The organism is Flavobacterium sp. T12S277, from assembly GCF_048514875.1.
GTDB lineage: Bacteria > Bacteroidota > Bacteroidia > Flavobacteriales > Flavobacteriaceae > Flavobacterium.
In genome coordinates this window covers 1-57,671 of sequence record NZ_JBLYEG010000017.1, presented here as the reverse complement: position 1 = coordinate 57,671, position 57,671 = coordinate 1, and the positions used below count along the sequence as shown (strand labels likewise).

Annotated in this window: 32 protein-coding genes and 2 tRNA genes (1 of these 34 running past the window's edge); 30 read left to right on the top strand and 4 right to left on the bottom strand. The window is 39.6% G+C overall.

Annotation, left to right across the window (positions count from 1 at the left end; translation table 11 throughout):
* The 4 genes from ACN1CN_RS20015 to ACN1CN_RS20000 all read left to right on the top strand — a co-directional run.
* On the top strand, nt 1–459 hold the 3' end of the coding sequence (locus ACN1CN_RS20015; protein ID WP_419137114.1) for a sensor histidine kinase. Its footprint begins 879 nt before the window's first position; 459 of the gene's 1,338 nt are visible here — the last part of the coding sequence; its start codon lies beyond the left edge, outside the window; its stop codon occupies nt 457–459.
* Between the two features lie 106 nt (nt 460–565).
* The gene (locus ACN1CN_RS20010; RefSeq protein ID WP_173964126.1) at nt 566–751 is read left to right on the top strand and encodes a hypothetical protein; all 186 of its coding nucleotides are present in this window, start codon (nt 566–568) and stop codon (nt 749–751) included.
* Nucleotides 752–930: 179 nt separating this feature from the next.
* Nucleotides 931–2,166 carry a metallophosphoesterase gene (locus ACN1CN_RS20005; protein WP_419137112.1) on the top strand — a complete coding sequence of 412 codons (1,236 nt, stop codon included), beginning with the start codon at nt 931–933 and terminating at the stop codon, nt 2,164–2,166.
* A gap of 74 nt (nt 2,167–2,240) precedes the next feature.
* The gene (locus ACN1CN_RS20000; protein WP_007803883.1) at nt 2,241–2,543 is read left to right on the top strand and encodes a thioredoxin family protein; all 303 of its coding nucleotides are present in this window, start codon (nt 2,241–2,243) and stop codon (nt 2,541–2,543) included.
* A gap of 26 nt (nt 2,544–2,569) precedes the next feature.
* Here the strand turns inward: ACN1CN_RS20000 and ACN1CN_RS19995 are convergent, their stop codons facing one another.
* Nucleotides 2,570–3,205: a polysaccharide deacetylase family protein gene (locus ACN1CN_RS19995; protein ID WP_264526313.1), complete on the bottom strand. Its 636-nt coding sequence runs from the start codon at nt 3,203–3,205 to the stop codon at nt 2,570–2,572.
* A gap of 92 nt (nt 3,206–3,297) precedes the next feature.
* A complete protein-coding gene (locus ACN1CN_RS19990; RefSeq protein WP_419137109.1) occupies nt 3,298–6,576 on the bottom strand; it encodes a protein O-mannosyl-transferase family in 3,279 nt (1,092 codons plus the stop codon).
* A 246-nt stretch (nt 6,577–6,822) separates the two neighbouring features.
* Here ACN1CN_RS19990 and ACN1CN_RS19985 point away from each other — a divergent pair.
* Both ACN1CN_RS19985 and ACN1CN_RS19980 read left to right on the top strand, forming a co-directional pair.
* Nucleotides 6,823–6,893, top strand: a tRNA-Gln gene (locus ACN1CN_RS19985).
* Between the two features lie 311 nt (nt 6,894–7,204).
* A tRNA-Gln gene (locus ACN1CN_RS19980) sits at nt 7,205–7,275 on the top strand.
* An 87-nt stretch (nt 7,276–7,362) separates the two neighbouring features.
* Here the strand turns inward: ACN1CN_RS19980 and ACN1CN_RS19975 are convergent.
* The gene (locus ACN1CN_RS19975) at nt 7,363–8,187 is read right to left on the bottom strand and encodes a universal stress protein (RefSeq protein WP_419137108.1); all 825 of its coding nucleotides are present in this window, start codon (nt 8,185–8,187) and stop codon (nt 7,363–7,365) included.
* Between the two features lie 176 nt (nt 8,188–8,363).
* Between ACN1CN_RS19975 and rimP the strand changes: the two genes are divergently transcribed.
* From rimP to ACN1CN_RS19950, 5 genes are all read left to right on the top strand, one after another.
* Nucleotides 8,364–8,828, top strand: a complete 465-nt coding sequence (gene rimP, locus ACN1CN_RS19970; protein ID WP_264526315.1) for a ribosome assembly cofactor RimP — start codon at nt 8,364–8,366, stop codon at nt 8,826–8,828.
* Between the two features lie 13 nt (nt 8,829–8,841).
* A complete protein-coding gene (gene nusA / locus ACN1CN_RS19965; RefSeq protein WP_099710734.1) occupies nt 8,842–10,089 on the top strand; it encodes a transcription termination factor NusA in 1,248 nt (415 codons plus the stop codon).
* Between the two features lie 48 nt (nt 10,090–10,137).
* Nucleotides 10,138–13,017, top strand: coding sequence for a translation initiation factor IF-2 (infB, locus tag ACN1CN_RS19960; RefSeq protein WP_264526316.1), 2,880 nt, complete (start codon nt 10,138–10,140; stop codon nt 13,015–13,017).
* Between the two features lie 264 nt (nt 13,018–13,281).
* Nucleotides 13,282–13,686: a DUF4920 domain-containing protein gene (locus ACN1CN_RS19955; protein WP_419137105.1), complete on the top strand. Its 405-nt coding sequence runs from the start codon at nt 13,282–13,284 to the stop codon at nt 13,684–13,686.
* Nucleotides 13,687–14,031: 345 nt separating this feature from the next.
* Entirely contained in the window at nt 14,032–14,742 is a 711-nt protein-coding gene (locus tag ACN1CN_RS19950; RefSeq protein WP_419137103.1) for an acid phosphatase, read from the top strand.
* 113 nt (nt 14,743–14,855) lie between these two features.
* Here ACN1CN_RS19950 and ACN1CN_RS19945 read toward each other — a convergent pair whose 3' ends face one another.
* Nucleotides 14,856–15,245, bottom strand: a complete 390-nt coding sequence (locus tag ACN1CN_RS19945; RefSeq protein ID WP_173964117.1) for an SPOR domain-containing protein — start codon at nt 15,243–15,245, stop codon at nt 14,856–14,858.
* 219 nt (nt 15,246–15,464) lie between these two features.
* On the opposite strand from ACN1CN_RS19945, the gene ACN1CN_RS19940 reads away from it, so the two are divergent.
* The 19 genes from ACN1CN_RS19940 to ACN1CN_RS19850 form a co-directional block, all read left to right on the top strand.
* A complete protein-coding gene (locus tag ACN1CN_RS19940) occupies nt 15,465–16,796 on the top strand; it encodes a cytochrome c3 family protein (protein ID WP_419137101.1) in 1,332 nt (443 codons plus the stop codon).
* Between the two features lie 32 nt (nt 16,797–16,828).
* Nucleotides 16,829–19,888, top strand: coding sequence for a TAT-variant-translocated molybdopterin oxidoreductase (locus ACN1CN_RS19935; protein ID WP_419137100.1), 3,060 nt, complete (start codon nt 16,829–16,831; stop codon nt 19,886–19,888).
* 33 nt (nt 19,889–19,921) lie between these two features.
* On the top strand, nt 19,922–21,325 hold the full coding sequence (gene nrfD / locus ACN1CN_RS19930; protein ID WP_173964114.1) for an NrfD/PsrC family molybdoenzyme membrane anchor subunit: 1,404 nt from the start codon (nt 19,922–19,924) through the stop codon (nt 21,323–21,325).
* Nucleotides 21,318–21,842 (top strand): DUF3341 domain-containing protein, encoded by a 525-nt coding sequence (locus ACN1CN_RS19925; protein ID WP_056245298.1) that lies wholly within the window; start codon nt 21,318–21,320, stop codon nt 21,840–21,842. The genes nrfD and ACN1CN_RS19925 overlap by 8 nt, the downstream gene beginning before the upstream one ends.
* An 8-nt stretch (nt 21,843–21,850) precedes the next feature.
* Nucleotides 21,851–22,396, top strand: coding sequence for a c-type cytochrome (locus ACN1CN_RS19920; protein WP_173964113.1), 546 nt, complete (start codon nt 21,851–21,853; stop codon nt 22,394–22,396).
* Nucleotides 22,397–22,423: 27 nt separating this feature from the next.
* The gene (locus ACN1CN_RS19915; RefSeq protein WP_419137097.1) at nt 22,424–23,944 is read left to right on the top strand and encodes a quinol:cytochrome C oxidoreductase; all 1,521 of its coding nucleotides are present in this window, start codon (nt 22,424–22,426) and stop codon (nt 23,942–23,944) included.
* A 19-nt stretch (nt 23,945–23,963) separates the two neighbouring features.
* Entirely contained in the window at nt 23,964–25,157 is a 1,194-nt protein-coding gene (locus tag ACN1CN_RS19910; protein WP_291287903.1) for a cytochrome c oxidase subunit II, read from the top strand.
* A gap of 30 nt (nt 25,158–25,187) precedes the next feature.
* Entirely contained in the window at nt 25,188–26,990 is a 1,803-nt protein-coding gene (locus ACN1CN_RS19905) for a cytochrome c oxidase subunit I (protein WP_264526323.1), read from the top strand.
* Nucleotides 26,991–27,175: 185 nt separating this feature from the next.
* A complete protein-coding gene (gene mprF / locus ACN1CN_RS19900) occupies nt 27,176–29,803 on the top strand; it encodes a bifunctional lysylphosphatidylglycerol flippase/synthetase MprF (protein WP_419137094.1) in 2,628 nt (875 codons plus the stop codon).
* Nucleotides 29,804–29,811: 8 nt separating this feature from the next.
* Entirely contained in the window at nt 29,812–30,474 is a 663-nt protein-coding gene (locus ACN1CN_RS19895; RefSeq protein WP_419137092.1) for a DUF998 domain-containing protein, read from the top strand.
* 28 nt (nt 30,475–30,502) lie between these two features.
* Complete coding sequence (locus tag ACN1CN_RS19890) at nt 30,503–31,933, top strand: AcvB/VirJ family lysyl-phosphatidylglycerol hydrolase (protein ID WP_419137091.1); 1,431 nt, start codon at nt 30,503–30,505, stop codon at nt 31,931–31,933.
* 174 nt (nt 31,934–32,107) lie between these two features.
* Nucleotides 32,108–32,944, top strand: a complete 837-nt coding sequence (locus ACN1CN_RS19885) for an alpha/beta fold hydrolase (RefSeq protein ID WP_419137089.1) — start codon at nt 32,108–32,110, stop codon at nt 32,942–32,944.
* A 1-nt stretch (nt 32,945) separates the two neighbouring features.
* Nucleotides 32,946–33,440, top strand: a complete 495-nt coding sequence (locus tag ACN1CN_RS19880) for an RNA polymerase sigma factor (protein WP_419137087.1) — start codon at nt 32,946–32,948, stop codon at nt 33,438–33,440.
* The gene (locus ACN1CN_RS19875) at nt 33,427–33,996 is read left to right on the top strand and encodes a hypothetical protein (RefSeq protein WP_419137086.1); all 570 of its coding nucleotides are present in this window, start codon (nt 33,427–33,429) and stop codon (nt 33,994–33,996) included. Before ACN1CN_RS19880 ends, ACN1CN_RS19875 begins: the two co-directional genes overlap by 14 nt.
* A 207-nt stretch (nt 33,997–34,203) precedes the next feature.
* Nucleotides 34,204–35,226, top strand: a complete 1,023-nt coding sequence (gene ruvB / locus ACN1CN_RS19870; protein WP_017498167.1) for a Holliday junction branch migration DNA helicase RuvB — start codon at nt 34,204–34,206, stop codon at nt 35,224–35,226.
* Nucleotides 35,227–35,237: 11 nt separating this feature from the next.
* A complete protein-coding gene (locus ACN1CN_RS19865) occupies nt 35,238–36,584 on the top strand; it encodes a cytochrome P450 (RefSeq protein WP_419137084.1) in 1,347 nt (448 codons plus the stop codon).
* Nucleotides 36,581–37,507, top strand: a complete 927-nt coding sequence (gene queG, locus ACN1CN_RS19860) for a tRNA epoxyqueuosine(34) reductase QueG (RefSeq protein WP_419137082.1) — start codon at nt 36,581–36,583, stop codon at nt 37,505–37,507. Before ACN1CN_RS19865 ends, queG begins: the two co-directional genes overlap by 4 nt.
* A 273-nt stretch (nt 37,508–37,780) precedes the next feature.
* Nucleotides 37,781–50,752, top strand: coding sequence for a PKD domain-containing protein (locus ACN1CN_RS19855; protein ID WP_419137080.1), 12,972 nt, complete (start codon nt 37,781–37,783; stop codon nt 50,750–50,752).
* A gap of 510 nt (nt 50,753–51,262) precedes the next feature.
* Nucleotides 51,263–57,671: beta strand repeat-containing protein (locus ACN1CN_RS19850; RefSeq protein WP_419137078.1), on the top strand; the 6,409-nt coding region annotated here is incomplete at its 3' end.

Genomic DNA, 57,671 nt, shown 5'->3' with positions numbered 1-57,671 from the left:
GCCATCGAGCATATCAATTTTCATGAGATTGTGGATGATCTGCATGAGGACCTGCAGGACCGAATTGAGGACAGAGAAATTCAGTTTCTGAATAAGATGCAGCATCATTATGTCTTTACAGGAAATAAAACGCTAATTCATATTCTCATTTACAACTTGGTTACCAATGCTATAAAATACAATAAACCACAGGGCAGTATTACGATAACGGACGGTTTCAACCAGCCTAACTATTTTATTTCGATAACAGATTCCGGTGTTGGAATGAATGATTCTCAAATTGAACAGATCTTCAACAGGTTTGCCAGAATCAGTTCAGATCAGGACGGTCAGGGCTTGGGGCTCGCTATTGCCGAGAGTATCGCGTCTTTTCATCATATCGAAATTAAGGTGACTTCTGTAGTAAATGAAGGAACCACTTTTACCTTGTTGTTTCCGGAAACGGGAAAACACAATTAAAAGTTAATTTTTTCAGAAGCCCTCAATCTTCATTTAATCTTCATTTTCCGATTCTATCTTTGAGGTATAATAAATGAAGATATTAATAATCATAAAAACTAAAATCATGAGAAAATTAGTAATGTTAGCAGTAGCTGTTTTAGGAACAACTGCAATGGTAAGCGCGCAAACAACCCCAGCAAAATCAGCCCCTGTAAAAGAAGCAAAAGCGCCTAAAAAAGACAAAAAAGCGGATAAAAAAGCGAAAAAAGAAGCAGCAGCTAAACCCGAAGCAGCAAAAGCTCAAAAATAAAACAACATAGTTTACTGTGGTAGACCTGTTGTGGATTATAAAAGGTTTTAAAAAATTTGGTAGAAAAAAAAAGCTGATAGAGAAATCTGTCAGCTTTTTGTTATTAGCAGCGTTAAATTTTTGATAATAAAAAGCCATACAATTTTCATTCTTTGTTACTTTGCTTAAAACTATAAATAATGATCCTTAAGTTTCTAATTCTTTGCGCTCTTCTTCTATTTATTGAGTTCTATGCGTATCAGGCCTTTCGCACTTTGATCAAATTAAGATGGGTGTTGGTAGGGTATCAAATTATAAGTTTACTGCTTTTAATTTTTATCATGTATTCTTTTTCACAGGTTGACCGCTCCGTTGGACAAACGAGACAGTTTATGTTTACGACCGGTTTGATGCTGTTGGTTTATGTGCCAAAAATTGTACTGACACTAATCATGTTTGGCGAAGACATTTTTAGATTGGGAGCAGGAATTGTAAATTATTTTGTCTACAATTCAAGCGGTTCAGAGGCTATTCCGTCAAGACGAAAATTCATCAGTCAGATTGGTTTGGGATTGGCAACAGTTCCTTTTCTGTCTTTGATTTATGGAATTTTTGAAGGAAAATATAACTTTAAAGTAATCAAACAAACCATCTTTTTTCCGGATCTTCCGGATGCTTTTGACGGGTTTAAAATTACTCAGATCTCCGACGTTCATAGCGGAAGTTTTGACAATCCGGATAAAATCAATTATGCCATTGACCTGATCAATGCTCAGGAATCCGATTTAATTTTGTTTACCGGAGACATTGTCAATACACACGCTAAAGAAATGCATCCCTGGCTGGAAACTTTTAAAAGAATAAAGAATTATAAATATGGGAAATTCTCTGTTTTAGGAAACCATGATTATGGCGAATATGTAACCTGGCCTTCTGAAAAAGAAAAAGACGAGAACTTCAAAGAAATTAAGAATCTTTACGGTCAGATTGGATTCGACCTTTTGTTAAACGAACACCGATACATTCAAAAAGGCGATGACAAAATTGCGCTGATTGGGGTGGAAAATTGGGGAGAGAATTTTAAAAAGGCAGGAGATTTAAACAAAGCCTCTGAGAATGTCACTCAGGACGATTTTAAAGTGGTGATGAGCCATGATCCAACGCACTGGGAATACGAAATTAAAAATCATCCGAAAAAGTTTCATTTAACACTGTCAGGACATACACATGGCATGCAATTTGGGATAGAAATTCCGGGTTATTTTAAATGGAGCCTTGCGCAGTATATCTATAAGCAGTGGGCAGGGCTGTATGAAAATGCAGGCCGATACGTTTATGTGAATCGTGGATTTGGTTTTCACGCTTATCCGGGGCGTGTAGGGATTATGCCCGAAATAACCGTGATTGAACTAAAAAAAGGGAACAATGTGGCTTAATTCGTTAAAAATGCTACATTTGTATATAATTATCTCTTTTTAAAAGATTAAAAAAGAATTAAATTTTTGGTTTTATGTCAAAATTTGGAGAACTTATAAATGCTCAAGTTCCAGTGTTGATTGATTTTTACACCGATTGGAACGAATCATCTGTATCAATGCATCCTGTAATTAAGGATGTTGCGGCTGCACTTGGCGATAAAGCCAAGGTGATCAAAATTGATGTGGATAAAAATCAGGAATTAGCAGAAGCACTACGTATTAAGGGACTTCCTACTTTAATGATTTATAAAGAAGGGCAAATGATCTGGAGACAATCCGGAGAACTTGATGCAAATACGATTATAGGAATTGTCCAGGAACAATTTAGTTTATAGAATAACGAACTTCTTAAGGATATTATTTAGTGAATAATATCAAATGTATACCCATTCTCTTTTAAAAAATGTAACGTTTTTGGCAGGGCAAATTTTAAATTTGGCGATGCTTTAATACTGTCATGGAACACAATCACACTTCCTGATTTTACATTCTTAGTTACGTTTTCAAGACATTTCTCAGGAGTAATACTCTGATCGAAATCGGCGCTTAAAACGTCCCACATGATGATTTTGTACCCTAATTTTCTCAGGATTTTAGATTGTGCTTTTTTGATTTTCCCGTAAGGCGGGCGAAAGATAAGATTACACGTTTTTTCCTCTTTCAGAACGGCAGCGCAATGTTGCACATTTTGAATATAGTCATCGGTGTGGCTTTTCCAGCCGTTAACGTGGTTCATGGTATGGTTGCCAATGGAATGTCCTTCTGTGATTAATTTTTCAAACAAAGACAGGTTGGCCTTTATGTTTTTTCCAATACAGAAAAAAGTAGCTTTTGCGTCAAACTTCTTTAATTCAGATAAAACCCAGTCTGTAATCTCCGGAGTTGGGCCATCGTCAAAGGTGAGGTATATTTTCTTTTCGTTGTTCGGAATGTCCCAACAGTACTTAGAAAATACCCTTTTGATGAATGAATTTGTTTTTACCCAGTAAAAGCTCATGATGTAGTGATTTACAGATATGTAAAATTAAAAAATGCAGCGCTACTAATCAAGCTGCGCTGCATTTTTTTAATTACTATGTTTTTCGTATCTTATTCTTTTTCTCTTCCAAAGCGTTCGAAAACATTTACATAAGTATTAAAAGTTACTTTATGTTTTTCGTAGAAAGCAAGATCCTTGTTCTCTTTCATCACTTGTAATAAGCTTCTGTAGCGCTCGATGTCTGTAATGATATCAATTGCTAAGTCGGTTTGATCACCAGGAGTCAGAGTGGCATAATAGTTTAGTTCTTCTTTGTATTTCTGAACCAACTGGTTAAGCAAATCATGTGCTTTGGCAGTGTCTCCTACTTTGTAATATCCTCCTGCGAAAGGCTCTACTAAAGAGTAATAGCCAAATTTGTCTACAGGCATTTTTGTCATGGCCAGTTCGATCACTTTTTTCGCTTTATCGGTTTTGCCTTCAACAATAAGCTGATTCATTAAACGGGATAAATTAGTACGGTAGGTGATGCTGTTTCTTCTGGTTTCAGGGTCATGATAAATGTTACCATTGCTGTTACCCCAGTCCCATTTCATTACAATATCGTAAGTTTTGTCAGCATCCATTTGTCCCATATCCATTGGTCCTCCGTCTTTTGAAGGTACATTTTTAATAGGAACTAATTTGTAAACCATTCCATCCAGCTGCAAATAGTCTTTTAACCATAAATAATCTTCATCGTCAAAAGCACCTCCACTAAAATAAATAGGTCTTTTCCAATTGTTATTAGCCAGGATGTCCAACATCATCAAGCGATTTTTGTATAATGCGCTTCCTTTGATGTCAATATCCATATAAGAAACGATAGAATCGTTGTATTTTGGATTAACGACTTTATTTTTGATAATGACATTTTTGTCAATAGGAACTCTGATTTTGTTCGTAGGGTAAAAATGGATTGTTTGTCCGTTTTGTAAACCTACAGTTGATTTCGGATTTTTAATAAAATCAATAAAGTCCTTGATGTTCCAACGGGTATCAATTTTTGGGATATGGGCTACATAATCCAATTTGTCACCCACATACTGATCGTGTGTAAAAGAGATTGGCAACGGATCAGACTCGTATGCTTTTGCTTTCATTTGATCTATATACCAGTCGGTCATAAACAGGCTGGTGTTTACGATTTTAACATCCGTTCTGATGTGCTCAATTTCCTGGGCATACCAAAGCGGGAAGGTATCGTTGTCTCCAATGGTAAATAAAATTGCATTTTTGTCGCAGGAGTTCAAATAAGCTTTTGCCATTGCAACAGCCGTGTATCTTCCTGAACGGTCGTGATCGTCCCAGTTTTGAGAAGCCATTAAAATAGGTGCGGCCAGTAAACTTGCGGCAATAATAACCGGGCCGGCAATTTTAGGGGCAACATATTTCTGGATGCTTTCGTAGAGCGAATAAACGCCAAATCCAATCCAGATGGCAAACACATAAAAAGAGCCTACTAAGGCATAATCTCTTTCGCGAGGCTCAAAAGGTCTTTCGTTTAAGTATATTTTTAAAGCAATTCCGGTAAATAAGAATAAAGCTAAAAGAACATAGAAGCTTTTTAAGTCTTTATTGGCATGGTACATTAATCCGATAAGTCCCAAAATAAACGGCAGGAAGTAATAAACGTTTCTTCCTTTGTTGTTGGTTACATCAGCAGGTAAGTTGTCCTGAGAGCCAAGGTGTAAAGAATCAAGAGCTTTGATTCCGCTAATCCAGTTTCCGTCAATATTGTCGTATTTCCCTTGATTGTCACTCTGACGTCCAACGAAATTCCACATCAGATATCTCCAGTACATATACCCGAATTGGTATTCGAACATGAAGCTGAAATTGTCTACAGCAGTTGGCTTCTCGATGATTAAGTAGTCACCATAGCTTCTTAAGAATTTCACATAACCTTCGTTGTCAATTTGTTTTTGAGCATAGGCTTTTCTGAATTCTGAAACTGTTTTTTCGACTTCATTACGCAATTGTGCAGTAGCTTTGTTGTATTCGTCTTCGCTTAACTGACTGGCATCGATTCCGTATTTCCCTAAATCCTGCTCATAGTCATAATTTGGGTTAATTTTGAATTGAGGAGGGTTAGTGAAATTGATATAGTTTTGAATGTGTCCTGTTTCGGTACTCCACATTCTAGGCAGAATCGTTTTTTGATTGTCGTCCGAATTTTGTTGAGCGTTTTTATAATTATTGGTAATGATGTATTTACCGGTTTTATAATCTCTTTCGTAGTTAGGAGCTTTATCTGAATACGGATTTTTAGCATCAAGACCTGCAAAAACTTCGGTGTACTGAGGGCCATAAAACAACGGATTTACACCGTACTGCTCACGATTGTAATAAGCAAGTACTTCGGCAGCATCAGAAGGTTTATTTTCGTTAATTACAGTGTTGGCATTCGCACGAACAGGAAGCATGATCCAGGTAGAGAATCCGATTAAAATAAATAGAACACAAAGAATAACGGTATTGTAAAAAATCAATCCTTTTTGTTTGGTGAATTTTAATCCAAAATAGAAGAAAGCGATTAGGATCAGTGTTACAAAAATAGTTCCTGAGTTAAAAGGCAGTCCAAAGCTATTTACCATGAAAACCTCAGTATCTGCAAAGGCTGCCATAGTTAATGGTAAAAGCAATTTGAAGATAAAAAGCAAAACACCGATTACCACAACGTTGGCAATAAGGAAGTTTTTGATCGTAACTTTTTCGTAATGTTTAAAGTAATAAAGGAATCCGATGGAAGGAATGGTTAATAAAGCCATAAAGTGAACTCCAAACGAAAGACCGATAACAAGAGAAATGATTAACAGCCATTTGTTTCCTTTTGGCTCGTCCATATCCTGCTCCCAACGTAAACCAAGCCAGAAAAGCAAGGCAATTAATAAGGAGGCCATGGCATAAACTTCGGCTTCAACGGCATTAAACCAGAAGCTGTCAGAGAAAGTATAGGCAAGGGCTCCAACAAATGAACTTCCTAAAATAACAATTGAATTGTTTTGGTCGATTTCGGCAAAACGTCCCACAATTTTTTTCAAAATCATAGAAGAAGACCAGAACATAAACAGGATGGTAAAGGCACTTGAGAAAACCGACATCATATTAACCATTAAGGCTACATGTTGTGCATCTGTCGCAAACATAGCGAAAAAAGCACCCATCATTTGAAATAAAGGAGCTCCGGGTGGGTGGCCTACTTCCAGTTTAGCTGCGGTGGCGATATACTCTCCGCAATCCCAAAAACTCATAGTAGGTTCAACGGTTAAGGTATAGGTAATTAAAGCGATTGCAAATGCAAACCAACCAACAATAGTATTCCATTTATTGAAATTGAATTGTGCCATATTTAGGTGTTAAAATTTTGTAATTTTTCTATCGTACAAAGAAAATGTTTTTTTGTTTAAAGAAACGAGCATTAACAAAAAAATCTGTAAAAGTATTTGGCTGAAGTAAGGTGTTGTTTGTGAAATACTTGTGCAAACGTTACGGATTTTGAAGAAAAAAAAACAGCAAAAAATGATTTTTTTTCTTCAAAAAGCTTGTGCGAACTAAAAAAAGCTTTAAATTTGCACTCGCTTAACCGCTTTTACTGGTCTATGGTGTAATGGTAACACAACTGTTTTTGGTGCAGTCTTTCTAGGTTCGAGTCCTAGTAGACCAACGTAAAGCCTCTCATTCGAGAGGCTTTTTTTATGCCCTAATGTTTCGGATCGTTTTAAGATGTGGGCAAAAGTTGGGGTTTAGGAAAAAAAATAAGCAAGAGAGGTAAGAATAAAACAGGGTTTCTTACTGCTTTGGTCAAGAGGTTGAATTTGTGAGGTTTGTGTGAGTTTTTGAGGTGAAAAGAAAAGCTAGGGAGCGGGAAAAGGAGTACTGGTACGATTCGCTAATTCTTAAATATTGATTTTTTGTTAAAAAAAGTTTGCGTAAACTAAAAAAAGTTTTAATTTTGCACTCGCTTAATCGCACTGCTGGTCTATGGTGTAATGGTAACACAACTGTTTTTGGTGCAGTCTTTCTAGGTTCGAGTCCTAGTAGACCAACATAAAAGCCTCTCATTCGAGAGGCTTTTTTTTATGCTTTAGTTTTTCTGAAGGTGTCAGGTTGGAAAAATTGACAGCTGGACTCTTTTAGATTTTGAAAGTAAGAACTGGTCTGATCGCGTGATTGACTAATCCTTCGCTAATGCTTCCGTTGAAAAAGTGTGCAAAACCTGTTCTTCCGTGTGTGCACATTCCGATGATGTCGGCATTAATGCTGTTGGCGAAATTGATGATTCCTTTTTCGATGTTGGTGTCGTTGTAGATTTGAGCCGTGTAATTGTTGAGATCAAATTTGGAGACAAAAGCATCTATGGTTTGCTGAACTTCGTGAGTGGGTTTGAAGCTGTTGGGGGTGCAGATGGTGACTAAGTGTATTTTTGAATCGAAAATTTTGGTTAATTTCAGGAATTTTTCAAAAGGTTTTTTGGCTTCCTCTGAGAAATCTGAAGCAAAAACAATATCGGAAGCGCTAAAATTGGTGATGTTTTTTTTGATTACGAGGACTGGGATTTCGGAATTTCGAACTACTTTTTCGGTATTGGAGCCAAGTAAGAGTTCTTCGATGCCGGATGATCCGTGTGATCCCATTATAATTAAATCAATATCGTATTCTTTGCTTACCTGAGTGATGCCGTGAATCGGTTTGTCTATTTTTACAATTTCGGTAACCGGAATCCCGTCCAGATAAGGTTTTGAGGAAATCTGATCGAGCATTTCGTTGGCTTTTTTCATAAAAAGCATGGTTTCTGGGATGCTTGTGCCACCCAGAACTGCGTCGTTCATTTGGCTTGGTAATTCGAGCATGTGTAAAATGATAATCTCAGAATTGTTTTTCTTTGCAATCTGAGAAGCGACTTTTAAAGCGTCTTCCGCATGTTCGGAGAAGTCGGTAGGAACTAGGATTCGTTTCATGGTGTTTTAGGGCTTGAATAGTTAAAAATCGATTATTTTTATGTATTTATAAAGATAAGAAATATTTTTAGGGCAATCTATTTATTTTGATTTATAAAAAAAACACTATATTTGCACCGTTATTTATTAAAATCTAAATAATGAGGGGACTAAGTGTCCCCTCTTTTTATAAAATTATGACATTTAAAGAAAAAGTAAACGGATTAATTACAGAAGCACTTCTGGAAAAGCCATCGATCTTTTTGATTGATCTGGCTGTGTCAGACTCTTTTAAGGTTAGTGTTGGTTTAGATGGTGATAATGGAGTGGCGCTGCAGGATTGTATTGATGTAAGTCGTGCAATCGAGAATAATCTGGATCGTGAAGAGCAGGATTTTTCGCTTGAAGTAGCCTCTGTTGGAGTAGGGTCACCTTTGAAAATGACAAGACAATACATCAAAAATATTGGTAGAACGTTGATTGTTACTACAAATACTGAAAAAATTGAAGCAGAATTGGTGGAAGCTAACGATGTTTTTATAATTTTGTCTTGGAAAGCAAGAGAACCGAAAAAAGTAGGAAAAGGAAAAGAAACAGTTCAAAAAGAGCAACAAATACCTTATACAGAAATTAAAGAGGCAATTGTTACAGTAACATTTTAATTAAAGAATTCGCATGGAAAATTTAGCATTAATCGATTCATTCTCAGAGTTTAAAGATAATAAACTTATTGATCGTGTAACGCTTATGGCAATTTTAGAGGACGTGTTTAGAAATGCATTGAAGAAAAAATACGGTTCTGATGATAACTTCGACATCATTATAAATCCTGATAAAGGAGATATGGAGATCTGGAGAAGAAGAGTAATTGTTGCTGATGAGGATCTGGATTTTGAAAACGAAGAGATTACTTTAACTGAAGCAAGAATGATTGAAGCTGATTTTGAAATCGGTGAAGAGGTTTCTGAAGAGGTAAAATTGATTGATTTAGGAAGAAGAGCTATTTTGGCTTTGCGTCAAAACTTAATATCTAAAATTCACGAACACGATAATACAAATCTTTATAAGCAATTTAAAGATATTATCGGTGATATTTATACTGCCGAAGTACACCACGTACGTCCAAGAGTTGTAATTTTGGTCGATGATGAAGGAAATGAGATTGTGCTTCCAAAAGAAAAACAAATTCCATCTGACTTTTTCCGTAAAGGAGATAACGTTCGTGGAATTATTGAAAGCGTTGAATTGAAAGGAAACAAACCTCAAATTATCATGTCAAGAACTTCTGAGAAGTTTTTGGAGAAATTGTTTGAGCAGGAAATTCCTGAAGTATTCGACGGTTTAATTACAGTGAAAAATGTAGTGCGTATCCCGGGTGAAAAAGCAAAAGTAGCGGTAGATTCTTACGATGACAGAATTGATCCGGTTGGAGCTTGTGTGGGTATGAAAGGATCTCGTATTCACGGAATCGTTCGTGAGTTAGGAAACGAAAACATTGATGTAATTAACTATACAAACAATATTCAATTGTTTATTACAAGAGCCTTGAGTCCTGCTAAAGTTTCGTCTATCAAAATTGACGAAGAAAATAAAAGAGCTGAAGTTTTCTTGAAGTTAGAAGAAGTTTCTAAAGCAATTGGTAGAGGAGGTCATAATATAAAATTAGCAGGTCAGTTAACGGGTTACGAGTTAGATGTTATCAGAGAAGGTGATGTTGCTAGTGGCGAAGACGATGACGTTGAATTAACTGAGTTTTCAGATGAAATTGAAGGCTGGGTTATCGAAGAATTTGCAAAAATTGGTTTAGATACAGCTAGAAGTATCTTAAAGCAAGAAGTAGAAGATTTAGTAAGAAGAACAGATTTAGAAGAGGAAACGATTCTTGATGTTATGAAAATACTAAAAGAAGAGTTTGATAGCTAGTTATCTGCTCTAACAACACAACGAAAAAGGTAATAATAAAAAGGTTATATGTCTGAAGAGAGAGTAATAAGAATAAACAAGGTTTTAAGGGAATTAAATATTTCGTTAGAAAGAGCTGTTGATTATCTAAAAGATAAGGGAATTGCTATTGATGCAAATCCAAATGCGAAAATTTCTGATAGCGAATTTAATATCCTACAAAGCCAATTTGCGGGCGATAAGGGGAATAAGGAAGCTTCTAAAGAGGTAGGAGAAGAGAAAAGAAAAGAGAAAGAAGCATTACGTGTTGAACGTGAGAAAGAAATTGAGGACAAACGCAGACAAGACGAGGAGCGCCAAAAACAACAGGAAGTTATAAAAGCGAGAGCCGTTGTAACAGGACCTGTTCAAGTAGGTAAAATTGATTTAAATCCGAAGAAACCTGCAGTTGTTTCTACTCCTGTTGAGGAACCAGTGAAAGCTGAAGAACCAAAAGTAGTTGTTACTCCAACTCAGCCAGAAAAACCTGTTCAAAAAGAAATTGTACAGCCAGAGCCTGTAGTTGCTCCTGTAGTTTCTGAAGAGAAAAAGGTAGAAAAACCTATTATTACAGAGAAAAAAGAAGTAAAAGTAGAGGCTCCAAAAGTAGCGCAGGAACCTGTTGTTTCAACTGATCCTACGACTGCCGAGGAAACCATTACTACACAATATCAAAAATTATCTGGAACTACTCTTACCGGGCAAACTATTGACTTGTCTCAATTTAACAAGCCTAAAAAGAAGAAAGAAGATCCAAAGATCACTCCTAATAAACCAGGAGCTCCGGGAGCCGGAAATAACGCTAACAAAAATAAGCGTAAAAGAATCGCTCCTAAACCGGGAACTCCGGGTGCACCAAAACCTGCAACAGGTAATGCACCGGGAACTCCAAATCCTAATAAAATTACACCAAATACTGGTGGTGGAGGTTTTAATGCGAACAGAAGTGCAAGACCTGGTTTCGTAAAAGGAAACCGTCCTGCAATTGTAGCAAAAGTAGAGCCTACTGAAGAGGAAGTAAAAAACCAAATTAGAGAAACTCTTGAAAAACTTCAGGGTAAAGGAGGAAAATCTAAAGCGGCTAAATACAGAAGAGATAAAAGAGAAACGCACCGTCAGAAATCTGATGATGAGCAAAGAGCACTTGACGAAGGAAGTAAAACGATTAAAGTTACGGAATTTGTTACTGTAGGTGAAATTGCAATCATGATGGATGTGCCGATTACTAAAGTAATTGGAACTTGTATGTCACTTGGTATCATGGTAACCATGAACCAGCGTTTAGATGCTGAAACTTTAACTATTGTAGCTGACGAGTTTGGTTATGAAGTAGAGTTTATCACAGTTGATATCGAAGAAGCTATCGAGGTAGTGGAAGATAAAGAAGAAGACTTAGTGGTTAGAGCACCGATTGTTACTGTAATGGGTCACGTCGATCACGGTAAAACCTCTTTACTGGATTATATCCGTAAAGAAAATGTTATCGCCGGAGAGTCGGGAGGTATTACACAGCACATTGGAGCTTACGGTGTAACTTTAGATAATGGTCAGAAAATCGCATTCTTGGATACACCGGGTCACGAGGCGTTTACCGCGATGCGTGCACGTGGAGCTCAAGTTACCGATATCGCTATTATTGTTGTTGCTGCGGATGATGATATCATGCCACAAACAAAAGAAGCAATTTCTCACGCACAAGCGGCGGGAGTTCCAATTATATTTGCAATCAATAAAATTGATAAACCAAATGCTAATGTTGAGAAAATCAAAGAGCGTTTGGCTAGTATGAACTTACTTGTTGAAGATTGGGGTGGAAAAATTCAATCGCATGATATTTCTGCAAAAGTTGGAACAGGTGTAAAAGAATTATTAGAGAAAGTTTTATTAGAAGCGGAAATCTTAGATTTAAAATCGAATCCAAACAAAGCGGCTCAAGGAACAGTTGTTGAGGCGTTCTTAGATAAAGGAAAAGGATATGTGTCTACCATTTTAGTTCAACATGGAACTTTAAAAGTAGGGGATTATATGTTGGCAGGTAAGCATCATGGTAAAATTAAAGCTATGCATGACGAACGTGGACATATAGTTAAAGAAGCTGGACCTTCGACTCCGGTATCTGTTTTAGGTCTTGACGGAGCTGCAACTGCGGGTGATAAGTTTAACGTTTTTGAAGACGAAAAAGAAGCAAAACAAATTGCGTCTAAACGTTCTCAATTAATGCGTGAACAATCTGTACGTACACAACGTCATATTACACTGGATGAAATTGGACGTCGTATTGCTCTTGGTCAGTTTAAAGAATTGAACGTAATCCTTAAAGGAGACGTTGATGGATCTGTTGAAGCATTATCAGATTCGTTCTCTAAATTGTCTACAGAAGAAATTCAAATTAATATCATTCATAAAGGTGTTGGAGCAATTACTGAAACCGACGTTATGTTGGCTTCTGCTTCTGATGCGATCATTATCGGATTTAACGTTCGTCCTGCAGGAAATGCGAGACAGCTTGCTGATAAAGAAGAAATCGATATCCGTTACTACTCTATTATCTACGCTGCAATCGATGACTTGAAAGATGCAATGGAAGGAATGTTAGCTCCTGAGATGAAAGAAGAAATTTTAGGAACTGCTGAAATTCGTGAGATTTTCAAAATTTCTAAAGTGGGTTCAATCGCTGGTTGTATGGTGATGGATGGTAAAATCATGAGATCTTCTAAAATTAGAGTGATCAGAGACGGAGTAGTGGTGCATACAGGTGAACTTGTAGCATTGAAACGTTTCAAAGATGATGTGAAAGAAGTTTCTAAAGGATACGATTGTGGTATTCAGATTAAAGGATACAATGACATTGAAGAAAGAGATGTTATTGAAGCTTACCATGAAGTAGCAATCAAAAAGAAATTGAAATAATATTCGATACTTATAGACTAAAGTCCCAACGAGAGTTGGGACTTTTTTTTGTGAACATATTTTAAAGAAAAGTGGAAACATCCGATGTGATTTCTGACTTAAATAATTATTTCGTTTATTTCAATTTTAATATTATTTTTGATTAAAAATATTTGATTATGAAACAATTTATATACACAGTACTTCTTTCTTTGAGTTTTTTTTACACTATCTTTTGCTCAGGAAGCAGTTGAAAAGGCTGCTCCGCCGGCAGGCAATGCCGTAGTGGGAGATTATTATGGTGCCGATGTTTCTAAAGCTTCGGAAACTAAAGCGATCACGGTTGAAAAGTTAAAAAGCGAATTGGAAAAGACGAGTAAAGCTCAAAACATCTCGGTAAAAGGAGTGGTAACCGATGTGTGTCCGAAAAAAGGCTGCTGGGTTACTGTGAAAACAGAAGATGGTTCTCCGTTTTTTGTCAAAATGAAAGACTATGCTTTTTTTGTGCCAACAGCATTAAAAGGAAAAAGTATTGTACTGGAAGGTACTGCCGAGAAGAAAATTACTTCTGTTGAAGAGTTGAAGCATTATGCTAAAGATGCCAAAAAAACAAAAGCAGAAATAGAGGCGATCACCAAGCCAAAAGAAGAAATACGATTTATGGCGGATGGAATTAAAGTGGTTAATTAAGAAGCCTTTTTTGATTTGCAATTCGATATTTAGAATTTAAAGTCTCAACGAAAGTTGGGACTTTTTTATTGGGGCAAATCTCAAACGGAATTTACAGATTAGGGCAAAGTGATTCGGGATGGAATTCTAGAGATTGGTTGTTATCGTGTTTTAGTTCATAAAATGAAACAGAAAGACAGCATATTTAGGAGGGTTCAGTTTTGGGGGAATTGATTTCTTTGTAAGATTATTTTTTATTTTTGTGATGTTGAATATATCTATATGGATTATATATTTTGTATGAGACTGAAACTATTTCATATGATAACCGGTTTTTGGGGTAAAAGATTCAAGTCTGGGAGGGGTATGCATAAGTTTACAAATGTGGAAGAGATGAGAATGGTGATGCCGGATTTGCTGCACGGTTATCTTTCTGATGAAGAAATGCCAAATAGTTTGCTGCTGTTGACTCCGCCTCCTGAACCAGCTTCTGATACTTTCAAATTTGATTTGGAGCACGCCAGAAGAGTGTCAAAATCTAAAGATCAGATTCGTTTTTTGCAAGCGGTTAGTGATGCCAATTTGTCTTTTCCGCATGCGGTCAGATCGTTTGAGGTTGTTTTAGGAATTGATATCGATGAGCTGCTTACGCCTAAGTTGTATACGCTTATGCGTCGGGTGATGACAGATGCGGGGTTGTCGACGTATACAGCAAAGAATTTTTACAATCGCGAACGGCCTTTTGTAGTGAACAAACAAAAAACCTGCACTCCTGAAAAGGAAGATATCTTGCGAAAAGTGGGGTCTTTTCCGTCTGGACATGCTGCGGTAGGCTGGGCGTGGGCTTTGGTTTTTAGTGAAATCTTTCCCGATAGAGAAGGGGTGATTCTTGAACGGGGTCATGATTTTGGTGAAAGCCGGGTGGTTTGTAACGCACACTGGTATAGCGACGTCGTAAAAGGCAGGGAAATGGGAAAGGCAACGGTGGATTGTCTGCGTGCCAATACAGCTTTTAATACCGATTTAGTGTTGGCTAAGGAGGAAGTATTTCAGCTTTTGAAAAACAAGGAAAGCTAAGCGGGAATTAACTTGTAAAATGTATGTTTTTGAAGTTGGATAAGGGATATAAAAAAAGGCAATTTCGATTGAAATTGCCTTTTTTTTTGTGTCGTTTTGCTTTGAGTCGGAGATTACTTCCCGGGCTTTAGTAAAAATACACTTTTGTATCTCTTTTTGATGTCTGCCAGGTTCTTTTCAGCTTCTATTCGGGTCTTGAAATTCCCTACAATTACTTTGTAGTTGGGCGTATTGAAGATTATGGTTCCGTCAATAGTGTTGTATTCTCTTTTGAAATCCGATAACGTTTTCTTTGCTTCTTCGCTTTTGCCGCTGAAGATTTGGATTTTGTAAGTATCGTTTGTACTTATTGCTGTGTTAATTTTGCGTTTGTCGTTCAATAATTGCTCAAATTTAGGATCCTGATTTAGTGTTAAATTTTGATCCTGAGCATGAATATTATAAGCTAAAGTGAACATTGTTAGGGTGAAGAAAACTCTTTTCGAAGGGGTTAAAATTCTCATAATGTGATGGTTTTTGAGCAAAAATACTATTTAAAATTAGTATGTGAAAATTTGATATTATTTAGAATTGATATAAATTGATATTTAAGACTATTTTAAGGTTTTGAGAATAACACATAAGTCGTATTTTTGTGCAAGTTTTAAAAGAAGGTATTAGTTTTTCGTTGATTTACTACAGAAAAAATCATACCAAAAATTAGTAGATAATTATTATACTATATGAAAAAGGTGGGTAACCATAATTCGATCTCAAGAAAATTGCTGCTTAGCTTATCGCTAACGCTGCTTTTCTCCCTAACTTCATTTGCTCAAGATCCTGCTGCTCCTGCGGCGCCTGAAGCTGCTGCTCCGGCTGCAACTGCTGGTGGTGATCCGGTAAAAGGGAAAGAACTTTTTAATGCAAATTGCGCTGCATGTCACAAATTAGATGCCAAATCAACAGGTCCTGCTTTAAGAGGAGTTGCTGGAAAGCATGACATAGCCTGGATCTACAAATGGGTTCACAACAGTTCTGACATGATTAAGTCAGGTGATCCTGTAGCAGTAAAACTTTTTGAAGAAAACAACAAGTCTGTAATGACTTCTTTTCCTCAATTATCAACAGGAGATATTGATAACATTATCGCTTATACTTCTGAAGTAAAAGCTGAGCCAGCGGTTGCTGCTGGTGGGGCTGCAACTCCTCCTGGAACAAATGTAAGCGGTGGAGGTATTTCTAATAATATTATTTTAGGTGCGCTTGCACTTGTAATGGCTATCTTGGTGGTTATGTTGTTCATGGTGAACAAAGTATTAACTAAAGTAGCGCGTAATAATGGTATTGAAGTTGCTCCTAAAGAAGCTTCAACTCCAATCTGGAAAGCATTTGCCAGAAACCAATTTTTGGTATTAGTAACTGCAATTTTCTTGCTATTGGCAAGTGGGTATTTCGTTTACGGATATCTAATGCAGGTGGGTGTGGATCAAAACTATGAGCCAATTCAGCCAATTCACTATTCTCACAAAATTCACGCTGGTGATAACGAAATCAATTGTAAATATTGCCACTCTGCTGCACGTGTGAGTAAAACTGCTGGTATTCCATCTTTAAATGTTTGTATGAACTGTCATAAAAACATCTCTGAAGTTGCTGAAACTACTGCTACTCCTGAGTACAGCAAAGCATTCTACGATGCTCAAATCCAAAAGTTATATGATGCTGTTGGTTGGGATAAAGCGAAACAAGCTTATACCAGAAAAACGCAGCCAGTAAAATGGGTTCGTATTCACAACTTACCTGATTTTGTTTACTTCAACCACTCTCAACACGTTACTGTTGGAGGTATCGAATGTCAAACTTGTCACGGTCCTGTGGAAGAATTTGAAATCATGAAGCAATACTCTAAATTAACAATGGGATGGTGTGTTGATTGCCATAGAAAAACTGATGTTAAGATGGAAGGAAATGCCTACTATGATAAAATTCATGCTGAACTTTCTAAAAAATACGGTGTAGAGAAATTGACTGCAGCGCAAATGGGAGGTTTAGAATGCGGTAAATGCCACTATTAATCGAATTATTAAGATTTTAATATTTATATACAATGTCATCAAACAAAAAATACTGGAAAAGTGTTGAGGAACTAGAAAATAGTTCTATTGTTGAGGCGCTTAGAAATAACGAGTTTGTTGAAGAGATTCCTACAGATGAATTCTTAGGGAATGCAGATGCTTTAGCGTCATCTGGAACTTCACGTCGTGACTTTTTAAAGTACGTAGGATTTAGTACTGCGGCAGTTACACTTGCTGCGTGTGAAGGTCCTGTGCACAAGTCTATCCCTTATGTTTTACAACCAGAGCAAATCATTCCTGGTGTTGCAGATTACTATGCAACTACTGTATTTGATGGTTTTGATTTTGCGAATCTTTTGGTAAAAACTCGTGAGGGTCGTCCAATTAAAATTGAAAACAATACAATCGCTGGTGCTAAATTTGCAGCTAATGCGAGAATTCACGCATCTATCTTAGGATTGTATGATAGCGCTCGTTTAAAAGAGCCAAAAGTAGAGGGTAAACAAGCTACTTGGTCAGCTGTTGATTTAAAAATTAAATCAAGTTTAGCTGAAGCAAAAGCTAAAAACCAACAAGTGGTATTATTAACAAATACACTTGCAAGTCCATCTACTGAAAAATTAATCGCTGAATTTATTGCTAAAAATCCAAATGCTAAGCATGTTGTTTATGACGCAGTTTCTTCATCTGAGGCTTTAGATGCTTTCCAGGCTGTATATGGTCAAAGAGCTTTAGTTGATTATGATTTTTCAAAATCTAATTTAATTGTATCTGTTGGTGCTGATTTCTTAGGAGACTGGCAAGGTGGTGGATACGATAGTGGATATGCAAAAGGACGTATTCCTCAAAACGGAAAAATGTCTCGTCATTTCCAATTCGAATCAAATATGACATTATCCGGAGCAGCTGCTGATAAGCGTGTTCCAATGACTACTGCTGTTCAAAAACAGGCTTTAGTTCAAATATATAACATTATTGCAGGTGCTTCTGTTCCTGTTACTTTAGATGCTGCTTCTAAAGCTGAAGTAGTGAAAGCTGCTCAGCAATTAAAAGCTGCCGGATCTAAAGGGGTTCTGGTATCCGGAATCGAAGATAAAAACGCTCAGTTATTAGTTTTAGCTATCAACCAAATATTGGCTAGTGAAGCTTATACTACTGCAGGAGCAAGACAAATTAGAAAAGGATCTAATGCGGTTGTTTCTCAATTAATTAAAGATCTGAATGCTGGAAGTGTTCATACTTTAATTATGAGTGGAGTTAATCCTGCTTACACTTTAGCTGATTCAGCTGCTTTTGTTTCAGGATTGAAAAAAGTTAAAACATCTGTTGCTTTTTCATTGAAAGAAGATGAAACTGCTTCAATTGTTACTGTTGCTGCTCCGGCTCCTCATTATTTAGAGTCTTGGGGAGATGTAGAAATAACAAGCGGAACTTATAGCTTAACGCAACCAACGATTCGCCCTATATTCAATACCAAACAATTTCAGGATGTTTTATTGTCATTAAATGGTGCCGCAGGTACTTTTTATGATTATTTAAAAGCTAATTCTTCAGGATTTACTGCAGGATCTTCTTGGAACAAAGTATTACATGATGGTGTTGCAGTAGTTGGATCTGCTGCATTGTCTGGAGGTGCTGTTGATGCTGCTACCGCTGCAAATGCACTTGCAAAATCTAAAGCAGCTGGTGATTTCGAATTGGTATTATATACTAAAACCGGATTAGGAGATGGACAACATGCTAATAACCCTTGGTTACAAGAGTTCCCGGATCCAATTACCAGAGTTTCATGGGATAACTATGTTACTGTTTCTAATGCTGATGCTAAGAAATTAGGATTATCAAATGAAATCGTTGCTAACGGTGGTTTGAACGGAAGTTATGCTACTATTACTACTGCTGACGGGCTTAAATTAGAAAATGTACCGGTAATTGTTCAGCCAGGACAAGCTGTTGGTACAGTTGGTTTAGCAGTTGGTTACGGTCGTAAAGCAGCTTTAAAAGAAGAAATGCAGGTAGGTTTAAATGCTTACGCTTTATATAAAAATTTCAATAGTGTTCAGTCTGTTTCCATTGCGAAAGCAAATGGAGAGCATGAGTTTGCTTGTGTTCAGGGACAAAAAACATTAATGGGTAGAGGAGATATCATTAAAGAAACTACCCTTGATGTATTTAACAAAGAAAATGCTGAACATTGGAATCCACAGCCAATGGTATCTTTAGATCACCAGGAAGTTAAAGCTACAACAGTAGATTTATGGGAATCATTTGATCGTTCAACAGGACATCATTTTAACCTTTCTATCGACTTAAATGCTTGTACAGGTTGTGGAGCATGTGTTATCGCTTGTCACGCAGAGAACAACGTTCCTGTTGTTGGTAAAGCAGAGGTAAGAAGAAGCCGTGATATGCACTGGTTGCGTATCGACAGATACTATTCTTCTGAAAGCACTTTTGAAGGTGATAACGAAAGAAAAGAAAATATTGCAGGTTTATCAAGTTCATTATCTACATTTAATGAAATGGAAAAACCTGGAGACAATCCACAGGTTGCATTCCAACCAGTAATGTGTCAGCACTGTAACCACGCACCGTGTGAAACAGTTTGTCCGGTTGCTGCAACATCTCACGGTCGTCAAGGTCAAAACCACATGGCATATAACAGATGTGTTGGTACTCGTTATTGTGCAAACAACTGTCCATATAAAGTACGTCGTTTCAACTGGTTCTTGTACAACAAAAACAGTGAATTCGATTATCACATGAATGATGATTTAGGTCGTATGGTATTAAACCCAGACGTAAACGTTCGTTCTCGTGGAGTTATGGAAAAATGTTCATTCTGTATTCAAAGTACACAAGCTGTTATTCTTCAGGCAAAACGTGAAGGTAGAGTTGTGGCAAAAGATGAATTTAACAATGCTTGCGCTTGTTCTGCAGCTTGTTCGTCTGGAGCTATGGTGTTTGGAGATGTAAATGATAAAGAAAGCGAAGTTGCTAAGTTAGCAGAAAGCGATAGAATGTATCATTTATTAGAGCATGTTGGTACAAAACCGAACGTTTTCTATCATGTAAAAGTTAGAAATACTTAGTAAAATTATTAATTAGAAACAATATAAAGGATTATGTCGTCTCACTACGAAGCACCCATTAGAAAACCTTTAGTTATAGGTGATAAATCTTATCACGATGTAACAGTAGATGTAGCTGCACCTGTTGAGGGGCCTGCAAACAAACAATGGTGGATTGTATTTTCAATCGCATTAATAGCCTTCCTTTGGGGGTTAGGTTGTATAATTTACACTGTATCTACAGGTATCGGAACATGGGGATTAAATAAAACAGTTGGTTGGGCCTGGGATATCACGAACTTCGTTTGGTGGGTTGGTATTGGTCACGCCGGAACATTAATTTCTGCGGTACTATTACTTTTCCGTCAGCGTTGGAGAATGGCTATTAACCGTTCTGCTGAAGCGATGACTATCTTCTCAGTAGTTCAGGCAGGTTTATTTCCAATTATTCACATGGGGCGTCCATGGTTGGCATACTGGGTTTTACCTATTCCAAATCAATTTGGATCTTTATGGGTAAACTTTAACTCGCCATTACTTTGGGACGTATTTGCAATTTCAACGTATCTTTCGGTATCATTAGTTTTCTGGTGGACTGGTTTATTGCCTGACTTTGCAATGCTACGTGACAGAGCAATAACACCTTTCAATAAAAGAGTTTATTCTATCCTAAGTTTTGGATGGAGCGGTAGAGCAAAAGACTGGCAACGTTTTGAAGAAGTATCTTTAGTACTTGCAGGTTTAGCTACTCCACTTGTACTTTCTGTACACACCATTGTATCGATGGACTTTGCTACTTCTGTAATTCCGGGATGGCATACTACAATTTTCCCTCCGTACTTCGTTGCAGGAGCGGTATTCTCTGGATTTGCAATGGTAAACACCTTGTTGATCGTAATGAGAAAAGTTTCTAACTTAGAAGCTTATATTACACTACAACATATCGAGTTAATGAATATTGTAATCATGATTACAGGTTCTATCGTAGGGGTAGCGTATATCACTGAGTTATTCGTAGCTTGGTACTCAGGTGTAGAGTATGAGCAATATGCGTTCTTAAACAGAGCTACCGGACCTTATTGGTGGGCATATTGGTCGATGATGACTTGTAACGTTTTCTCTCCACAGTTCATGTGGTTCAAAAAACTAAGAACAAGTATCATGTTCTCCTTTATTATTTCGATTGTAGTAAACATCGGAATGTGGTTTGAAAGATTTGTAATTATTGTTACTTCTTTACATAGAGATTACCTTCCATCTTCTTGGACAATGTTCTCACCAACATTTGTTGATATTGGAATTTTCATCGGAACGATTGGTTTCTTCTTCGTATTGTTTTTATTGTACTCAAGAACATTCCCTGTAATTGCTCAGGCAGAGGTGAAAACAATTTTGAAAGGAACAGGAGATAATTATATTAGAGAAAGAGCAGCAAATAAAGATTCACACCATGAGTAATAAAGTAATATACGCCATTTATAATGACGATGATATTTTGATGGATGCAGTAAAGAAAACCAGAGCTGCTCATCATCATATTGAAGAGGTTTTTACTCCATTCCCAGTTCACGGATTGGATAAAGCTATGGGCTTAGCACCAACAAGATTAGCAATTTGTGCATTTTTATACGGATGTGTTGGTATTTCTGTTGCTACAACTATGATGAGTTATATCATGATTCATGACTGGCCTCAGGATATTGGTGGAAAGCCAAGTTTCAGTTTCATTCAAAACATGCCTGCATTCGTGCCAATTATGTTTGAGATGACTGTATTTTTTGCTGCCCACTTAATGGTGATCACTTTTTATATGAGAAGTAGATTATGGCCATTCAAACAAGCTGAAAATCCTGATGTAAGAACAACAGACGACCATTTCTTAATGGAAGTTGCTGTAAATGATAACGAAGCAGAACTAGTTTCTTTTTTCGAAGGTACAGGAGCTGTTGAAGTTAAAGTAATTGAAAAGAATTAATTGTAGCTATGAAAAGGATATATAAAATAACACTTTTAGTTGGTATAACTATTTTAGTTTCATCTTGCCACAATAATTCGGCACCAAACTATCAGTATTTCCCAAATATGTATGAATCTGTTGCTTACGAGCCATACACAGAAGCAAAAATATTTAAAGGAGGAAAAGAAGGACAACTTCCTGTAGAAGGAACTATCAATAGAGGTTTTGAACCTTACGAATATGAAAATTCAACTGCGGGTTATGAATTAGCGAAAGCCAATTTAAAATCACCTTTGAGTGAAGCAGATAGAAATTCTGGAAAAGGTAAAGAACTTTTCGAAATTTACTGTATCAGCTGCCATGGTGCAACTGGAAACGGTAAAGGTAAATTGGTTGAAAGAGAAAAATTTCTTGGAGTACCTAGCTACAAAGACAGAGTTATCACTGAAGGAAGTATCTTTCACGTTGAAACTTATGGTTTAAACGCAATGGGTTCACATGCAAATCAATTAAGTGCCCACGAACGTTGGTTAGTTGCTGACTATGTTCTAAAACTAAAAAGCCAATTATAATTGTTGAACAAACTGATCGTAATAGATATGTATACATTTTCAAGTAAATTAAAAACTTTTTCTATCATCCTAATGGTTCTTGGCCTATTAGGAATTGGGTATGGTTTTTTAAATGCACCTAAAGATATTCAAGAAGTTGAAAAAATACTAGCTGCAGATGCTCATGGTTCTCATGGTGCTGCGCATGGTGAAGCTGCCGAAGCTTCTCATGAAACTGCAGGTCATGAAGCTAAAGAAGCTTCACATGAAGGTGCTGCGCACGCAGAAGCTCCAGCAGTTTCTCATGATACAGCAGAAGCTTCACATGATTCACTTAAAGGTGCAGCGCACACAGAAACTCCAGCAGTTTCTCATGAAGCTGCAAAAGTTTCACATGACTCACACGAAGGTGGAGAGCATGCGAAAGTTGATGCCGCAGGTGAACATGAAAAACATTTGGAGCACGTATTGCACCAATTGCAAAACAAACCATGGTCAGCATTATATGTTGCTTGTATTTTCTTTTTACTACTTTCTATGGGAGTTTTAGCATTTTATGCTATTCAACAAGTTGCTCAGGCAGGTTGGTCTCCGGTATTGTTTAGAGTAATGCAGGGAATCACAGCTTACTTACCAGCTGGTTCTGTTATATTCTTTATTATTTTAGTACTTTGCGGATTGCATTTTAACCACATTTTCGTTTGGTTAGGAGAAGGAGTTACAAATCCAAAACATGCTAATTATGACGCTATCATTGCTGGAAAAGCAGGTTACCTGAACTTTCCATTCTGGATCATCAGAGCAGCAATCTTCTTAATAGGATGGAACTTATACCGTTACTATTCAGCAAAAAACTGTTTGGCTCAGGACGAAGCTAAAGATGACCTATACTACAAAAAGAACTTTAAGTTATCTGCAGGATTCTTAGTTTTCTTTATCGTATCTGAGTCTATTATGTCTTGGGACTGGATTATGTCATTTGATCCACACTGGTTTAGTACATTGTTCGGATGGTATGTTTTTGCTTCTTTCTTTGTAAGTGGTATCACTTCAATCGCATTAGTAACGATCTACTTGAAATCTAAAGGATATTTAGAGTATGTAAATACAAGCCACATTCACGATTTAGCTAAATTCATGTTTGGTATCAGTGTTTTCTGGACATACTTATGGTTCTCACAATTTATGTTGATCTGGTATGCTAATATTCCTGAAGAGGTTACGTACTTTGTAACCAGAATTCAATTATACAACTTACCATTTTTTGGAGCTGTAGTTATGAACTTTGTGTTCCCATTATTAATATTGATCAATACAGACTTCAAACGTCTTAGCTGGGTTATTGTAATGGCCGGTGTAGTGATCTTATTAGGACACTATGTTGATTTCTTTAATATGATTATGCCAGGTACAGTTGGAGATAAATGGTTTATTGGAGTTCCTGAAATTGCCTCTATTCTTTTCTTCTTAGGATTGTTTATTTTTGTAGTGTTTACTGCATTAACTAAAGCTCCTTTGTTAGCAAAAAGAAATCCTTTCATTGAAGAAAGTAAACATTTTCATTATTAATATTTAAAGAAGTAAACAGATGACAAGTTTGTTGGTAATTATAGTTTTAGTTTTATTAGCAGTTGCTTTGTGGCAATTGACCAAGATATTTGATCTTACTCAGGTAGGATCTTCTTCGGACGATTCTCAGGTTGCATCGGATAATGATAATAATGTTCAGGGGTATATCATGTTTGGCTTTTTGGCATTCATTTATATCTTTACGATTTACGGTTTACTAAAATGGGGTGGTTTAGCACTTCATACTCCTGCTTCAGAGCACGGACTTTTAGTAGATAATTTAATGAATATTACCTGGGTTTTAATTTTTGTAGTACAGTTTATTACACAAGGATTATTATACTGGTTCTCTTTTAAAAACAGAGGAAATAAAGATAAAAAAGCTTTATTCTTTGCTGATAGTAATAAATTAGAAGCAATCTGGAGTATTATTCCTTCTGTAGTGTTGGCTTGTTTGATCCTTTACGGATTGTACGCTTGGAACAACATTATGTTTGTGGATAAAGACGAAGACGTAATCGAAATCGAATTATACGCACAACAATTTAAATGGACAGCAAGATATGCTGGTCAGGATAATGTTTTAGGAAAAGCAAACGTTCGTTTAATCGAAGGTATCAACACTTTAGGAGTTGATATGTCTGATCCTAACGCTCAGGATGATATTGTAGTTTCTGAATTGCATATTCCAAAAGGTAAAAAAGTACATTTCAAAATGCGTTCTCAAGACGTATTACACTCCGCTTACATGCCTCACTTTAGAGCGCAAATGAACTGTGTTCCTGGAATGGTTACTGAATTTGCTTTTATTCCAACGTATACAACTTCTGAATACAGAGAATTACCATTTATGGTAGAAAAAGTTGCACACATCAACAAACTTAGAGCTGAGAAAAGCGTTGAGTTAGTTGCTAAAGGAGGAACAGCTTTAGATCCTTATACATTTGACTATTTATTATTATGTAATAAAATTTGTGGAGCTTCTCACTACAACATGCAAATGAAAGTAGTTGTGGATACTCCGGAAGATTACAAAAAATGGTTAAGCGAAAAAACTACATTAGCTCAGGATATTAAAGCTGCTGCTGCTGCAGATGCTGAAAAGAAGGCTGGTGAAGAAGCAAAAGCGAGCACTGATAGTACTGCTAAAGATACTGTAAAAGCAATTATCGATACGGTTAAGGCAGTTGTAGCTAAAGTGGCTATGAAATAATATTATTAAGAAAATTTAAAGTACACATATATGTCAGCAGAAGCGCACGGTCACGATCACGGACACGATCACGAGCACGAACATCATCATAAAGACACGTTCATTACTAAATACATCTTTAGTATTGATCACAAAATGATTGCTAAGCAATATTTAATTACCGGTATCATTATGGGTATTATTGGTATTGCAATGTCTTTGCTTTTCAGAATGCAATTGGCTTGGCCAGAAGAGTCTTTTAAAATCTTTAATGTTTTATTAGGAGATAAATTTGCACCTGATGGTGTAATGGCAAATGATATTTATTTGGCCCTAGTTACAATTCACGGTACCATCATGGTATTCTTTGTACTGACGGCCGGTTTGAGCGGAACCTTTAGTAACTTATTGATTCCACTTCAAATTGGAGCGCGAGATATGGCTTCCGGATTTATGAACATGATTTCATACTGGTTGTTCTTCTTATCTGCTGTAGTAATGTTATGTTCCTTATTTGTTGAAGCTGGACCAGCATCTGCAGGTTGGACAATTTACCCTCCATTAAGTGCTTTACCGCAAGCAATTCCAGGTTCTGGAACAGGTATGACACTATGGTTAGTTTCGATGGCTATCTTTATCGCATCTTCTTTAATGGGATCTTTAAATTACATCGTAACAGTTATCAACCTTAGAACTAAAGGAATGTCTATGACCAGACTTCCATTAACAATCTGGACATTTTTCGTAACAGCTATCATTGGTGTTATTTCATTCCCTGTATTGTTGTCTGCTGCTTTATTATTGATCTTTGACAGAAGTTTTGGTACTTCATTCTTCTTATCTGATATCTATATTGCCGGAGAAGTTTTACACTACCAAGGAGGTTCTCCTGTATTGTTCGAACACTTATTCTGGTTCTTAGGACACCCTGAGGTTTACATCGTAATCTTACCAGCAATGGGACTTGTTTCTGAAATTATGGCTACGAACTCTCGTAAACCAATTTTCGGATACAGAGCGATGATCATGTCAGTTCTTGCAATTGCATTTTTATCTACAATTGTTTGGGGTCACCACATGTTTATTTCAGGTATGAATCCTTTCTTAGGATCTGTATTTACCTTCACTACTTTATTGATTGCAATTCCATCTGCTGTAAAAGCGTTCAACTGGATTACAACTTTATGGAAAGGTAACTTACAATTCAACCCTGCAATGTTATTCTCTATCGGAATGGTTTCTACTTTCATCACTGGAGGTTTAACAGGAATCATTTTAGGAGACAGTACTTTAGATATTAACGTTCACGATACTTACTTCGTAATTGCTCACTTTCACTTAGTAATGGGTATCTCTGCACTTTACGGAATGTTTGCTGGTATTTACCACTGGTTCCCTAAAATGTACGGTAGAATGTTGAATAAAAACTTAGGTTACATTCACTTTTGGGTAACAGCAGTTTGTGCTTACGGAGTATTCTTCCCAATGCACTTTATCGGATTAGCTGGTTTACCAAGACGTTACTATACAAACACGAACTTCCCATTATTTGATGATTTACAAAATGTGAATGTTTTAATTACAACATTTGCACTTATAGGAGGAGCGTTCCAATTGGTATTCTTATACAACTTCTTTAGCAGTATTTTCTATGGTAAGAAATCTGTTCAGAATCCATGGAAATCAACAACATTAGAGTGGACTACTCCGGTAGAACATATCCACGGTAACTGGCCGGGAGAAATTCCTCACGTATATCGTTGGCCATATGACTACAGTAACCCGAATCACGATGTAGATTTTGTACCGCAAAATGTACCGATGAAAGAAGGTGAAGAAGTTTTACACCACTAAAAATACTTTAAAAGACTGTCTGAAAAGACAGTCTTTTTTGTTTATACAGGTTTCGGTTCAGCATAGCATCAGATCAGGTGTAAAGTGAGGAAAATAGTATTGTAAGGATTTGAGCGATAGATAATTGTCGTATATTTATAGAGAAGTTGGTTTGATTTTTCATAAATAGATTATTCCCCGATAATATGAAGGTACTACTGATTCCCAATACCATTTTTAGTTTTTTTAAAAACAGAAAAGGAGTTTCTTTTTTGCGTGAAAACGATAAGATCATCAGACAGTCTATATTCACTGTTTTTTTTATTGGAATTGGGATCTGGTTTATCAAACATGAACGATCTGAGTTGGGAGAAGTTCAAAACGCCATTGCCAATGCCAGTTCTTTTTGGGTATTGTGTGGTATTGCTCTAGCTTTGATTTATATAACACTTCAGGCGTTAATGTATTTTGCCTCCTTTAAAGCGGTTCAGAGTAAAATATCTTTTAAACAAGCCGTCATTTTATTTCTGAAACGAAACTTCGTAAGCGTTTTTTTACCGGCAGGTGGGATTTCTTCTTTGGCCTTTTTTACAAAGCCTATTGAAAAGAGTGGAGTAAAACCCACTCAAATTCATTTTGCTTCCATCGTATATGGCTTTGTAGGGATACTTTCGGTTATTATTGTTGCTATTCCTGCTTTGATGTACTCCTTGTTTCAGGGAACTGCCGGATCAGGAGAATGGTATGCGCTGGGAGCTGTAATTGTCTTAAGTTTAAGTATCTTTTTTATTTACGATTCTATTCTGAAAAAGGGGAGCTTATATCGCCTGATCATAAAGTTTCTTCCCTCGGCGGTGGTTTTTCTGGACGATTTGCAACAAAACAAGATCGTAAAAAAGAATTTTCTGCAAGTTGTCTTTTATTCCGTACTCATTGAGTTCGCCGGAATAGCGCACCTGTATATCGCTATGATTGCTTTGGGTTTTACACCCTCGCTGCCAGCGGCCGTAATGGGCTATATTATTTCGGTTATATTTTTAATTGTTTCCCCCTTTCTCCGAGGGCTGGGTGCGATCGAAATTTCAATGAGTTTTATCCTGATGCAATTTGGTTTTGATAGTGTCAGTGCTATAGCCATTACTTTTTTATACCGTTTCTTCGAATTTTGGGTTCCATTGCTGGCCGGTGCATTCATTTTTGTTTTCAATGCCAATAAATTATTGATGCGCATTGTACCTTCTTTTCTGCTTTTTGTTTTGGGATTAGTAAACATAATATCCGTTTTAACTCCGGCTATCGCAGAACGTTTGCACATCCTGAAAAATATCATTCCGGTTTCGGCCATTAGAGCCTCCAATTATTTTGTCATAACCGCTGGCTTATTTATGCTGGTGAATGCTGCTTTTATGCTAAAGGGACTCCGTAATGCCTGGTGGTCTGCTGTTTTTTTAACCATTATTTCAATCATCGGACATCTTACCAAAGCGATCGATTATGAAGAAGCCGTAATTGCCCTGATTGTACTCGTGAGTTTAATTATTACCCGAAAAGAATATTATATAAAAAGTAACGCCCACTTGCAGAGTATCGGACTAAAAACGGTTTTGATTAGCATTGCGGCAGTCTTATTGTACGGGATTCTGGGGTTCTATTTTCTGGATAAAAAACATTTTGATATTGACTTTCATTGGCAGGAATCTATAAAATATGCACTGCAAAACTTTTTTTTAATCGGGAGCTCAGATTTGGTACCGCTTGACAGATTCGCAAGACACTTTTTACTATCAATCAACATCTGTGGTTTTTTATCCATTGCATTTCTAGTCTTTGCTCTAATACGGCCTTACACCATAAAAAAAGAAGCGGTAGAAGATGATTTCCTGTCAGCATCCGAACTTTTGAAACAATACGGCACTTCTTCTTTGGATTATTTTAAAACCTATGATGATAAAAACATCTTTATTGCAAAAAGTAAAAAATCTTTCCTTGCCTATCGTGTGGCCGATAATTTTGCTGTAGTCTTAGAAAACCCCGTAGCGGCATCAGCAGATGAAATCAAACAATGTATAGTCGAATTTGATGTGTATTGTTACGAGAACGGCTTAAGAAGCATTTATTATCGCGTACCGGAAGACAACTTAGAATTGTTTGCTTCACTGCACAAAAAAAGCTTATTTATAGGTCAGGAAGCGGTTGTCGATCTGTCTGTATTTACAATGGAAGGCGGAGCCAAAAAATCATTGCGTAATGCGATAAGCAAAGTCAAAGAGAAAGGCTTTCAAACAACCATTCATACCGCACCCGTAAAAGACGGATTGCTGCAAAAAATAAAAGCAGTAAGTGATGAATGGCTTGCGAGCACCGGGAGAAGTGAAATTGTTTTTTCGCAAGGCAGGTTTGAGTGGGAAGAACTCAAACAGCAAACCATTATTACAGTAGAAAATGCCGAGGAGAAAATAGTGGCCTTTTTAAATGTCATTCCTGATTTTGCCAAAGGAGAAGGGACCTATGATTTGATTCGTAAAAGCAATGACGCCCCAAACGGAATCATCGATTTTATACTTTTGGAACTTTTCGCTTATTTAAAATCGCAGGGCTGTACTTCAGTCAATTTAGGATTGGCGGCAATGAGTGGAATTGAAGAGGCAGAAACCTTTCCCGAAAAATCGATGAAGTTTGCTTATGAAAGAATTAAATATTTTTCGCACTACAAAGGATTGCGCGATTTTAAAGAAAAATTCACTCCGGTATGGCACAACAAATATTTAGTTTATACCCATGACTATGATTTATTACAGGTCCCGTTAGCTTTAAACAAAGTTGTAAAACCATAAAAGAGACCATGAAAAGGAGGAAGGCAGTGCGGGTAAATTGGGTTAAGGTCATGGCAATAGGCTGCATCATTAGCTGTATATTCGATTTTTTACTGCTCTTTTTATTAGGAAGCTATTATGTGGGCTATAGTCAGCTGCACAACACCATTAGTTCTTTGGGGGCAACTGTTAGTCCGGTTTCAGAATTGATTTCCATATGGTGGATCGTTATTGGGATTGTATTTATTGTTTTTGGAATCGTTTTTAAAAGGGCATTTGATAAAGACCACAAAGGAGTAAAGCTAGTTTCTTTGTTAATTATAATGTATGGCTTAGGAGAGGGGATTGGTTCAGGGCTATTTAAAGCAGATGTAATAGACGGCAAAAGAACCCTGTCGTTTTTGCTGCATGACATTGCCGGAGGTATCGGAATTGCTGCTGCTTTGCTGTTACCCTTAGTGATGCGTACCGTAATTTCAAAAGAAAACAATCCTCGTTTTTATAATTTCTCCTGGGTTGTTTTTAGCATTGGAAGTCTTACCCTCTTATTGTTTGTACTTCATTTCCCTTCTGATATGGGGGCGCTAATTGCTTCGTACAAAGGATTGTGGCAAAGACTTTTTCTGTTGAATTTGTACGTTTATTTTATATCAGTTTCAATCATAATGTATAAGAAGAACACTATAGTTTAGGATTTCGTAACGTTAAAAAGTAATTCAGATGAACAAAATCATAACACTCCTGTTGTCCGTTTTTATTTTTAGTACTCCTGCTTTTGCTTTAACAGCAGACACGATAAGGGTTGGAGCATTTGGAAAAGTCACAATCTACAAACCAAAAACAGCACCAACTGCGGTTGTATTGTTTGTTTCCGGCGATGGAGGATGGAACAGCGGCGTTGTTGAAATGGCCAAAAACATTGCCGATCAGGGAGCAGTCGTTGCAGGGATCGATATTCAGCATTATTTTAAAGAAATAAAAAAGCAAAAAGCAAAATGTTATTACCCGGCCGGAGACTTTGAAGAGCTTAGTTTGCTGCTGCAAAAAAAGATCAGGATCAAACAATACTTAAAACCAATATTGGCCGGATACTCTTCAGGAGCAACTTTAGTTTATGGAATGCTGGCTCAGGCACCTGCCAATACTTTTAGCGGAGCCATTGCTTTAGGTTTTTGCCCCGATATCGAAACAGACAGGACTTTATGCGACGGCTCCGGACTTACTTCGCATGTTTTAAAAGAAGGAAAAGCCTATTTTCTTGAAAAAACAGAAAAATTATCAGCTCCTTTTATCGTGCTTCAGGGAACTACAGATCAGGTTTGTAATTATGTCGACACCAAAAAATACATGGAAGGCATGAAACAGGGAAAATTAATTACGTTGCCCAAAGTAGGGCATGGATTCTCGGTTACTAAAAACTGGCTACCACAGTTTACAGCTGCATTTAAGGAAATTTTAAATACGCCCACGTATAGCGAACAGAAAGCACAACAAAATATGTTGCTCAAAGAACAGCAGCTGAAGCCGTTGCCATTTGAAATGCCGCTAACCTTAATTCCGACAAAAAACAAAGACGAAACGTTGCCTGTTGCCTTCTTAATTTCCGGAGATGGAGGATGGACAAGTTTTGACCAATCTGTTGGTGAGGCCCTGGCCGAGAAAGGAATTGCCGTAATAGGACTGGATGCCCAGAAATATTTCTGGAATGCAAAAACGCCTGGTGAGACCTCGGAAGCAATAGCTAAGGCGGTTGAACATTATTTACAGCAATGGAATAAAAAAACATTTATACTGGCGGGCTATTCATTTGGAGCTTCTGTAATTCCGTTTGCTGCGGGTAATTTCCCTGAAGCATTAAAAGAAAAATTAAAAGGCCTGTACCTCTTGTCTCCTGATATGAAAGCCGATTTTGAAATTCACATTGCAGACATGCTGAGTATGGAAAGTGCAAAGGATACTTACGATGTGATTTCCGAAATAAAAAAAGTCAAATCGTACAATCCGGTTTGTTTTTTTGGGGATGAAGAAGATGCCGCAACCCGTAAGAGGTTTTCAGAATCGGGGATTAAAACGATTGAAATGCCAGGCTCGCACCATTACAATAATGACTACAATAAAATAGCAGAAAGTATTTTGAAAGAAATCAAATAAAGCGGGGACTTTAAAAAAGCAAAACAACTTCTTTTGTTGAGTAAAAGGACAGCTAAATACAGGGTTTAAGTTGTTGGTTTTTAAATGTTTGAAGATAATTTAAAAAAAAATCTTTTTTGAGGTAACAAATAGTATAGCAGTGCATCAAAAGGGAAACTTTAAAAATTAAACATTATGAAAACGAAATCAATTTTACTTGTTGTGTTACTGCTTCTTATTTCAAAACCTGTTTTTTCTCAAACTGCCTTTAAGGTAGAAGTAAAAGGTAAAGGAGCACCGGTGTTGTTATTTCCTGGTTTTGGCTGTACAGGAGAAATGTGGAATGAAACCGTAACCGAGCTTTCTAAAAATTACGAATGTCATATTTTTACCTTAGCAGGATTTGGCAACGTTCCTCCAATTGAAAGTCCGTGGCTGTCTACCATAAAGAATCAGGTGGTTTCTTATGTAAAAACCAAAAAATTAAAGAAAGCTACATTAATCGGTCACAGTTTGGGAGGGACTCTGAGTTTGTGGCTGGCTTCTGAAGAAACCAATTTGTTCAAAAAAGTAATTATAGTGGATGCACTGCCAGCAAGTGCGGCACTAATGATCCCAAATTACAAAGGAGAAGTTATTCCGTATGATAATCCGCAAAGCAAAATGATGCTGGCGATGGATCAAAAGGCATTTAATGCGATGAATTCTCAAACGGTCTCTTATATGTGTCTGAACAAAGAAAAGCAAAAAACAATCAGCGAGTGGATGAATGTTGCCGATCGAAAAACCTATATATACGGTTATATTGATATGCTTAATTTAGATTTGCGCAAAGAAATTGCTAAAATTAAAATTCCGGTAGTAATTTTAGCAGCAACAAATCCGGATCTTGCTACGGTACAAAACACTTATAAAGCCCAGTATGAAAAGCTGCCGTCTGTTAAAATTTATTATGCGGCCAACTCAGCTCATTTTGTCATGTACGATCAACCGGAGTGGTTCATGGAAAAAATAAAATCAGAAATACAGTAAAGTGGCTAAAAAAGAACAATTTAACGACCTCTACAACACACATTACAACAAAGTGTTTCGTTTGTGCAAAGGCTATTTTTGTGGAGATGTCGCATTAGCATCTGATGCAGCTCAGGAAATTTTCATAAAAGTATGGGAGAGCTTAGATACATTCCGAAATGAATCGAGCATTAGCACCTGGATGTATAGGATTGCGGTAAACACCTGTCTTCTCTATTTGCGGAAATCATCATCCAGAAAAGAAATCAGAGCAGTGGTCCTGCCTCAGATCGTGTCGGAAACCTATTCAAACGAAAAAGAAGAACAACTTCAACAAATGTATCAATGCATACAAAAGCTTGAAGAGACCAACAAAATGATTATTCTGATGACTTTAGACGGTATAGAATATCCGGAAATAGCAGAAGTAATCGGGATAACCGAAGAAACACTTCGGGTTAGAATCCATCGAATTAAAAAAAGTTTAACGCAATGTGTACAAAATGAAAACATTTGAAGAATTACAAAATATTTGGGATCAGCAGGCAGAATCCGATACAAAACCAGCTGCCACGGCTATTATTAACAAAGCAGAGGCACATACTAAAAAAATCAAACGCAACCATTTTTGGACCAGGGTAATCCTGAGTGTAACCTCGATCATACTCATCTCTTATTATATTTGGGTGGGCGCCTATAAACAAACATTGTTTAGTTTTGGATTGGGAACTATGATTGCAATGCTTGTATTTCGTATCGTTTTAGAGTGGATTAGTGCCGAAAAATTGACACATTTAAATACAGCGGTTCCCTTATTGGAATACAGTAAACAGGCACAGCAGTTTTATCAGTGGAGGAAAAAAATCCACTACATCTTTACACCAATAATTTACCTGACTTATATTGTTGGTTTTGCCTTCCTTTTACCCATTTTTAAAGAAAATTTCTCCAGAGGCTTTTACCTTTATATCGTATGCAGTGGTTTTGGTTTCTTACTGTTTTTCGGACTATTGATGGTAAGAATCATTAAGAAGGAAGTAAAGCTCTTAGACTTCTTAAAAAACATTTCTTAAAAAGAGTAGTGGAAATCACATGGCGGATAACGAAGGGTTGCTCCGCCATTAACCCGTAAAGGAACAATTTGAAACTTGAAACTTGAAACTTGAAACTTGGAATTTGGGATTTGGGATTTGGGATTTGGGATTTGGAATTTGAATTTTGGAATTTTTATTTGATTTGTAACTGTTTTACAAACTGATTTCTTTGTCTATCTTTGTAAAATGAATGAAAACTTAGATCCCACCACAAAAGGATACAATCCGGAAGAATTAGATCTTGAAAAAAGATTGCGTCCGCTGTCATTTGATGATTTTGCAGGACAAGATCAGGTTTTAGAGAACCTAAAGATTTTTGTTGCTGCGGCCAATCAGCGTGGTGAAGCACTCGATCACGCCCTTTTTCATGGACCTCCGGGACTAGGGAAAACTACTTTGGCTAATATCCTGGCCAATGAGCTCGAAGTGGGAATTAAAATTACTTCAGGACCTGTTTTGGATAAACCGGGAGATCTTGCTGGTTTGCTGACCAATCTTGATGAAAGAGACGTACTGTTTATTGATGAAATTCATCGTTTGAGTCCTATAGTCGAAGAATATTTGTACTCGGCTATGGAGGATTTCAAAATAGACATTATGATCGAATCCGGCCCAAATGCCAGAACGGTGCAAATCAATCTGAACCCTTTTACGCTGATAGGAGCTACAACACGCTCGGGATTACTGACCGCTCCAATGCGAGCCCGTTTTGGAATTTCGTCGCGTTTACAATATTACACCACCGAACTTTTGACCACAATCGTCGAAAGAAGTTCTTCTATACTTAAAATGCCCATTTCATTAGATGCTGCTATCGAGATCGCCGGCAGAAGCCGTGGGACACCTCGTATTGCCAATGCATTATTGCGAAGAGTTCGTGATTTTGCACAAATAAAAGGAAATGGAACCATTGACATCGAAATTGCACGTTATGCCCTAAAAGCCTTAAATGTCGATGCACACGGATTGGATGAAATGGACAATAAAATTTTACTGACCATCATTAATAAATTCAAAGGAGGACCGGTAGGGCTATCGACTTTGGCAACTGCTGTTTCAGAGAGCAGTGAAACCATTGAGGAAGTTTACGAACCTTTTTTAATTCAGGAAGGATTTATTATGCGTACACCACGCGGACGTGAGGTTACAGATAAAGCGTACAAACATTTAGGAAAAATAAACACCAACATTCAGGGTGGATTGTTTTAATCCTGTTAGACATGTCTGAAAACAAAAAATACAAGTACCCGAACAAGCTTTCAATCGTTAGGTTCTTTTTGGATGCCGAAGGAGTGCGTAAAAATCCTATTCCTTACCATAAAAGATACTTTGAGCAGTTTGGAGACTCCTTTTCGCTAAAAATAGGACGGTCGAAACATTTGATCTTATCACGGGATAATGAGATTGCCCAACATATTTTACAGAAAAACCAGAAGAACTATCACAAATCTAAATTTCAGTCTGTTTACCTCTCCAAATACTTAGGAAAAGGACTTTTGACAGTTGATGGTGAATTCTGGCTCAAACAAAGACGGCTGATTCAGCCTGCATTTCACAAGCAAAAGATGAATCAGTTGGTCGTGAACATGAACGAAACGATTGTCTCGGAGCTAAAGGAAATAACGGAAGAAAAACCCATCGATCTTTTTCCTGTTATGAGCCAGCTGGCCTTTAATGTAGTGGCCAAGTCGCTGTTTCATCTTTCGGTTTCTGAAGAAAAATTAAATCGTCTAAAATTTATCATCGAAGAAGTTCAGAACTTCTTAATCAAAGAAATTCGGCTTCCGCATAAAGCATGGTGGTTTTCGGTAAGCGGTCAGGTAGCAAAACATCTTGAACTGGCCGAAGAGAACAATCAGATTATTCAGGAAATTATCGAGGATCGAACCACTTCAGGAGAGGCAGTAAACGATTTGCTTCAGCTGCTTTTAGAAACCCGTTATGAAGATACCGGTGAAGGAATGTCGGTCAAACAACTGATTGATGAAATTAAAGTTCTTTTTATTGCCGGACATGAAACGACTGCCAACGCCTTAACTTTTACACTTTACCTTTTGGGAAGAAACCCCGAAGTGCAACAGAAGGTGCTGGACGAAATTCTGGAAATCGAATCACAAACAGCAAACATAGTAGAACAGCTGCAGCAAATGACTTATCTGAATGCGGTGCTCAATGAATCCATGCGTTTGTATCCGCCTGCCTGGATCACAGACCGACAAAATGTGGAAGACGATACGATCGGGCAGTACCATTTAAAAAAAGGGACTTTAATAGGCGTTTCTTTTTATGAGTTGCACCGAAACCCTAAATATTGGAATGCGCCGGAGGAATTTATACCGGAGCGCTTTCTGGGAGAACAGAAGAAACACTCCATGCAATATTTTTATCCTTTTGGAGCCGGGCCAAGAATGTGTATTGGAGCCGGATTTGCGATTTATGAAATGTGCCTTACTGTGGCTCATATTGTGAAAAAATACGAACTTAAATCGGAGACAGCTGCGATCGGGTTCAACCCCTTAATTACCTTAAAACCTGTTGGAGTAGAAGTTTTATTCTCTAAAAGATGACAATCAATTCTAAAGAGACATATTCAGCATTCATAAAATCCGAAGCCAAAAGGCTTGGTTTTCTTTCTTGTGGAATATCCAAAGCAGGATTTCTGGAAGAGGAGGCGCCTCGTCTTGAAAAATGGTTAAACAACAACCATCACGGGCAAATGGGGTATATGGAAAACTACTTTGACAAACGACTGGCCCCTACTTTACTGGTCGATGATGCCAAGAGCGTAGTGTCGCTTTTATTAAATTATTACCCAACAGAAACCCAGACCGAAGACAGTTTTAAAATTTCAAAATATGCTTACGGTCAGGATTATCATTTTGTAATTAAAGAAAAATTAAAAGAATTTTTACACTCCATTCAGGAAAATATCGGCGAAGTATCAGGTCGTGCTTTTGTAGACTCGGCACCCGTTTTAGATCGTGCCTGGGCAGCAAAAAGCGGACTGGGCTGGATTGGTAAAAGCGGTAATTTGCTGACGCAGAAAGTAGGATCTTTTTATTTTATTGCAGAACTTATTCTGGATCTGGAATTAGAATACGATCATGCTACAACAGATCATTGCGGATCCTGTACCGCCTGTATTGATGCCTGTCCCACACAGGCAATAGTGGCTCCTCATGTCGTAGACGGGAGCAAATGCATCTCGTATTACACCATCGAACTCAAAGAAAACATCCCTTACGAAATGAAAGGAAAATTTGATGAATGGATGTTTGGCTGTGATACCTGTCAGGACGTTTGTCCATGGAATCGATTCTCAAAACCGCATTCCGAACCTTTATTCAATCCCAATCCGGAACTACTTTCTTTCTCAAAAAAGGACTGGATCGAAATTACGGAAGAAACTTTTCGATTGGTTTTTAAAAATTCCCCTATCAAAAGAACCAAATTTGATGGCTTAAAACGCAATATTATTTTCCTGGAATAAAACGGAAAAGAAGGTATTATTTTTCTGATTTTTTTATCTTTTTAACGCTTAAATGTGTTTTTTGTCGGTTTTTTTAGGACAATTTCCTTATTTTTTAAAGTGCAACTTACTGATAATCAATAACTTGCGGGTTGTTTCTTTCGGTACAAAATATAACTATCTAATAATCAGTCTATTTACGTGTAGGATAAGCTTTTTTTTATTAAATTTGTGTTAATCCCCCCCCAAGTTTGTACTGTCATTTCTTTGTTTTTAATTCAAAAATTTAAATTTATGAAATTAAATTACTCTGATAGATTACATAAAGGACTGAATAACACACTTTTATTTTTTTTATTTGTACTTCCCGTTTACACCTTTTCGCAAAACTGTACTGTAAATGCAAATGCTGACAGAACAATTTGCCCCGGTGGAGCTACAGCTTTGCCCCCCGACCAGTTTTATTTACTGGGAACGGCAAATACAGCACAAGGTACTAACTTCCTGGAAAATCCGGTATGGAGTCAGATAGCAGGACCGGCAGTACAGATCGTAGATCCTAATTTACAGCAAACTTTAGTAAGAGGAGCGGTCCCGGGAAATACCTATACTTTTAGATTAACCGCTAAATGTGAGGACGGTTCCACCATATTTGATGATATCGTAATGGTGATTTCACCAATCACACTTGCAAATGCAGGAGCGGATCAAACATATTGTCAGGGGACGTATCCTTTAAACGCAAATGCGATTGGGCCAACAGAAACCGGAACCTGGTCAGTTGAAGGAAATAATAATGCCGGAGTTACGGTTAATAACCCGAATTCGCCAAACAGTACCATTACAGTTTCAGGAAATAGCTCAGGCTCAACCACTTTAAGATGGACCATAACAAACGGATCGTGTACCTCAACGGATGATGTTATTATTTCAAGTCTGGGTGGAAGAATGCCTGTTACTGCGGGAACTGATATGACACTTTCGCATTGTTACTCATCAACCCAAACGGTAAACCTTAACGGAAGTTTCGGTGGAAATACTCCGGGGCAGCAGCAAGGTACCTGGACCGTTGTTTCGGGACCTAGTATACCAACTTTTTCCAATGCAAATCGAAATAATACAGCAGTAAGCGGTTTACTTGAAGGAACCTATGTTTTTAGATGGACCGTAGCCGGAACCTGTGCAAATGGTGTAGATGAAGTCACCGTAATAGTTCCGCCACCAACAGCCGATGTGACCAATGTCACCGGTTCGACAGCTTATTTTTGTGATGGACGAACCTCAACAATTCTGCAGGGAACCATACCGCTGTATGTAAATGAAAGCGTGCAATGGACGCAGACAGGAGGTCCGACAGCAACAATTCAAAATCCTACTTCTCCTTCGACATTAGTTTCGGGAATGACCGCATTAGGGACTTATACTTTTTCATATACCCTTACCAACAGCGTTACCAATTGTGTTAGAACGGCAAACTACGTTGTGGTTTTAGAAGATATCATTTCGATTTCGGGAGGCCCTAATCAGACTTTAGGATGTAACGAATCGGAGGCCGTAATTCCGGTAACTTTTACGGGTAACGGACAAATGAGCTGGCAATTGGTATCCGGGCCAAACATAAACCCGGTACTCAATCCGCCATACCCGTCTTATCCGACAGCTCCGGTAAATTTTTCAGGGAATAGTGTTACGATTGGACAATTGACATTTTCCGGTACTTATGTACTTCGGTTAATCAAAGCTCCAAATCCGGGGTCACAATGCGAAACGGTGTACAATACGGTCGTTATAGTAGTTTCGGCGCAACCGACCACTTCAAGCGCAGGAACCATGCAAATTGTGCCCTGTAATTCTACTTCTGCAACCTTAGCGGGAAATTTGGTAATTTATGGGAAAGGAACCTGGTCGCAGATTTCAGGTCCGAGTATCGTGACTTTTACAGATGTGAACAGCCCAACAACCGGGGTATCACCTTTGGTTAATGGAGGCTATATGTTTAGATGGACCATTTCGGGCGGATCAGGCTGTGATGTCACACAAAGTACTTCTGAAGTATTGGTGTCGAGTGCCGCTCCAACCCCTGCTAATGCCGGAAACGATCAGGCGGTTTGTTTTGACAGTACAGTAAAATTACAAGGAAATGCCACACAAAGCAGCGAAAACGGAACCTGGACAGTTTCTCCTAGTGCCGGTATCGTTTTTAGTGATCCGGGCGATCCTAACAGTACCGTAACCGGATTGGCCGCCAATACAACTTATACCTTTACATGGACCATTGTAAATGGCTGCGGTACATCGGCAGATACAGTAGATGTTGTTACCAATAACACCGAAGGAGCGGATGCTAATGCCGGAGCAGATCAATGTTTGCCTACCGGTACAACTACCATCACTTTAAGCGGTAATGCCCCAACTCCGGGAACTGGTTTGTGGACACAAACTGCAGGTACGACAGCAACAATAACAAATCCAACACTATACAATACTACAGTAACCGGACTAAGTGACGGAGATTATACTTTTAAATGGACCGTTAGCAATGTAGGCTGTGCGGATGGAGAAGATACTGTGGGGATTACTATAGCTCCTGCTATTACAGTAGCTCAGGCGGGAGCCACGCAAAATTTATGCAGTAATAGTACAACCGTAACCGGAAATGCACCTGCACCCGGAGAAAGCGGTTTATGGGAACTGGTTAGCGGAGGAGACGGACCCGTTATTGCAAACCCAACCAATCCGACCACTACAATTACCGGTCTGACTCCCGGCTCCTGGGTTTACAAATGGACCATTTCAAGAGGATTTTGCGCAAGTACTTCAGATACCGTACAACTCAATATAGACGAAGCACCTTCACCGGCAATAGGAGGACCGGATCAGACCGTTTGTAACCAAAGTCAGGTTACTCTTGGTGCAACAGCTCCTTTGACGGGTAACGGGATATGGTCGCTAATTAGTGGTCCGAATTCACCTGTTTTTTCAGATGCAAGATCGGCAACCTCAACCTTATCAGGGCTAATAACCGGAGAATATATTTTAGAATGGGCTACCTATACAGGTGTGAATTGCCCAACGAACAGAGATCAGGTGACGATAAAAGTAACAGAAGTTGCGGCAGTCGGTCCTGATTTTGCTACCTGTCTGGAAGGGCCTTTGTTTCTGGTGGGTAATGTGGCCAGTACCGGAACTTGGAGCTATGTTTCGGGAGGGACAGGAGCACCAACGATTACCACAACCAGTAACAATAGTGCGGCCGTAACCAATTTAGTACCGAGTGTATATGTTTTCAGATATACGATCGCGGCACAGGGTTTTTGCCCTGAAACTTCAGATGATATTCAGGTCACGGTAAACGGTCAGATTGTGACAGCTCCCAATGCGGGTCCGGATCAGGAATTTTGTGATGCGGGTGTAAATCAAATTCAGTTGGCAGCTTCGGCACTTGACCCCGGAACAACAGGAAAATGGACCAAGTTATTTGGCCCTGCCGGGGGATCTTTTGTTGATGATACAAACCCCAATACTATATTTACAAATCCGGGTTATGGATTTTATGTGTTTAACTGGACGGTTAGTTCAGGAACCTGTAGCGAATCGGATCAGATCAGAATTGAGAACTCAGAGCCACCTTCACAGGCACTTGCAGGAGGAGACCAGGTTATTTGTGGATCGGTAACAGATCTTACGGCGATTCCTCCTTTAGCAGGTGTGGGAAATTGGACGCAGGTATCCGGCCCTACCACGGCCGTATTTAGTTCTGAAATTTCAGCTACCACTTCCGTTAGTAATCTAACCCAAACAGGAGGGATATATGTTTTCAGATGGACCATTACCAACGGAGCCTTGTGTCCTTCTACAACAGATACGGTTCAGATTACCGTTACGGCAGATCTGACGATTCCTAATGCAGGACCTGATCAGACCATTTGTGTATCGGATAGTGCAACTTTAGCAGCCAATGCAATTACGTCCGGAACGGGGCAATGGTCAAGAGTTAGTGGCCCTGCGGGATCTTTTTCCGATACTGCAAGCCCAGCTTCGTTATTCACACCAAGTGCTCAGGGAACCTATGTTTTGCGATGGACAGCGACTAATCTTAGCTGTGTACTTTTTGATGAGATGACCTTAGTCGTTAATCCGTTACCGTCAACTTCAAATGCAGGAACACCCATTAACATCTGCGAATTTCAAACCCTGACTTTAGCAGCAAATACGCCAGCAATCGGAACCGGATTATGGACACAAGTTTCGGGACCAACAACCGTTGCTTTTACAGCGGCAACTTCACCAACAACGACTGTTTTAGGAACACAGCCGGGAGTGTATGTCTTTGCCTGGACCATTTCAAACGGATTGTGCGCACCAAGTTCCAGTAATGTAACTGTAACCGTAAATGCGTTACCGCCATTGGCAGATGCAGGACCTGATCAGACGATTTGTAATACCGGAACGGTAACGCTAAATGGGAATAATCCTGTAACCGGTATCGGAACCTGGACTTTTGTGACGAATCCGGGAGCTACGGCTTTGATTACCAATCCTAATGCTTTTAATACAACTGTAACCAATATATCGGTAGGCACAACGCGATTAAAATGGACCATTAGTAACGGTTCGTGTAACTCTTATGCGGATGAAGTAAATATTGTACGACCATCAGATTTAACTCTTTCGGCATTAACAAGTGACACCACAATTTGCCAGGGCGGAACCACAACTTTAACGATAACGCCAACAGGAAGTGTAGCTCCTTATACGTACCAATGGCAAACATCAGCCAATGGAGTAACAGGCTGGACGAATGTTTCAGGGCAAACCGCTGCGACCTTTACCACCAATAGTGCCTTGGCAAATGGAGAATATTATTACCGGGTAAACGTTTCAAGTACCTGTACGCAGGTGACGAGTAATGTGGCAAAACTAACCATTATTCCGGACCCTCTTGTGACACTTCAGCCAACGGGAAGCACCATTTGTTCGGGCGAAACACATACTATGACCGTTGCGGCAACCACGACCAATACAGCAGCCGGGACGATCGCTTATCAATGGCAAAGTTCGGTGAATGGAACTTCGGGCTGGACCAATGTTTCCGGCGGAAGCGGAGCCAATACGACAACTTATATCACAGCAGCGCTCTCGTCCAGTTTGTACTTTAGAGCACAAATTACACAATCGGGAAGCGGTTGTGAAACCTTCTCCAATTCAGCATTGGTCAATGTGGCAAGAATTACAACGCAACCCGTAACTCCGGCAGCCGTTTGCGTAGGCGGGATTGTGAGTATCAATATTGCCGCAACCTTAGACGGAGGGACAGGAACGCTAACCTATCAATGGCAAAGTAACTCGGGTGCCGGTTTTGTGAATGAAACGAATCCAACAGCGACAACAGCCAGTTTTACTTCGGATATTTTGAATACAACCACGCAGTTCAGATGTTTGATCACTTCATCAACAACTAATTGTGTACTGACTTCCAATACCGTTACAGCAACGGTAGTACCCGATCCTGCGATATCAGTTCAGCCAACCGGAGGAATTGTCTGTACGGGCGGGTCATTTACCTTGTCGGTTACAGGAACAGGCGGGACTCCTGCTTTAAATTATCAATGGTACAGCAGTTCAGATAACCTGAGTTTTACATTGCTTTCCGGGGCAACTTCAAGTACTTACACTACTCCGGCACTCACTCAGGATACCTATTATCGCGTAGACGTTTCGGCTACGGGAAGTGGCTGTGGTCTGGTATCTTCAAATAGTGTATTGGTAGATGTAATTCCGGATCCTGTAGTAAACGTACAGCCTGTTGGAAACACTATTTGCTCCGGAGCGACACATACCATGACAGTCGTAGCTTCGGGAGATCCGTTGGGCGGAGCTTTGGTCTATCAATGGCAAAGATCTGTAAATGGAACCACAGGCTGGGTAAATACAACTGGTGGAAGCGGGGCAACAACAGCGTCTTACACTACCGGAGCATTAACGTCTACTTTTTATTACAGAGTCAGAGTGAGACAAGCGGCTAATGGTTGTGAAGTATTTTCGGATGCCGTTCCGGTATTTGTGGCAACCATTACCACTCAGCCGGCAACTCCGGCAGATATTTGTGTTGGAGGAATTGTAAACATCAACATTGCGGCCTCTTTAAACGGAGGTGCGGGTACACTTAGTTATCAATGGCAAAGTAATACGGGTTCAGGTTTTGTGAATGAAACAACCGCAACTGCAACCACTCCCAATTTTACGTCAGGGGCATTAAATGCGACCACCCAATTCAGATGTTTGGTAACATCATCTACCACCAATTGTATCTTAACCTCTAATAGCGTTACGGCAACAGTCGTTCCCGATCCGTCGATTACAGTACAGCCGGCAGGAACAACCATTTGCTCGGGAGGAAATCATACCTTATCAGTAACAGCTGCCAATGGAACCCCGGCTTTAACTTACCAATGGTTTAGCAGTACCAACAATGCTACTTTTACAGCCATTGGCGGCGCAACTTCGGCAACCTATACAACCCCGGCTTTAACTCAGACGACCTATTACAAAGTAGAAGTTTCGGCCAGTGGAAACGGCTGTAATACCATTACTTCCAATGTGGCTACGGTGACTGTTTTATCGGCTATCTCCATCGTAACACAGCCGGTTGCAAAAACAAATATTTGCAGTGGATCAAATGCGACCTTAAATGTAGTCGCCGCAGGAGGTTCAGGAAATTACAGTTATCAATGGAAAAGCTCCGTTGTTTTAGCGGGACCTTATACCAATATTGCAGGAGCAACTTCGGCAAGTTATACCACTCCAAATTTAACACAAACTACTTTTTACCAGGTAGCGGTCTCCGATCCTACTCAGGGTTGTACCACAGTTCTGTCCGGTATCGCCGCAGTTATTATTCCAAGTATTGAGACTCAGCCTGTAAATCCAACTACCGTTTGTGTGGGAGGTACAGTGGCGATTTCAACAGCTGCTTCGGCAAACAATGGTTCTGCTTCCTTTACTTATCAGTGGCAGCGTTCTGCAGATGGCGTGACTGGCTGGGCCGACATTACAGGAGAAATTAGAGCCACAAATCCGCACTATTTGTCAGGACCACTTAGCGCTACGACTTATTACCGCTGTGTAATCACCTCATCAAGTCCAAGCTGTACTCTTATTACAAATGTTGTAGTCGCAACCGTTATTCCTGATCCGACGATAACAGTCCAACCAGTTGGAGGAAATATTTGCGAGGGAGGAGTATTCACCATGACATCCGGTGCACAAAATGGATCCGGAAACTTTACCTATCAATGGCAAAGATCATTGGACGGAGCAACAGGATGGGCAAATGTAACGGATGGTTCCGGTGCTAATACCACCACTTATACTACAGGTTTTGTAAATGCAGATGCTTTTTACAGATTGCGTGTAACCGATTCAGGAATTGGATGTGGTGTTATAAACTCCAATCCGGCGAAAGTAGATGTTTTCGAAATCCCGATAATTACGACACAACCAAAAGATGGAGAAGCTTGTATCAACCAGGCTCATACTTTTAATGTTGTCGCGACAGGAAATATTCCTGCGAGTCCTGTATTGTACCAATGGCAGACTGCCAGTGTTTTGGCCGGGCCTTATACAGATGTTACAAGCGGAACGGGAGGTACAACAGCTTTGTACACCACACCAACTTATGCAACAGCAGGAAACAGATATTTTAGAGTGATCATTTCTCAGGGAGAGTCAGGTTGTCGTACCATATCCAATCAGGTGACGTTAGAAGTTTTTGATATACCAGCCGCACCAACGGGTTCAGTTATACAACAGCCTTCCTGCGCCAATGCTACAGGAACAGTAAGCATAGTGAATCCTGATTTAGGAACCGGTTACGAGTACAGCAGTGATGGAACGACCTTCCAGGCGAGCAATGTTTTTGCAGGTTTGGCTTCGGGCACGGTAACCATTTATGTGAGAAGAGTGGGATTGAATACCTGTATTTCATCGGGTACAACCTTTACTATTTTTAACAGAATCTGCGCGGTTCCGGAAACCTTTACAGCCATCAACGGAGATACGGGTGGAAGTACAGCACCACATTCCATATTAGATAGCGATACCTTAAACGGAGTTATTTTAAACCCGTCGGCAGTTAATGTTACGATAAACTCTATTTCGAGTTACTTAATTTATGATTTTAATCCGCTATCCAGAACTATTTCTGTGGCACCGGGAACTCCACCGGGAGATTACACTTTAACCTATACCATTTGTGAAATTGTAAATCCGGGAAATCCATCTGATCCTGCAAATTTTGTAAATTGTTCTACCACTACAGAAACCATTAGTGTAACCACAGCCGGAATCGATGCCCGAATTGATATCGTTAAATATCTTGTAAACGGCTATACCGGTGCAAACAATGTAATTAATGCTTTAACAAACGATACTGTGGGCGGTGCACAGGCTACATTATCCAATGTGACGCTTAGTGTAGTCAATCCGGCATTACCTATCGATCCTCTGGTAACAACAGTTCCGTATCTGGATATTACAACCGGAAACGTGAATGTACCACCGGGAACGGTAAAAGGCTTGTATGAAATTGTGTATAAGATTTGTGAAATTGGAGCGCCTTTAAATTGTGATACCTCAAGTATTTTGGTTCCGGTTGGAAACGCAGTGATTGTTGCAAATGACGACAGAGTCGAAAATATAAATGGTCATTTAGGACTCATGAATGCTGCGAATGCCTTAACCAATGACACTTTAAACGGAGTGCCAATTACAGGCGCAAACTTTAATGAAATAACCATTACACAAAATGTGTTTGCCACACCTTTATATCCTGGCGCCAATGTACCGGTCTTTAGTACAGCCACAGGAAGCATAAGCATTCCACCTGGAACGCCTGCCAACACTTACTTTATGACCTATACCATTTGCGAAAAATTAAACCCAACCAATTGTGCAGACGGTAGTATTGCAGTGGTGGTAAATGCCGCTCCGATCATTGTAAATGACGACCGTATAGACAACATAAATGGTTATGATGGAGGTGTAGACGTAATTAATGTGTATACAAATGCAGCCGGCGCTGATACTTTTGACGGACAGGTTATCAATATCAATCTGGCCAATGTACTGACCCCTTCAATTGTAACCCCTGCACAGCCTAAAGCTCCTGGAGCTCCGGTTCCTGTTTTAGATATTTCGTCAGGTTTTGTGACCGTTCCTCCGGGAACCCCGGCAGGGCAATATCAAATTAAATATCAAATCTGTGAGGATCTTAATCCGGGTAATTGTGATGATGCCATTGTGATCATTACTGTAATTGCGCCAGTTATCGAAGCGAATGATGATACAGTTTTAAACGTAAACGGTTATGAAGGAGCAGCTGGTGTTATCAATATTTATGATAACGACTTGCTAAATGGCGGAATGCTCGATCTTCCGGATATTACAACAACTGTTATATCAACCCCGGCCCCAATAAACGGAGGCCCGGTTCCTACACTTGATAGCGTTACAGGTTTAGTAGACGTTCCGGCAGGAACACCGGCTGGAGAATATAAATTTGTGTATAAAATCTGTGAAAACCTAAACCCGACGAATTGTGATCAGGCAGTTGTTACTATTGTAGTAGCTCCTGCTGTAATCGATGCGGTAAACGATGCTAATTTTGCACCAATTAATGGTTTTGTCGGAAGTCCGAATGCCTTAAACGCTTTAGACAATGATACCCTTAATGGTCTTGCCGTAAATCCTTCTGAAGTTGTCATTACCAATATCATTCCGGCTACACCAATCAATGGAGGTCTGGTTCCGGTATTAAACGGAACAACCGGAATTGTAAGTGTACCTCCGGGAACTGCGGCAGGAATGTATTTTATTGGTTATCAGCTGAACGAAAAACTGAACTTATCCAATACCGATTCGGCCATCATAACTGTTGAGGTTTCGGCTCCGCTAATTGTAGCCAATGACGATACAATTGCCAATGTTAACGGCTATGTAAATACCACGAATGCAATTGACGTTTTATTGAATGATACCCTTAACGGAGTTATAGCAAACATTTCGAAAGTTACCATTACAGTTGATGTTGCGGCAATACCAATAAACGGAGGACCAATTCCGGTATTGGAGCCTTTAACCGGATTTGTAAGTATTCCGGCAGGTACTCCGGCGGGAGATTATGAAATTCAATACCATATTTGCGAAAAAATTAATCCGCTGAATTGTGACAATGCTAAAGTTTTCATTACAGTAACAGGAGCACAAATAGATGCGGTAAATGATGCGGTGGCCAATATCAATGGATTTACAGGAGCAACTAATGCCGTGAATGCTCTGACGAATGATACTTTAAACGGAATGACCGTTATCCCTTCGCAAGTTACCATTAGTAATGTAGTTCCGGCCACACCGATAAATGGAGGAGCCATTCCGGTTCTAAACCCTTCGAATGGAAATGTTGACGTACCACCGGGAACCGCAGCAGGCACTTACACCATTGGATACCGCCTAAGCGAAAACTTAAATACGGCCAATTTTGATACGGCAACTATAACAATTGTTGTTATAGCGCCAACGATTATTGCGAATGCAGACAGCACCGGTAACATTAACGGATTTACCGGAGCAAACAACGCTATAAATGCCATAACAAATGACAGATTAAACGGCTTAGATATTCAATTGACGGCAATCGATATTACATCCATAAGCACCACAACTCCGGCAGCATATATTTCAGGAAACCCGGTTCCGGTATTGGATACCGTTACCGGAAATGTAAATGTACCGGCAGGAACAGCAGCCGGAACTTATGTAATTCATTACCGTATTTGTGAAAAACTAAATCCGTTAAATTGCAGCGAGGCCGATATAACCATAAACGTTACTGCCCCAATCATTGATGCGAATACTGATTTTGCGGGTAATATTAACGGATATACCGGAGCCAATAATGTAGTAAATGCTCTAACGAATGATACCGTCAACGGACTTGCCGCACAAGCCGCTCAGCTTAACATTAGTGTTTTGAGTACAACTCCTCCGGCAACTTCAACAAATGGAATTGTTCCGATATTGAACACCGTTACCGGAAGTGTTGATGTACCGCCAGGAACTTCTGCGGGGACTTATTTTATTCAATACCAAATCTGCGAAAAAATAAATCCGGGCAATTGCAGTCAGGCAACAATTATAATAGTCGTAAATGCGCCTGTAATTGTTGCTGAAGATGACACCATTACCAACATAAATGGTCAGTCGGGAATAAATAATGCTCTGAATGCCTTTACAAATAATGACACGTATAATGGTGTACTGCTAACAGATGTCAGCTTAATTATTCCAACCATATTAAGTCCGGCAACTTCGATAAACGGAGGTTTGGTTCCCGTCTTAGATCTGGCCACAGGAAATGTAAATGTACCGGCAGGAACCCCGGCAGGAGCTTATCAGATTAAATATAGAATCTGCGACAAATTAAACCCGACGAATTGCGATGATGCCGTTATTAATATTGTAGTAATCGTTTCGACAATTGTTGCGAATGATGATGCAATCGACAATATTAACGGAGACACCGGAGCAACTAATGTATTGAATGCGTACGCCAACGATACTTTAAACGGAACAACAATTTTGCAGACCAATATTAACAGTACCCTTATTAGCGGAGCAAATTCCATAAACGGAGCTGCAGTTCCTGTTTTAAATGTTCTTACCGGTGCTGTAGACGTTCCTCCGGGCACGGCTGCGGGAATATACTCTATTGTATATAAAATCTGCGATAAACTAAATCCGTCCAATTGTGATGAAGCTGTTATCAGAATCACGGTAGCGCTGCCCTCCATTCGATTGCTTAAACAAGGAGTTTTCGCAGATAGCAATGGCGATGGTTATGCACAGCCGGGAGAGCTAATCCGTTATTCTTTTGTGGTGACAAACACCGGAACTTTAGATTTAACTAATGTTATTGTAACAGATCCGAAGGCAACAGTTACCGGAACTGCAATTGCAGTATTGGGAGTGGGACAATCGGATACCACAACTTTTAAAGGAACCTATGTCTTAACTCAGGCTGATATTAACAGAGGATATGTCGAAAATCAGGCTTTGGTTACCGCACAGCCTGTTAGCGGAGCTGCCATACAGGATTTGTCCGACAGTAATGACCTTACTTTAATCGGACCTAATGACCCTACGATTACTCCGGTACCGCAGCATAGAGAACTGACCTTGATAAAAGGAGGAGTATTAACAGGCAATGGAGGAGTAGGTTCGGTTATCAAATATAGCTTTACGGTTAAGAATACCGGAAATGTAGTCGTTACCAATCTGGTAATAAGCGATCCGATGTTAACCGCCACTTCTATAGCGGTTACTCCAAATGTGTTGGCCCCGGGCCAAACGGGAATAGCCACGGCATCGTATACGGTAACCACAACAGATGTAGCCAATGGAGAAGTAGTCAATTCGGCATTGGTCATTGGAGATGATCCGCAAGGAAATCCGGTCATCGATATTTCCGATAGCGATGATCCTGCTTTAACTGGTGATGATGATCCGACAGTGGTTGATTTAGATCTTAAACCTTCTATTGCTCTCATCAAAACAGCCACTTTTAATGATGAAAATAAAAATGGATTTGCCGAGATAGGAGAAACAATTACGTACCACTTTAGCGTTACCAATACCGGAAATATTCTATTGGTAAATGTTGTGGTCAAAGATCCGAAACCGGGAATAACCATTACAGGCGGTCCGATAATTTTAAAACACGGAGAAACAAATTCGGATAGTTTTGTCGGGACTTATGTTTTAACCGCTGCTGATATCGAGGCCGGATCTGTCGAAAATCAGGCTGAGGTGAATGCCGTAAGCCCGGACGGAAAAACGGCAACAGATTTGTCTGACGGCAATTCTATTTTGGGAGACGACCCAACCGTATTACCCTTAAACTCTTGTAAAATTGTAGTTCACAACGCCTTTTCACCAAATGGTGACGGAATCAATGAAGTTTTCAAAATTGACGGAGTTGAATGTTACCCGGATGTATTTGTAGAAATTTATGACCGTTGGGGAGTTTTGGTTTATGATGCTCATGGTTATAATAACACGTCAGTTGCCTTTAAAGGAATCTCAGAAGGAAGGGCAACGCTCAACAAACAAAAAGGATTACCGGTTGGTACTTACTTTTACGTGATTACGTATAAAACGTATTTAAATGAGCCAATAAGTCTGATGGGGTATTTGTATTTCTCTAAATAATTTAAAGTATTGATTTCTAATTTGTTAAAATAAAAAAGGCGCGACATTGTTGCGCCTTTTTTATTGCGTTTTTGTCACTATATTCTGTAAAAGTGTAATATATACATAATGTACCTGCTCATTTTTATCGGTTCGTTATCAAATAGTCATTTTTTTTGTAGTCAAAAGAGTATTACGGTCGGCAAAAAGTGTTGTTTAACGTTAATCTGGGTAGTTTGTCGAAAAATGTAGCTGATAGACAGTTGTTTGCATATTTTCGCGCCTCCAAAACTACATAATTTAACCAGAGACAATTTGTGTCTTGAACCTAAATACCTATGGTCCAAACGCTATCTTTTTTTGATAAAGCCTTTAAGAAGTTTTTTTTAAGACTTCAAAAATCCATTACTATTATTTTTCCGTATCTATTCTGTATGCTGAATACCCCTGTTGGTTTTTCAGCAGCGGATATTTCCATTTCTAAAACCCCACTATTTTATGTATAACTTTACTTTTAACAAGTTTAATTTTTTGAAACAGATCTTTTTTGTTTTGTTTTTTGGATTAACATCATTACCTGCGTTTTCACAAGTTTGTGGTACACCAGGAGGTGACGGACCTGTTACCGTATCAAGTTCTGTAAATACGTATTTCCCTATTTCGGGTAATATTACATTGAATGCAGGAACCCAATCGATAGTATTGGGAGCAGTACCGGCAACAGATCAGTATTCTAACAATTTTGGGGCAACCCCAATTTCGGTAGGGGATCTGATCTTGATCATTCAAATGCAGGATGCTACAATAGACTATACCAATACAACCAGTTATGGTTCAGGAACTTCAAACAGTGGGCCGGATAATTTAGGAGGTACCGGATTTACTTCTCTTGGTAATACAGGAGTTTTTGAATATGTAATTGCAACTAATAGTGTCCCGCTAACTGGTGGGAATTTAACGTTTAAGGGTACTGGAACAAATGGTGGAACCCTGAATAGTTTTTATAATGCAGATGCTACAACAACAAGAGGAAAAAGAACTTTTCAAATTGTCAGAGTACCACAATATTCTAATTTAACACTTACTTCTTCGATTACTACACCGCCTTTTAATGGTGTTGCCGGGGGAGTTATTGCTTTTAATGTTTCGGGTACATTCAATTTTGCCGGATTTTCGATCGATGGAAATGCCCGCGGTTTTAGAGGTGGTTATAGCCCAAAAGCTGATTCTAATCTTAATAATGCTACAACTTATGTTGGCTTATCAGGTGATAATACAATTTCAGGAAAAGGGGAAGGAATAGCCGGAACCCCTCGCTATATGTGGGATGGATTTAATCAGGTTGATAATTTAGTGGAAGGAATGCCCGGCGGATCTTCAGGTAGAGGAGCCCCTGCTAATGCCGGAGGCGGTGGAAATGACCATAATTCCGGAGGAGGTGGTGGTGGTAATGGTGGATTCGGAGGCTTAGGTGGTGCAGGCTGGCAAGGTGGAGGAGGAAATGTTCTTCCTTTGACTGGAGGCGGAAGACCGGGTTTCAGATCTTATATTACGGCAACTCCCTTTCCAAAATTGGTTATGGGAGGCGGTGGTGGTGCCGGAGATGCTAACAATGCCTCAACCGGTGTAAAAGGTGGTGTCGGTGGTGCCATAATTCTTATCAATGCAGGGACCGTTCAGGGAACAGGTAATATTTATGCCAATGGAGGAAAAGGAGCACCAGGTACTTTTTCGGGATCACCCGATGGAGCCGGAGGTGGTGGAGCCGGAGGAACTGTATTATTGAATATCTCGAACACTAGTACTGCAACGATCAGAATAGAAGCCGATGGAGGTGCAGGAGGAAATACAGAAAATGATAATAACAATTCACACGGACCTGGTGGTGGTGGTGGTGGTGGAATGATCCGTCACAATCTTACCGGTACCGTAACGGTTACGACCAGTGTACTAGGAGGGGTTTCAGGAAAATCTAATGGAGGTGCAGGAATCGCAAACGGAGCTGCAGCAGGAACAGCTGGTAGCGCGTCAACTTTTACATCACAAGACGTGCCGCCAAACTTACAGGTGAATTCCAATTGTTTTCCATCTTTGGAAACAAAAGTAAAGGCATTGTCGACTGCATCAGCCTGTAACGCTATCGGAGAGAAAGTTTCCTATGAAATTCAGATTAAAAATACAGGAGCAGGAAATGCAGCAGGAGTCTTTTTAGACTTTCTTTTTCCAACAGGTATTGAGTTTGATACTGCTACTGCAACTTATTCTGCGGAAGCGACAGGTCCTTCGGGAGTATTGACCAATACAGCTACAGCTAATAATCCGTTATTCGGAGGCTTTAATATTGCGCAAAACGGAGTGGTTACTATAACCTTAACAGGAAAAGTAGCGGCGTCTATTGCTGCGGGAACCTATAGTGCTAATGCACAGGCTTTGTACCTGGATCCGACACGTACAACGGCAAATCCAAACAGAAGAATTACGGCATTTACAAACGCTTATGGTTCTGCAAATAAAACCTATGAAGGGGTAAATCAGGCCAACGTTGCCGGAACAAACTTTAAAGGCAGTGGAGAAACGGTGGATGACATCACCATTTTACCTTTGCCAGCTACTCCAACAGCTACAGTGGTGCAATCTACTTGTCTTACACCAACAGGAAGAATAACAGTAAACACTCCTGCGCCGGGGCCGGGAATCAGTTATACCTTAAGAGGAACAAATCCGGTAACGGCACCAGTAAACAATACAACAGGTATTTTCTCCGGATTAGTACCAAACAGCTATGTAGTGACCACGACAAATGCTCAGGGATGTACTTCGGCTCCTACTGCAAGTATGACAATCAATTCGGTTGCGGGAGCACCAACAACTACAGGAGTTTCGATTTGTCAGGGAGGTAGTGGGACATTAACGGCTACTTCTACCTGTTCAAATTCGGCTGCTATAGAGTGGTACACATCGGCTTTAAGTTTAACACCAATATTTACAGGTGCCTCTTTTAATCCGGTAGGCGTTGCGGGATCAGGTTTGACAAATACAAGTACAGCAGGAACCACAACCTATTATGCGGCTTGCCCGGGTATTGGAAACTGTAGAACAGCTACAAATTTTGTGATCAATGCAATACCAACCATCACCGGAACAACACCGGCTGCACAATGTGATGCGGGATCGGTAACCTTAGGAGCTACTGCTTCGTCAGGAACAATTAACTGGTACGCTGCCCCTACAGGTGGTACAGCATTGGCAACCGGAACGAGCTTTATTACACCTAACTTATCAACTACTACGACTTATTATGTAGATGCAACCGGAAATGGATGTACTACAGGAACGAGAACGGCGGTTATAGCGACAATAAATACAAGACCAACAATAGATGCTACAACACAGGATTCCAGATGTGGTGCAGGAACATTAACGTTAAATGCAACAGCATCAGCAGGAGCAACGATCAACTGGTATGCTAATTCAACAGGAGGGACATCATTAAAAACAGGAGCGAGTTTTACTACACCAAGTTTATCAGCTACCACTACTTATTATGTAGAAGCTGTTTCAGCAGAAGGCTGCCCTTCGGCTTCAAGAGTTGCGGTTGCAGCGGTTGTAAATACAGCCTCTACAATTGCATTTACCAGTGGGACACAAAACCCGACAATTTGTAATGGAACAGCAATTCCAAGTGCCGTTTATACTTTTGGAGGAAGTGCCACCAATGCTACGGCATCAAATTTACCGGCAGGTTTGTCGGCTACTGTTGATTCCAGTGCAAAAACAATAACTATTTCGGGAACACCAACAGCCAGCGGTACTTATACCATTACAACAGTTGGACATACAGCACCTTGCGCGGCTGTGACAATAAATGGAGCTGTGACAGTAACTACTGCATCAAATGCAGGTACTTTATCAGGGACTCAAAATATTTGTGTTGGCGGAACCACTACGTTTACTACCAATGGAAATTCAAATGGAAGCTGGTCAAGTAGTGCTACCGGAGTTGCAACAGTAAATAGTTCAACGGGAGTAATCACTGGAGTTTCAGCCGGAACCGCTACAATCACATACACAGTAACCGGAACAGGAGGTTGTGCTAATGCAACAGCTACCAGAACGGTAACGGTAACTGCCGCTCCAAATGCAGGGACTTTATCAGGAACTCAAAACATTTGTGTTGGCGGAACGACTACATTTACTTCAAACGGAAATACAGGCGGAAGCTGGACAAGCAGTGCTACCGGAGTTGCAACAGTAAATAGTTCAACAGGAGTAGTTACCGGAGTTTCAGCCGGAACCGCTACAATCACATACACCGTAACCGGAACGGGAGGTTGTGCTAATGCAACAGCTACCAGAACGGTAACGGTAACTGCCGCTCCAAATGCAGGGACTTTATCAGGAACTCAAAATATCTGTGTTGCCGGAACGACTACATTTACTTCAAACGGAGATACAGGCGGAAGCTGGTCAAGCAGTGCTACAGGAGTTGCAACTGTAAATAGTTCAACAGGAGTAGTTACCGGAGTTTCAGCCGGAACCGCTACAATCACATACACCGTAACCGGAACGGGAGGTTGTGCTAATGCAACAGCTACCAGAACGGTAACCGTAACTACTGCACCAAATGGAGGAACTTTATCAGGAGCTCAAAACATCTGTGTTTCTGGAACGACTACATTTACTTCAAACGGAGATACAGGCGGAAGCTGGTCAAGCAGTGCTACAGGAGTTGCAACTGTAAATAGTTCAACAGGAGTAGTTACCGGAGTTTCAGCCGGAACCGCTACAATCACATACACCGTAACCGGAACGGGAGGTTGTGCTAATGCAACAGCTACCAGAACGGTAACCGTAACTACTGCACCAAATGGAGGAACTTTATCAGGAGCTCAAAACATCTGTGTTTCTGGAACGACTACATTTACTTCAAACGGAGATACAGGCGGAAGCTGGTCAAGCAGTGCTACCGGAGTTGCAACAGTAAATAGTTCAACAGGAGCAATCACTGGAGTTTCAGCCGGAACCGCTACAATCACATACACCGTAACAGGAACAGGAGGTTGTGCCAATGCAACAGCTACCAGAACGGTAACGGTAACTGCTGCACCAAATGCAGGAATTTTATCAGGAACACAGGAAATCTGTCTTGGAGCAACAACAACATTTACCTCAAACGGGACGAGTGGAGGAAGCTGGTCAAGCAGTAATACAACAGTCGCTACAGTAGATGCTGCCGGGATAATTACAGGAAAAGCATTTGGAACAGCAACAATAACTTATACAGTAACCGGAACAGGAGGTTGTGCTGATGCAATTGTTACAAGAACCGTAACCGTTAGCGATACTCAAAAACCAACTATCACTTGCCCGGCGAATGTTACTGCTGTGGCAGATGCAGGTTCATGTACGGCTACCGGAGTTGCGTTAGGTACTCCAGTGACTTCAGACAATTGTTCAGGAGTAGTAACGGTGACTAATAATGCGCCATCAAGCTTCCCAATCGGTACCACTACGGTAACGTGGACGGCTACTGATGCTGCCGGAAATACACAAACTTGTACTCAAACCGTAACGGTTAGCGATACGCAAAAACCAACCATCACTTGCCCGGCAAATGTTACTGCTGTGGCAGATGCAGGTTCATGCGTTGCTACCGGAGTTGCTTTAGGCACTCCAACCACGAGCGATAACTGCTCTGGAACAATAACTGTAACTAATAACGCGCCATCAAGCTTCCCAATCGGTACCACTACGGTAACGTGGACGGCTACTGATGCTGCCGGAAATACCCAGACTTGTACCCAAACTGTAACGGTAAACGATACTCAAAAACCAACCATTACTTGCCCGGCGAATGTTACTGCTGTGGCTGATGCAGGTTCTTGTGCTGCTACAGGAGTTGTTTTAGGTACTCCAGTGACTTCAGACAATTGTTCAGGAGTTGTAACCGTAACTAACGATGCACCATCAAGCTTCCCAATCGGAACAACAACTGTAACTTGGACCGCTACCGATGCTGCAGGAAATACCCAAACTTGTACTCAAACCGTAACCGTTAGCGACACGCAGAAACCAACAATTACTTGTCCGGCAAATGTTACTGCTGTGGCGGATGCAGGTTCATGCGCTGCTACCGGAGTTGCTTTAGGTACTCCAACCACAAGCGATAACTGCTCTGGAGTAGTAACCGTAACCAATAACGCACCATCAAGCTTCCCAATCGGAATCACAACCGTAACCTGGACGGCTACTGATGCTGCCGGAAATACCCAGACTTGTACTCAAACTGTAACGGTTAGCGATACTCAGAAACCAACCATCACTTGTCCGGCGAATGTTACTGCTGTGGCTGATGCAGGTTCTTGTACTGCTACCGGAGTTGTTTTAGGAACTCCAGTGACTTCAGACAATTGTTCAGGAGTTGTAACGGTGACGAATAATGCGCCATCAAGCTTCCCAATAGGAGTAACCACTGTAACGTGGACGGCTACTGATGCTGCCGGAAATACCCAGACTTGTACTCAAACCGTAACCGTTAGCGATACGCAGAAACCAACAATTACTTGTCCGGCAAATGTTACTGCTGTGGCTGATGCAGGTTCTTGTACGGCTACCGGAGTTGCTTTAGGTACTCCAGTGACCTCAGACAATTGTTCGGGAGTAGTAACAGTGACCAACAACGCGCCATCAAGCTTCCCAATCGGAACAACAACCGTAACCTGGACGGCTACTGATGCTGCCGGAAATACACAAACTTGTACTCAAACGGTAACCGTTAGCGATACGCAGAAACCAACCATCACTTGTCCGGCGAATGTTACTGCTGTGGCAGATGCAGGTTCATGTGCCGCTACCGGAGTTACTTTAGGTACTCCTACCACGAGCGATAACTGCTCTGGAACTGGAACTGTAACCGTAACTAATAATGCACCATCAAGCT

Bases quoted from the DNA above. Each gene is read 5' to 3' on its own strand.
- rimP (WP_264526315.1), top strand. From the start codon at position 8,364: ATGACATTTAAAGAAAAAGTAAACGGATTAATTACAGAAGCACTTCTG.
- infB (WP_264526316.1), top strand. From the start codon at position 10,138: ATGTCTGAAGAGAGAGTAATAAGAATAAACAAGGTTTTAAGGGAATTA.
- ACN1CN_RS19905 (WP_264526323.1), top strand. From the start codon at position 25,188: ATGTCAGCAGAAGCGCACGGTCACGATCACGGACACGATCACGAGCAC.
- ACN1CN_RS19990 (WP_419137109.1), bottom strand. From the start codon at position 6,576: ATGGCACAATTCAATTTCAATAAATGGAATACTATTGTTGGTTGGTTT.
- ACN1CN_RS20010 (WP_173964126.1), top strand. From the start codon at position 566: ATGAGAAAATTAGTAATGTTAGCAGTAGCTGTTTTAGGAACAACTGCA.
- ACN1CN_RS19940 (WP_419137101.1), top strand. From the start codon at position 15,465: ATGAAAAAGGTGGGTAACCATAATTCGATCTCAAGAAAATTGCTGCTT.
- ACN1CN_RS19915 (WP_419137097.1), top strand. From the start codon at position 22,424: ATGTATACATTTTCAAGTAAATTAAAAACTTTTTCTATCATCCTAATG.
- queG (WP_419137082.1), top strand. From the start codon at position 36,581: ATGACAATCAATTCTAAAGAGACATATTCAGCATTCATAAAATCCGAA.
- nusA (WP_099710734.1), top strand. From the start codon at position 8,842: ATGGAAAATTTAGCATTAATCGATTCATTCTCAGAGTTTAAAGATAAT.
- ACN1CN_RS19910 (WP_291287903.1), top strand. From the start codon at position 23,964: ATGACAAGTTTGTTGGTAATTATAGTTTTAGTTTTATTAGCAGTTGCT.
- ACN1CN_RS19890 (WP_419137091.1), top strand. From the start codon at position 30,503: ATGAACAAAATCATAACACTCCTGTTGTCCGTTTTTATTTTTAGTACT.
- ACN1CN_RS19925 (WP_056245298.1), top strand. From the start codon at position 21,318: ATGAGTAATAAAGTAATATACGCCATTTATAATGACGATGATATTTTG.
- ACN1CN_RS20000 (WP_007803883.1), top strand. From the start codon at position 2,241: ATGTCAAAATTTGGAGAACTTATAAATGCTCAAGTTCCAGTGTTGATT.
- ACN1CN_RS19885 (WP_419137089.1), top strand. From the start codon at position 32,108: ATGAAAACGAAATCAATTTTACTTGTTGTGTTACTGCTTCTTATTTCA.
- ACN1CN_RS19945 (WP_173964117.1), bottom strand. From the start codon at position 15,245: ATGAGAATTTTAACCCCTTCGAAAAGAGTTTTCTTCACCCTAACAATG.
- nrfD (WP_173964114.1), top strand. From the start codon at position 19,922: ATGTCGTCTCACTACGAAGCACCCATTAGAAAACCTTTAGTTATAGGT.
- ACN1CN_RS19935 (WP_419137100.1), top strand. From the start codon at position 16,829: ATGTCATCAAACAAAAAATACTGGAAAAGTGTTGAGGAACTAGAAAAT.
- ACN1CN_RS19975 (WP_419137108.1), bottom strand. From the start codon at position 8,187: ATGAAACGAATCCTAGTTCCTACCGACTTCTCCGAACATGCGGAAGAC.
- mprF (WP_419137094.1), top strand. From the start codon at position 27,176: ATGAAGGTACTACTGATTCCCAATACCATTTTTAGTTTTTTTAAAAAC.
- ACN1CN_RS19995 (WP_264526313.1), bottom strand. From the start codon at position 3,205: ATGAGCTTTTACTGGGTAAAAACAAATTCATTCATCAAAAGGGTATTT.
- ACN1CN_RS19855 (WP_419137080.1), top strand. From the start codon at position 37,781: ATGAAATTAAATTACTCTGATAGATTACATAAAGGACTGAATAACACA.
- ACN1CN_RS19920 (WP_173964113.1), top strand. From the start codon at position 21,851: ATGAAAAGGATATATAAAATAACACTTTTAGTTGGTATAACTATTTTA.
- ACN1CN_RS19895 (WP_419137092.1), top strand. From the start codon at position 29,812: ATGAAAAGGAGGAAGGCAGTGCGGGTAAATTGGGTTAAGGTCATGGCA.
- ACN1CN_RS19865 (WP_419137084.1), top strand. From the start codon at position 35,238: ATGTCTGAAAACAAAAAATACAAGTACCCGAACAAGCTTTCAATCGTT.
- ruvB (WP_017498167.1), top strand. From the start codon at position 34,204: ATGAATGAAAACTTAGATCCCACCACAAAAGGATACAATCCGGAAGAA.
- ACN1CN_RS19875 (WP_419137086.1), top strand. From the start codon at position 33,427: ATGAAAACATTTGAAGAATTACAAAATATTTGGGATCAGCAGGCAGAA.
- ACN1CN_RS19950 (WP_419137103.1), top strand. From the start codon at position 14,032: ATGCATAAGTTTACAAATGTGGAAGAGATGAGAATGGTGATGCCGGAT.
- ACN1CN_RS20005 (WP_419137112.1), top strand. From the start codon at position 931: ATGATCCTTAAGTTTCTAATTCTTTGCGCTCTTCTTCTATTTATTGAG.